The organism is Bordetella holmesii, from assembly GCF_020735985.1.
GTDB lineage: Bacteria > Pseudomonadota > Gammaproteobacteria > Burkholderiales > Burkholderiaceae_B > Bordetella > Bordetella holmesii.
Window position 1 is genome coordinate 2,678,591 of sequence record NZ_CP085973.1, and the last position, 56,475, is coordinate 2,735,065.

Below are 56,475 nucleotides of genomic sequence, written 5' to 3' on the forward strand. Positions count from 1 at the left end.
GAGCCGGACTGGAGCCAGATCCACTACCTAGCGATGGACGAGTTCGCTCTACACAAGGGCCATCGTTATGCCACGGTCGTTGTCGATCCGATCCGCCGTCAGGTGCTATGGATCGGTGATGGCCGCTCGCGCGAGACGGCCAGAGCCTTCTTCGAACAACTGCCAACTGGGGTTGCCCAGCAGATCCGGGCCGTAGCGATCGACATGACGACGGCCTATGAGCTGGAGATCCAGGCCAACTGCCCCAACGCCGAGATCGTCTACGACCTGTTCCACGTCGTGGCCAAGTACGGCCGTGAAGTGATAGACCGGGTGCGTGTAGACCAAGCGAACCAGTTGCGGCACGACAAGCCGGCCCGCCGGGTGATCAAGTCCAGTCGCTGGCTACTGCTGCGCAATCGCAAAAACCTCGATCCGTGCCAATCGGTAAAGTTGGACGAGTTGCTCCAGGCCAACCAGCCCTTGCTCACCGCTTATCTGATGCGCGATGAGCTCAAACAGCTGTGGTTCTACCAACACCCCCGGCTACGCCCGCCAGGCATGGGATCACTGGCTGCAACAGGCTCAGGGCAGCGGCATCGCCGCCTTGGCTCACTTCGCGCTCAAGCTAAAAGCCTATCTGCACGGGATTCTGTCTCGCTGTCGCCACCGGCTCAACACCAGCATCGTCGAGGGCATCAACAACACCATCAAAGTCATCAAGCGCCGCGCCTACGGCTACCGCGATCAGGAGTACTTCTTCCTCAAGATCCGGTCTGCATTCCCCGATATTCCTCGATGAACCTTTTTTTTGCTTGGGCAAGCGACACGCGCCGCAACTCAGTCGAGGCGGGTGATGAGCGCGACGACGGTAGCGGCAATACCTTCCTTGCGGCCCAGATAACCCAAACCCTCATTGGTCTTGGCCTTGATGTTGACCGCGGTGGCGTCCACCTGCAGGTCCTCGGCGACGTTGGCCGCCATGGCCGCGGCATGCGGGCCGATCTTGGGTGCCTGCGCGTGCACGGTAGCGTCCACATTCACGACCTGCCAGCCGGCTTCGCGCACCCGCGACATTGCTTCGCGCAGCAGCACCCGGCTATCGGCGCCCTTGAAACGCGGATCCGTATCGGGGAAATGACGCCCGATGTCGCCCAAACCCGCTGCGCCGAGCACCGCATCGGTCACCGCGTGCAGCAGCACATCGGCATCGGAGTGACCGAGAAGCCCATGCGTGTGCTCGATGCGCACACCACCGATGATCAAGGGCCGTCCGACGACCAGTGCATGCACATCAAAACCTTGCCCAACACGAAAAGGGATCTTCATAACCATTTTTCCATCAGAGCGAAATCATCCGGCCAAGTCACTTTGAAATTGCGCGCTGAACCGGCGACCAGGCGAGGGGCCAGCCCCTGCGCCTCGACTGCGGAAGCCTCGTCCGTCACGGCGATGGCCTCCTCACGCGCCTGCTGCAGCGCGTGCCTGAGCAGCCCCGCACGGAACATCTGAGGCGTCTGCGCCAGCCACAGCCCATCCCGGTCTACGGTCAGACGCACACGGCAGCCGCCCGGCTCTTGCACGCCGGCCGCTTTCACCGTATCGGCCACCGGAAGCGCCAGCAAACCGCCCACATCATCCTCCTGGCAGGCATCGATGAGCCGCGCCAATGCCTCCGGCGGCAGACCCGGGCGGGCAGCATCGTGGACCAACACCCAGGTCTGATCAGATAGCGCCGCATCGGCCAACGCGGCAGCCACGGTATCCGCGCGCGTGGGGCCGCCGCAAGGGCGCCACACCGTGCGCGGCAAACCGTCGAGTGCCTGCGCGGCCCAGTCATCCTGAGCGCTGACAGCGACCCGAACCTGGGCGATACGCGGATCGGCAAGCAGCGCGAGCACCGCCCGACGCAACATGGGGAGTCCGCCCAGCGGACGATATTGCTTGGGCAAACCGTCTTCTGCAAGGCCGCTGGCGCGGCTGCCGACACCGGCGGCAGGAACAATTGCGATTAAAGAGTCAGACATGATCAGGAGATTTTATAATTTCCCGGCAATGCATGACTCCTCGCCCCCCACCTCAGTGGATACGCAGCTGCCGTCCACCTCCCCTACCCTGGCCGCCCTCAAACCCGGGACGCGCTTTGTTCAACCCTGCCCCCCCGGTTCGGGCGATGGATGGCTGCTTGCCGACCTGGCGCGCCAGGCCCGCAAGCCCATCGTCGTGCTGGCGGCCGATCCGCTACAGGCCCAGCGCCTGGCCGATGAAGTACCCTTGTTTGCGCCCGAACTGCGCGTGCGTCAGCTCCCTGACTGGGAAACGCTGCCCTACGACGCATTTTCGCCCCATCAAGATCTGATCTCGGAGCGTCTGCATACCCTGCACGCGTTGATGACCGAATCGGTCGACATCCTGACGGTGCCGGTGACCACGGCCTTATACCGCCTTCCGCCCCCCGCTTTCCTGGCGGCCTATACCTTTTCGTTTCGCCAACGCGACAAACTGGACGAAGCGGCGCTGCGCGCGCAACTGACACTGGCAAACTACACCCACGTGACTCAGGTCACCGCGCCTGGCGAGTTCTGCCTGCGGGGCGGATTGGTCGACCTGTTCCCCATGGGGTCGGCGGTGCCCTACCGGCTGGACCTTTTCGATGACGAGATCGAATCCATCCGCGCCTTTGACGTTGATACCCAGCGCAGCCTTTACCCCGTGGCCGAAGTTCAGCTTCTGCCGGGACGCGAATTTCCCATGGACGAGGCGGCACGCAACCATTTTCGTGCGCGTTTCCGTGAGGTTTTCGAGGGCGATCCGTCCCGCGCCCTGCCCTACAAGGACATCGGCAATGGGATCGCTTTCGCCGGAGTCGAATATTATCTGCCGTTGTTTTTCGAACAGACGGCTACGCTGTTTGACTACCTCAAGACCGGTACGCTCACCGTCCCTCTGGGCAATATCGACGACGCCATCCAGAGGTTCTCCCAGGACACTGCCAGCCGCTATAACTTCCTCAAAAGCGACCGCGAACGGCCCGTGCTGCCGCCATCGGCGCTGTTTCTGGATGGAGAAGCGTTATATGGCGGTTTCAAGGACTTCGCCCGCCTGGCACTGACCGGCGAGCCGCCGCACCCGGACTTTTGCAACGCGCCGGACGTGGCTGTCGCCCGCCGCGCCGAAGACCCGGTAGCCAAGTTGCGTGCGCTCGTGGCGCGCCCCGGCGCCCGCGTACTGCTATGCGCGGACTCCGCAGGCCGACGCGAAACGCTATCCCAAATGCTGGCCGAGCAAGGTCTCGCGGCGACAGAGCAGACCGACGAGATCGCCGGTTTTCTACAAACACCGGCCAACTTCGGGCTGACCATCGCGCCCCTGACGGCGGGTTTTGGGCTCACCGAAGGCGGTTTGGTTTTTCTCACCGAGAACGACCTCTACCCCGGCAATGCGGGCGTCAAGCGACGCGGCAAACGCACCCAGGAAGGCAGCAGCAACGTCGAAGCCATGGTGCGCGACCTGGCCGAACTGCGTGAGGGCGATCCTGTCGTTCATGCCCAGCACGGCATCGGCCGCTACCACGGGTTGGTCAATATGGACATGGGTGAAGGAGAGATGGAGTTCCTGCACCTGGAGTACGCCAGCGGCGCCACGCTCTATGTGCCGGTATCACAGTTGCACGTCATTGCGCGCTATAGCGGCGCAGATCCCGACGCCGCGCCACTGCATCAACTCGGCTCCGGGCAGTGGGACAAGGCCAGAAAGAAAGCCGCAAGGCAAGTCCGCGACACCGCCGCCGAATTGCTCGCGCTGTATGCGCAACGCGCCGCGCGCGAAGGCTACGCTTTCAATCTGCCACTGTCGGACTATGAAGCTTTTGCCGAAGGCTTCGGCTTCGAAGAGACGCCCGATCAGTCTGCCGCCATCCAGGCCGTCATCCTGGACATGACCTCCGGCAAGCCCATGGACCGCCTGGTCTGCGGCGATGTGGGCTTTGGCAAGACCGAGGTCGCGCTGCGCGCCGCCTTTCTGGCCGTGGCCAACGGCAAGCAGGTCGCCCTGCTGTGCCCGACCACTCTCCTGGCCGAGCAACATGCACAGACATTTTCGGACCGCTTTGCCGAGTGGCCCGTGCGCGTGGTGGAGCTGTCGCGCTTTCGGTCAGCCAAGGAAGTCAGTGCCGCCATCGAAGGTATCAATGACGGGCGTGTGGATATCGTCATTGGCACTCACAAAATCCTGTCCAAGGATGTCCACTTCAAACGCCTGGGCCTGGTCATCATCGATGAGGAGCATCGATTCGGCGTACGCCAGAAAGAGACACTCAAAGCTTTGCGAGCCGAAGTGGACGTTCTGACGCTCACGGCCACGCCTATCCCCCGCACGCTGGGCATGTCGCTCGAAGGCATACGCGACTTCTCCGTGATAGCCACCGCGCCGCAAAAGCGCCTGGCCATCAAGACCTTCGTGCGGCGCGAAGACGGCAGCACCATACGGGAAGCGTTGCTACGCGAACTCAAGCGTGGCGGACAAGCCTACTTTCTGCACAACGAGGTCGAGACCATCCACAATCGCCGGGCGCGACTGGAGGAACTCGTACCCGAGGCACGCATAGGCGTAGCACATGGCCAAATGCCCGAGCGCGAGCTCGAGCAGGTCATGAAGGACTTTTATCAACAGCGCTTCAATGTGCTGCTATGCACGACCATCATCGAAACGGGCATTGACGTGCCCAGCGCCAATACCATCGTTATCCACCGAGCCGATCGTTTTGGCCTGGCTCAATTGCACCAGTTGCGCGGCCGGGTCGGCCGCTCGCATCATCAGGCCTACGCCTATCTGCTTACGCCGGGCGAAGATGCCATCACGAGCAATGCCAAAAAGCGTCTTGAGGCCATCCAGGCAATGGAAGAGCTGGGTTCCGGTTTCTACCTTGCCATGCACGATCTGGAAATCCGCGGTACTGGCGAGATTCTGGGCGACTCCCAGTCCGGCAACATTCAGGAAGTCGGTTTCTCGATGTACAACGAAATGCTCAGCGAGGCAGTGCGTGCATTGAAATCAGGCGAAGAACCCGACCTGGATGCTCCGTTCAAACTGGCATGCGAAGTCAACCTCCATGCGCCCGCCCTGCTGCCATCCGATTACTGCCCCGACGTGCATGGCAGGCTGGCCATCTACAAACGGCTGTCGCATGCGCACGATGAGGACGACCTCATCCGCATTCAGGAAGAGTTGATCGACCGGTTCGGTAAGCTGCCCGAGCCTGCTCAGACGCTGTTGACCACGCATCGGCTGCGCCTGGCCGCCGAACCATTAGGCATCGTCAAGATCGACGTCAGCGAAACCCAGGCGCTACTGCAGTTTGGCCCAAAGGCCGTCGTCGATCCCTTGCGCATCATCGAACTGGTGCAAAAGCAGCGCCACATCAAACTCTCCGGACAGGACAAGCTGCGCATTGAAATCACCACAGCGCAGGTCACCGCACGCGCCGACGCCGTGCGTGCCGTGCTGCGCTCTCTAAAATAGCCCGCTAAACATCACGCATCCCTCCATGAGCACCCATCTCATCATTCAATCACCGGGCCTTACCGCCCACCACGCCGAACAGTTGGCGGCCTTGGCACGAGCCGAAGGCATCGCGCGTATCACGACGACGGCCGCCCGCCTGCTCAACGTAGCGCACGACGCGGACACCCGCGCGCAAGTGCATGACTGGGCCGAACGCCACGCCATCGACACCGCCTTCGTACCCGCCGGCCTCAAACTGAGCAGTTGCAAAGTGCTGGCCATGGACATGGACTCCACGCTAATCAACATCGAGTGCATCGATGAGATTGCCGTGTGTGCGGGTGTGGGTGAGAAGGTTACGCAAATCACCGAGGCGGCCATGCGAGGCGAGATCAAGGATTTCTCCGAAAGCCTGCGGCGGCGGGTCGCGCTGCTGCAAGGCACGCCTGCCACCGTGCTGGAGCGCGTGTATGAGGAAAGGCTGCGCCTGAACCCGGGCGCCGAGCAATTACTTGCCTCGGTGCAGGCTGCCGGTATCAAAACTCTGTTGGTCTCCGGCGGCTTTACCTTTTTCACCGAGCGGCTGCGTGCGCGCCTGAATCTCGATAGCGCGCACGCCAACACGCTGGAGATCGACGCCGGCGGCAAGCTGACCGGACGCGTGCTGGGCGACATTCTGGATGGCGCAGCCAAGGCCCGCTATCTGGAGGCGTTTGCGAGCGAGCACGGCGCCAGCGCCGATCAGATCATCGCCCTGGGCGACGGCGCCAACGATCTGCTCATGCTGGCGCGCGCCCGATATGCCGTGGCCTATCACGCCAAGCCCATCGTCCGCCAGCAGACGCCTTACGCACTTAGCGTCAGCGGCCTCGACGGTGTGCTGAATTGGTTCGAGGGGTGAAGCAGCGGTTCTGCTTTCCTGACGGGCACATCAAAAAAAACCTCCCAACGGGAGGTTTTTTTACGCCGGCCGATTGCGTCCACGCTGGTAAAGATAGCGATAGACGAAGCCCGGAAACGCCAGCACCACATACAGGCTCAATGTGATGGCATAAAACTCCCAGGCCTGCGTAAAGGAGTTGCCCAGCGCGGATTCGAATGCGTGCCCTGCCAAGCCAACGATCAGGTAGTAAACCAGCAGTTCGAGAAAGCGGATCGCAACCGGTTTGCCGTTTTTCAGGGGAAACACGGCAAACACCCGGTCCGTCAGGAAGGGAAGATTCGCGCTGATGAAGGCCAGCGCGATCAACAACCAGACGGCCAGGGTTTGATTCACTGAGGGATCAACCGCCTATCGAGCTCCTGATGACCTGTACGCACAAAGCCATCAGACCGCCAGGCAAGATGCCCAGGAGGAGAATCAGGGCGCCGTTTATCGACAGTACCCCGCGCTGCAGGCAGGTCCCCGTGACCGGAGCCGCCTCACCCACGGGTTCGTCGAAGTAGACGACCTTGACCACTCGCAGGTAATAGAAGGCGCCGATCAGCGAGAACAGTACCGCGATGACGGCCAGGGCAACATGACCCGACTCGACCACAGCCTGGAGAATCGCCAGCTTGGCATAGAAACCCACCAGCGGCGGAATCCCGGCCAGCGAGAACATCAGCAGCAGGACGATCAGGGCATGCCAAGGGCTGCGACGGTTCAAGCCTTTGAGATCATCGATGTTTTCACACTCGAAGCCCTGACGCGAGAGCAGCAGAACGATACCGAAGCTGGCCAACGTGGTCAGCACATAGGTGATCATGTAAAACAGGGATGCACCGTAGGCAGCCGAAGAGGCATCGGGTTTGCCGTCCACCACACCGGCCATCAGGCCCAGGAGCACAAAGCCCATGTGCGAGATGGTCGAATAGGCCAACATCCGCTTTAAGTTGGTCTGGGCGATGGCGGTCAGGTTACCGATGGCCAGCGACAGCACAGCCAGAATCATCAGCATCGGTTGCCAGTCCGCGGCCAGGCCATGCAGGCCGTCAACAAGCAGACGCATCGTAATGGCAAAGGCAGCCAGCTTGGGCGCGCCACCCAGAATGAGGGTGACGGCCGTCGGCGAACCCTGGTAGACGTCGGGCACCCACATATGGAAGGGCACCGCGCCCAACTTGAATGCCAGACCAGCCACCAGGAACACAATACCGAAGACCAGCGGCAAGGCCTGCGCCTGACCCGCGGCGATGACGCGAGATATCTCGGCCAGGTCGAGGTGGCCGGTTGCGCCATAGACCATGGACATGCCGTAGAGCAGGAACCCCGAAGCCAGCGCGCCAAGCACGAAATACTTCATGGCCGCTTCTGTGGCGACGGCGTCGTCACGGCGCAAGGCGATCAGTGCATACAGGGCCAGAGACATGAGCTCCAGACCAAGATAGATGGAGATCAGGTTGCCAGACGAAATCATGACCATCTGGCCCAGCAGGGCCATCAGCGTCAGAACGTAGAGCTCACCGCCTCGCAGCATCTCGCGTGCCTGGGCATACAGGCGACCGTAAATCAGGGTGACGGCCACCGCGATGTACGAGGTGATTTTCAGCAGGTGCGAAAACGCATCCGTGACATACATGCCGTTGAAGGTCTTGCCGCTGACGCCGTTCTTCCATTGGAGCAGGGAGACGACCGTCAATACGGCCAGCGTACACAACGTCAGCACGTAGGTCGTCTTGCGTTCCGGGTGGGTGCTTACCGCGTCGACGAGCAACACGGCCAGCGCCAGCACCAGCAGCAGGATCTCTGGTGTGGCCAAAGCGAAATCGATGTGGGATTGCATCATTGTCTTGTCTTACAGTTTCGAGACGGCCACGTGTTGCAGCAGGGCCTCCACCGACACATGCATGACATCGGTAAAGGGCTTGGGATAGATCCCCATGTACAACACGGCGATCGCCATGACACCGAGAATCCAGAACTCGCGGCGGTTCAGGTCGGACATTTCGCGGACATGTTCATTGGTGATATCACCAAAGACCACGCGCTTGACCATCCACAGAGAGTAGGACGCTCCCAAGATCAGGGCTGTGGCAGCCAGCAGGCCGACCCAGAAGTTGTGCTCGACCGCGCCCATGATGACCATGAACTCGCCCACGAAACCGCTAGTAGCCGGCAAGCCGCTGTTGGCCATCGAAAAAAGCACGAAGAAGGTCGCGAACCGCGGCATGACGTTGATCACGCCACCGTAATCGGCGATGCGACGGCTATGCATGCGGTCGTAAAGCACGCCGATACACAGGAACATCGCACCCGAGACGAAACCGTGGGAAATCATCTGCACGATGGCGCCTTCGACGCCAGCCGTGTTGAAAATGAAAAAGCCCAGCGTCACGAAGCCCATGTGAGCCACTGACGAGTAGGCCACGAGTTTCTTCATGTCTTCCTGCACGATCGCCACCAGCCCGATATAGGTCACGGCAACCAGTGACAGTGCGATCATCATGCCCGACAAGCTATGCGAGGCATCTGGCGCGATGGGCAGGGAAAAACGCAGGAAACCATACGCGCCGAGCTTCAGCATGATGGCGGCCAGCACCACGGAACCCCCGGTAGGCGCTTCGACGTGAGCGTCGGGCAGCCAGGTGTGCACCGGCCACATCGGCACCTTCACGGCAAACGCGGCCAGCAGCGCGACGAAGATCAGGATCTGCGGCGTGTAACCGAGTTTGGTCTGCTGCCAGGTCAGGATGTCGAAGGATCCGCCCGATGCATGCCACAGGTAGACAAAGGCCACCAGGGTCAACAGCGAACCCATCAGGGTGTAGAGAAAGAACTTGAAGGCCGCGTAAACCCGGTTCGGCCCGCCCCACACACCCACGATGATGTACATCGGGATCAGCGTGGCTTCGAAGAACACGTAAAACAACAACCCGTCCAACGCCGAGAACACACCGACCATCAGACCCGACAGGATCAGGAAGGCGGCCATGTACTGCGACACACGGTTGGTGATCACCTCCCAGCCTGCCGCCACCACAATGATGGTGACAAAGGCCGTCAGCAGCACGAACCAGACGGAAATACCGTCCACACCGAGATGGTAGTTGACGTTGAAGGACTCGATCCAAGAGGCCTTCTCGACAAACTGCATCGCGGCAGTGGTCTTGTCGAAACCGGTGTACAGGGGAATGGTGACCAGGAAGCCAGCGACCGCGCCGATCAGCGACAGCCCCCGCGTCAGGCAGGGACGGTCGTCGCGACCCACCGCCAGCACCAGCAGACCGAATACGATCGGAACAAAGATCGCAAGCGTAAGCCAGGGGAAATTGTTGGATGCCATCTCGCTTGCCATCATTGGGGAATCAGCACAAAGAAAGTCACCAGCGCCATGATGCCGATGATCATCGCGAACGCGTAGTGATAGATGTAGCCCGACTGCAGGTGGCGGCTGACCGTCGCCACCCAGCCCACGACACGGGCACTGCCGTTGACCAGCAGCCCATCGATCAGGCCGCGGTCACCGGTCTGCCACAGGCCACGGCCCAGGCAACGGGCGCCGCGAGCGATGATCTGCTCGTTGACCCAGTCCACGTAATACTTGTTCTCCAGCACCTTGTTCACGCCCGACAGGCTGGCCTGAATCTTGGCCGGCACCTTGGGATTGATCAGATAGCAGTACCAGGCAATGACGGCTCCGGCGACCACCAGCCAGAACGGCACGGTCTGGAAGGCATGCAAACCAAAGGCCACCCAGCCATGCCACTCTTCGTGCAACTCGTGCATCGCGGGGTGTTGCGGCAATACCGTGATCACGCCATCGAAGAACTTGCCGAACAGCATGGGGTCGGCAACGATGGCCCCGATGACAACCGACGGAATCGCCAGCAGAATCAAGGGCAGCGTAACAACCCAGGGCGACTCGTGCGGCGTGCCACCGTGATGATGGTCGTCGTGCCCGTGGTCATCATGGCCATGCGCGTGATCATCGTGCGCCGGGAAACGTTCCTTGCCGTGGAAGACCAGGAAGTAGACCCGGAAGGAGTACAGCGACGTGATGAACACGCCAATCAGCGTGGCGTAGTAAGCAAAGCTCGCTCCCCATACATTGGCCGCGCCTGCCGCCTCGATGATGTTCTCTTTGGAGTAGAACCCGGAGAAGAACGGCGTGCCAACCAGCGCCAGCGTACCGAGCAGGAAGGTAATCCAGGTGATGGGCATGTACTTGCGCAGGCCACCCATGTTGCGGATGTTCTGATCATGGTGCATACCGATGATCACCGAGCCCGCGCCCAGGAACAGCAGCGCCTTGAAGAAAGCGTGCGTCATCAGGTGGAAAATCGCCACCGAGTAGGCCGAGGCACCAAGTGCCACCGTCATATAGCCCAACTGCGACAACGTGGAGTAGGCCACCACGCGCTTGATGTCCGTCTGAATGATGCCCAGGATGCCCAGAAAGAGCGCGCCGATGGCACCGATCACGATGATGAAGGAAAGCGCCACGTTCGACAGTTCGAACAGAGGCGAGAAACGCGCGACCATGAAGATACCCGCTGTCACCATGGTGGCCGCGTGGATCAGGGCCGAGATCGGCGTCGGGCCTTCCATCGAGTCGGGCAACCAGGCGTGCAGCGGCACTTGCGCCGACTTACCCATGGCACCGATAAAGAGGCAGATGCAGGCGACGGTCAACAGAGCCCAATCGCTGCCGGGCAGCTTCAGACCTGCCAGCTTGTCGGCTTGAGCGAAGACCTCACCGTAGTGCATGGTGCCCGCATAAGCAAACAGCAGACCGATGCCCAACACGAAGCCGAAGTCACCCACGCGGTTGATCAGGAAGGCCTTCATATTGGCGAAAATTGCCGTCGGACGGGTGTACCAGAAGCCGATGAGCAGATACGACACCAGGCCCACGGCTTCCCAACCGAAGAACAACTGCACCATGTTGTTCGACATCACCAGCATGAGCATGGCGAAGGTGAACAGGGAGATGTAGGCGAAAAAGCGTTGGTAACCGGGATCATCGGCCATGTAGCCGATGGTGTAGATGTGCACCATCAGAGAGACCGATGTCACAACGACCATCATCATGGCCGAGAGCGAATCGATCAGGAAGCCGATTTCGAGCTTGGTATGACCGATGAGGGTCCAGGTGTAGACCGCGCCGTCAAAGGTGTGACCATTGAGCACGTCGCGCAGCACCACCACCGAACCGATGGCGGAGATCGCCACGAACAGGATAGTGATGCAATGCGCGGCGCGTCGGCCGACGGGGCGGCCGAGAAACCCTGTACCGAACAGGCCGGCCAGGATCGCCCCGGCCAGCGGGGCCAGTGCGATAAGCAAATAGAGATTGGGTGAGCTAGACATTTTCTTCCAATACCCCGTCAGCCCTTCAGGCGATCGAGTTCGTCAACGTTGATCGTGTTCAGGTTGCGGAACAGCAGCACCAGAATGGCCAAACCGATGGCGGCTTCAGCGGCCGCCACCGTCAGGATGAAGAACACGAACACCTGCCCGGCGGTATCGCCGAACCAGCTCGAAAACGCCACGAAGTTCATGTTGACGGCCAGCAGGACCAGCTCGATGGACATCAACAGGATGATGAGATTGCGGCGGTTCAGGAAAATGCCAAAGATGCCGATGGCGAACAGAATCGCCCCGAGAACCAGGTAATGCGCCAGAGTAATGGTCATGGTTTTTCTCCTTGCTCGGCGGCGGAGTTGCCTTGGGCACGCTCGCTCTGGGCGGTCATCTTGACCATACGGAAACGGTCCTTGGCCTTGACACGTACCGCGGCAACCGGATCGTTGTACTTCGCGTCGCGACGGCGACGCAGGGTCAAGGCGATGGCCGCAACCATACCGACTAGCAGCAACGCGGCACCGACCTCAACACCAAAGACATATTGCGTGTACATGGCTTCGCCCAGTGCACGGGCATTGTTGTAATCACCGGCCATGGCGACTTGCGGGCCGGCATCACCCCAGGTGGCAAACAGCACGAAACCCATTTCCAGCACGAGGATCAAGCCGACAACCAAACCCAGCGGCAGATAGGTCTTCAAGCCGTGGCGCAGATGGTCGATACGGATATCGAGCATCATCACCACGAACAAGAACAGCACCATCACGGCACCGACATAAACCAACACCAGCAACAGGGCAAGAAACTCCGCACCCAGCAGCATCCAAAGCATGGCCGCATTCACGAAGGCCAGAATCAGATGCAGGACAGCGGTCACGGGGCTACGAGCGGTGATGACGCGGAAAGCCGCCACCACCAGGACGAAAGCCAGTAAGTAGAACAAGACAGAAGTAAAAGTCATGGATCAGACCCTGGCGATCAACGGTAAGGCGCGTCTTCGGCCCGGCGTTGGGCGATTTCGGCTTCGTAGCGGTCGCCAACGGCGAGCAGCATGTCTTTGGTGAAGTACAGATCGCCGCGCTTTTCGCCGTGGTACTCGTGAATGTGCGTCTCCACGATGGAGTCCACCGGGCAACTTTCCTCACAGAATCCGCAGAAGATGCACTTGGTCAGATCGATGTCGTAGCGCGTGGTGCGGCGGGTGCCGTCCTCCCGCTGATCGGACTCGATCGTGATGGCCAGCGCCGGGCAAACCGCTTCACAGAGTTTGCAGGCGATGCAACGCTCTTCCCCATTGGGATAGCGACGCAGCGCATGCAGACCCCGGAAACGCGCCGACGTCGGCGTCTTCTCCATCGGGTAGCGCAAGGTCATCTTGCGCTTGAAAAAGTACTTGCCCGTCAGGCGCATACCTTTGAACAACTCGGTCAGCAGCAAGCTGCCGAAAAAATCCTTGATCGCTTCCATATCCAGCCTCGATCCGGCGCGTTAGCGCCAAATATTCCAGGGCGTCTGCATCCAGACCGCGACGACAACCAGCCAAACGCCGGTCAGGGGGATGAAGATCTTCCAACCCAAACGCATGATCTGGTCATAGCGGTAACGCGGAAAAGACGCGCGGAACCAAATGAACAGCGACACCACGAAGAAAGTCTTGATCCCCAACCACAGCCAACCCGGCACCCAAGTGAACGGAGCAATGTCGACGGGCGACATCCAGCCACCGAGGAACATGATCGAGGCCATGGCCGACAGCAAGATCATGTTGGCGTATTCACCCAGGAAGAACAGGGCGAAGGCCATACCCGAATACTCGACCATGTGACCGGCCACGATTTCCGACTCGCCCTCGACCACGTCGAACGGATGGCGGTTGGTCTCCGCTACGGCGGAAATCACGTAGATAACAAACAAAGGCAGCAGCGGCAGCCAGTTCCAGGACAGGAACGTCAGGCCGTGCTCGGCGAACCAGCCTCTGCCCTGCCCCAACACGATTTCATTCATGTTCAGGCTGCCGGACACCAGCAGGACCGTCACCAACACGAAACCAATGGCCAACTCATAGGAAACCATCTGGGCCGATGCACGCAAGGCCCCCAGAAAGGCGTACTTGGAGTTGGAGGCCCAACCGGCCACGATCACGCCATACACACCAACCGAGGTGATGGCCATAACGTACAGCAGACCGGCATTGACATTAGCCAGCACGGCCTCGGGGCCGAACGGAACCACTGCCCAGGCCGCCAGAGCCGGCATCAATGTCACGACAGGCGCGACGATGAACAGAATCTTGTTGGCCTCCGACGGCACCACCACTTCTTTGGTGAGCAGTTTGAACACGTCGGCAAACGGTTGCAGCAGCCCCTTGAAGCCCACACGAGTGGGTCCAAGACGCACGTGCATCCAGCCGATCATCTTGCGTTCCCAGTAAGTGAGATAGGCCACGCAAAGAATGATAGGCACGGCGATGCAGACAATCTTGATGACAGTCCAAATCACCAACCAAGCCGTCGGCCCCAGCGATGCCTGACCCTGGCTTTCAAGAACATTGAGCCATTCCATCAGGCACGCTCCACGCTGATTTGACCGAAGGCACCGCCCAGGGCGGCAGTTTGCGCAAAGGCGGCGGAGACACGTACAGCGTTATCGGCCACGGCCTGATCCAGTGCGGCCTCCAACTCCACCGAACCCTGCGAGGACGAAACGCGCACCTTGGCGCCGGCGTCCAGGCCCAGCGCGGCCAGCGTACGCGCATTCATGCGCGCCTTGGGCGCGCGCGACGCGGCGTGAGCCTGCAGGGGCTGCGACCGACGCACGATGGCATCGCTGCGGTAGATGGGCACATCGGCCAGACGCTCCAGGGCGCCTGCGGGTTGGCCCACACCCAGTGCCGCGTTGATCTCGTTGGACAGGCGGCCTTCAATGCCACCCGCCAGCGCGGCATCGCGCACTGCTTCGGAGGTTTCGTCATCGAAGCCGGTCAGATGAAGCACATTGCCCAACACGCGCAGAACCTTCCAGGCCGGACGCGACTGACCGTGCGGCGCAACCGTACCCTTGAAGCTCTGCGCCACGCCTGCGGCGTTGACGAAGGTGCCCGAGGTTTCGGTAAACGGAGCCACGGGCAACATCACATCTGCCCACGCTTCGGCCGAAGAACGATACGACGTCAACGCCACCGCAAACTGGGCGCCGCGCAACGCAGCCAGGGCCTGAGGACCATTGTCGGCATCCAACGTCGGCTCGGCGTGCAAAACCACATAAGCCTTCAAAGGCTCGGCCAGCATCTGGGCGGCCGTCTTGCCGCCACGGCCCGGTACGGCGCCAGCCAGATAACCACCCACGGTATTGCCGCCCGCGGTCAGGAAACCAAATTTGGCTCCGGTCAGTTCGGCGATGACGCGGGCGTTGGCGGCCAGGGTCGAGGCATTGGGTGCAGAGACAACCAGGTTACCCATCAGCACGGCAGCGTTGCTGCCCGAGGCCAGGCTGGCGGCGATGCGCTTGGCATCCTCACCGGGTGTGACCATGGCGAACTCGGCCGGCACCGGGAGCTCTTTGACCTGAGCCAGCGCCACAGCTACTTCGGCCAAGCCGCGGGCCAGCTCGGAGGGCGCCACCGTCAGGCGGGCAGCCACCGGCAGCAGCGGATCGTCGCAGGCGCTGTCGAGCAACAGCACTTGCGTGCCGCGCTTGACCGCCTGACGCAGGCGCTGAGCCATCAGGGGATGATCTTTGCGCAGGAAGGAGCCGACCACCAACACGCGATCGAGGTTATCCAGCTCGGCAATCGGCATGCCCAGCCACGGGGCACCGGACAACGCAGCGTCAAAGCCTGCATCCGTCTGACGCAGGCGGAAGTCGATGTTCTCCGAACCCAGGGCGCGCGTCAGGCGTGCCAGCAGGGAGAACTCTTCCGTCGTAGCGTACTCGGTCGCCAGCGCGCCGATCTGCCCAGCCCCGGCGCTTTCACGGACTCGCGAAAGTCCTTGAGCCACGGCTTGCAGCGCATCGGCCCAGGAGGCTTCCTGCCAGTTGCCGTCGGTGCCGCGAATCATCGGCGCTGCCAGGCGATCGTCGACGTTGAGCCCTTCGTACGAGAAGCGATCACGGTCGCTGATCCAGCACTCGTTGACGTTTTCATTCTCGAACGGCACCACGCGCAGCACGCGGTCGCCCTTGACCTGGACGACCAGGTTGGCACCCACACTGTCATGCGGACTGACGGAACGGCGGCGGGCGAGTTCCCAGGTCCGGGCGCTGTAGCGGAACGGTTTGGAGGTCAGCGCGCCGACCGGACAGATGTCGATCATGTTGCCCGAGAGCTCGGACTCGATCGAACGCCCCACGAAGGACGTGATTTCGGCATGCTCGCCACGATTGAGCATACCCAATTCCATCATGCCGCCGATTTCCTGCCCGAAACGTACGCAGCGCGTGCAGTGAATGCAGCGCGACATTTCTTCAGCCGAAACCAGCGGGCCCAGGTCCTTATGGAAGACCACGCGCTTTTCCTCGTGATAACGCGAGGAAGAACCGCCATAGCCCACCGCAAGATCCTGCAACTGGCACTCGCCGCCCTGATCACAGATCGGGCAATCCAGCGGGTGATTGATGAGGAGAAACTCCATGACCGATTTCTGCGCGGCCTTGGCCTTCTCGGAGCAGGTGTGCACCACCATGCCGTTGGTCACGGGGGTGGCGCAGGCCGGCAGCGCCTTGGGCGCTTTTTCCACTTCAACCAGGCACATGCGGCAGTTGGCCGCGATGGACAGTTTCTTGTGGTAGCAGAAATGCGGCACGTAAAGCCCGATCTTCTGGGCGGCATGCATCACCATGCTGCCCTCGGGCACTTCGACTTTATTGCCGTCGACGGTTAGTTCAACCATTGCTGTTCCTGAGACCTACAGATATTGCGGGACCACACAAGACTTGTGCTCGATGTGGTGCGCGAATTCGTCGCGAAAATGCTTGATGAAACCACGTACCGGCATGGCGGCAGCATCGCCCAGGGCGCAGATGGTGCGGCCCATGATGTTGCTGGCAACGTTGTCGAGCAGGTCCAGGTCTTCCGGACGGCCATGACCGGTCTCGATACGATGCACCATGCGGTAGAGCCAGCCCGTGCCTTCACGGCAGGGCGTGCATTGTCCGCAGCTTTCTTCGAAATAGAAGTACGACAAACGCAGCAGCGACTTCACCATGCAACGGGTCTCGTCCATGACGATGACCGCACCCGAGCCCAACATGGATCCAGCCTTGGCGATGGAGTCATAGTCCATCGTGCAGTCCATGATGATGTCGGCCGGCAGCACCGGTGCGCTCGATCCACCGGGAATCACCGCCTTGAGTTTCTTGCCGCCTCGCATCCCACCGGCAAGCTCCAGCAGCTTGGAAAACGGCGTCCCCATGGGGATCTCGTAATTGCCAGGCCGCTCGACGTCGCCGGTGATCGAGAAGATCTTGGTGCCGCCGTTGTTGGGCTTGCCGACTTCGAGGTAGGCCTGGCCACCGTTGCGGATGATCCAGGGCACCGCCGCGAAGGTCTCGGTGTTGTTGATGGTCGTCGGCTTGCCATACAGGCCGAAGCTGGCGGGAAAAGGCGGCTTGAAACGCGGCTGGCCCTTCTTGCCCTCCAGGGACTCGAGCAAGGCGGTTTCTTCGCCGCAGATGTAGGCGCCGTAACCGTGAAAAGCATGCAGCTGGAAGCTGAAATCCGATCCCAGCAGCTTGTCGCCGAGAAAGCCGGCCGCACGCGCCTCTTCAAGCGCGGCTTCGAACCGCTCATATACCTCGAAGATTTCGCCGTGGATATAGTTGTAGCCGACGCTGATTCCCATCGCGAAAGCGGCGATGGCCATGCCTTCGATCACGATGTGCGGATTGAAGCGCAGAATATCGCGATCTTTGAAGGTACCGGGCTCGCCTTCGTCCGAGTTGCAGACCAGGTACTTCTGGCCTGGGAAGGCGCGCGGCATGAAGCTCCACTTCAAGCCGGTCGGAAAACCTGCACCACCGCGGCCGCGCAGACCCGACGCCTTGACCTCGGCAATGACATCTTCCGGCTTCAAGCCGGTGGTCAGGATCTTGCGCAGGGCTTCGTAGCCGCCACGCTTGACGTAGTCTTCCAGATGCCAGTTCTCGCCATTCAGACCGTCAAGGATTTGCGGGCCGAGGTGACGGCCATGGAAAATCATGGAGGTAGACAGATCGGCGCCCGGGTCCACCGTCAAGCCGGTACCCAGTTGTTTGAACAATTCCGGCGCGTTCATGCCGACTCTCCTTGCGACTTCAAGCCGTCGATCAGGGCATCGAGCTTCTGTTCCGACATGCGTACGCACATATGCTTGTTATTGACGATAAGCACCGGCGAGTCGCCGCAGGCACCCATACATTCGCCCTCGACAAGGGTGAACTTGCCGTCGGCCGTCGTCTCGCGGAAATTCACGCCAAGCTTGCGCTTGAGGTAGTCGGCGGCCTTTTCACCGTCGCGCAAGACACAGGGCAAATTGGTGCAGACGGAGATCTTGTGAGTGCCGACGGGCTTGACGTCGAACATGTTGTAAAACGTGGCGACTTCCTGGACCGCGATGGGCGGAACGCCAATGTAATTGGCCACGTCTTCAATGATTTCGGCAGGCAACCAGCCCTTCTCTTCTTGCGCGATGGCAAGCGAAGCCATGATGGCCGACTGCCTTTGGTCGGCCGGGAACTTCGCGAGTTCGCGGTCGATCTTCTGGTAGGCCTGTGCGGAAAGCAGCATAGTTTGAATCCGGATTTATGCGGGCGCTCTAGACTGATGACTCAGCGGTCGATTTCGCCGAAAACGATGTCCTGTGTGCCGATGATGGTGACGGCGTCGGCAATCATGTGACCGCGCGACATCTCATCCAACGACTGCAGGTGGGCAAAACCGGGCGCCCTAATCTTCAGGCGGTAAGGTTTGTTGGCGCCGTCGGACACCAGATAGATGCCGAATTCGCCCTTGGGATGCTCCACCGCGCCATAAGCTTCGCCCGGAGGAACGTGGAAGCCTTCAGTGAAGAGCTTGAAATGGTGGATCAGCTCCTCCATGTTGCTCTTCATATCCGTACGCTTGGGCGGTGCAACCTTGTGGTTCTCGATCATGACCGGACCCGGGTTGTTCCGCAGCCACTCCACGCATTGGCGGATGATGCGATTGCTTTCACGCAATTCGGCAACCCGGACCAGATAACGGTCATAGCAATCGCCATTGACGCCCACTGGCACGTCGAAATCCATCAGATCGTAGACTTCGTAGGGCTGGGTCTTGCGCAGATCCCAGGCCACACCCGAACCGCGCAGCATCGGGCCGGTAAAGCCCAGCGCCTTGGCGCGATCAGGATCGACCACACCGATGCCCACCAGGCGCTGCTTCCAGATGCGGTTATCCGTCAGCAGTGTCTCGTACTCGTCGACACAGGCCGGGAAGCGGTTGGTGAAGTCTTCAATGAAGTCCAGCAACGAGCCTGAGCGCGCGTCATTCATGATGCGCAATTCTTTGTCGCCACGGTACTTGCTGCTTGCACCGTACTGAGACATGGCGTCCGGCAGATCGCGATAGACACCGCCCGGGCGGTAGTAAGCAGCGTGCATGCGCGCGCCCGATACCGCCTCGTAGCAGTCCATCAGATCCTCGCGTTCGCGGAAGGCGTACAGAAACACCGCCATCGCGCCCACGTCCAGGGCGTGCGAACCCAGCGACATCAGGTGATTCAAGATGCGGGTGATTTCATCGAACATCACGCGGATGTATTGAGCGCGCAGCGGCGCCTCGATGCCCAACATCTTTTCTATGGCCATGACGTAGGCGTGCTCGTTGCACATCATGGACACATAGTCCAGGCGGTCCATGTAGGGCAGCGCCTGGATAAAGGTCTTGTGTTCGGCCAGCTTCTCGGTCGCGCGGTGCAGCAGACCGATGTGCGGATCGGCGCGCTGGATGACTTCGCCATCGAGCTCAAGCACCAGGCGCAACACGCCGTGCGCGGCCGGGTGCTGCGGTCCGAAGTTAAGCGTGTAGTTCTTGATTTCTGCCATGATTAACGCCCCATGCCGTAAGAATCCTCACGAACGACGCGCGGAGTAATTTCACGCGGGTCGATCGTGACCGGCTGGTAAATGACGCGCTTTTGCTCGGGGTCGTAGCGCATTTCCACGGTGCCCGAAAGCGGGAAGTCCTTGCGGAAGGGATGACCGATGAAGCCGTAATCGGTCAGAATTCGACGCAGGTCAGGGTGACCCTCGAAAACAATGCCGTACAGGTCAAAGGCTTCGCGTTCGTACCAGTTCACGCCGGGCCAGCACTCGAGCAGCGAAGCCACGATGGGGAACTCATCGTCAGCGGCAAAGGTACGCACGCGCAGACGCCAGTTGTGTTCTATCGACAGCAGATGGATCACGACGGCATAACGGCCACGAGCCGCACTACCCTGCTCCTCGAGCTGCTGGGCGCGACAACCGTTGCCCCAGGTCAGATAATCCATACCACAGAGGTCGATACAGCTTTCAAACCGCAGGCCGGCATCGGTACGCAGCTTGTTGCACACGGCCAGCCATTGTTCGGGCGGAACTTCCAGCGTCAGTTCACCGAGATCTTCGATCAAGGCGATATCCTGGCCGAGAGTGGCCTGCAGGTTGTTTTTCAGGGTTTCGAGCCTGGTCATCATCTTTTACGCATTGGTAAACCGGTACTGCTATGCCGCACGAAGCCGCGCCTAGACGCAGCCGCGCCAGGGCTTAGCGCGCGATCGTATTGGTCAGGCGGATCTTGTTCTGCATTTGCAGCAGACCATAGACCAGCGCCTCGGCCGTGGGAGGGCACCCGGGGACGTAGACGTCAACCGGCACAATGCGGTCGCAGCCACGCACTACCGAATAAGAGTAGTGGTAGTAGCCGCCACCGTTGGCACAGGACCCCATGGAGACCACCCAGCGCGGTTCCGGCATCTGGTCATAGACCTTGCGCAATGCCGGACCCATCTTATTGCACAGCGTACCGGCCACGATCATCAGGTCGGATTGCCGCGGGCTCGGGCGGAAAATGATCCCGAATTGGTCCAGGTCATAACGGGCCGCGCCCGCATGCATCATCTCCACCGCACAGCACGCCAGACCAAAGGTCATGGGCCACATCGAACCGGTTTTTGCCCAGTTGATGAACTTATCGGCGCTGGTGGTGATAAAACCTTGCTTAAGAATGCCGTCAATAGCCATATTCGTCTCTGCTAGCGTGCCTGGAGTGCGTTACTCCCAATCCAGCGCGCCTTTCTTCCATTCGTAGATGAAACCGACCGTCAGCACGGCGAGGAATACCATTACCGTCCAGAAGCCTACGAGGCCGACTGTGCCTTGGGCAATTGCCCACGGAAACAGAAAGGCGATTTCCAGATCAAACAGGATGAAGAGAATGGCGACCAGGTAATAGCGCACATCAAACTTCATGCGAGCGTCTTCAAACGCTTCGAATCCACACTCATAAGGCGAGAGCTTCTCGGCGTAAGGACGCCGCGGCCCCAGGAGAGAGCCAGCTGTAATCAGCGCAAAGCCAATCAATGTGGCCACAGCGATAAACAGCAGGACGGGAAAATACTGTTGCAAGTTCATTCAGGGCGTCCGTCAAATGCGCAAACCTTCAGATTGTAGCATTTGCGGGGTTACTTACGGCTGAACTCTATCGCTGGAATAGTGTATTCCAATCAGTCAAAAAGCCACCCAGGGGGTGGCTTTTTGACAGGCGGAACAATGCTCCGCCTGTTATTGCTTGATAATCGCAAACGGGGCGAACCCCGCAAGCAATTAGAAGCGGTGACGCAGACCGACGCCGACAGCGGTCGACTTGACGCCGTCGATGAAGGCGTAGTCTTTGGCGTACGAAGCGTAAGCGTACAGGTTCGTGCGCTTGGACAGGTCGTAGGTGTAGCCCAGCGAGAAGACGTTCATCGTCTCGTCAGCACCCTTGACGTTGGTCAGCTTGTTGTTGCTGGGATCAACCATTTGCCACGAACCGAAGACGTTCGAAGCACCGCCGATCGGGGCGCTCAGGCCGACCATGTAGCTGTTGGCCTTGAAACCGTCAGCAAACACGTTGCTAGTGAAGCCGAACAGGGTGGAGCCGCTCGGCAGCGCTTGACCAGTGAACCAGCCGTCGGTGGTGCGGCCGTAGGCCAGCGCCAGCTTGACGACTTCGAAGTCATACGAACCGCCGATGGCGTAAGCGCGCGGCGTAGCGTTCGTTTGAGCGTTCGGCAGCTTGTTCGAAGCATTCAGTTGGTCGTACGACAGAGCGACATTCAGCGGGCCGTTGGTGTAACGCAGACCGGTGGTGATGGCGCGGGTGTTGTCGGCGGTAGCGAAGCCGGTTTGGCCAGGAGCGCCGTTCTTGGTGTAAACACCATTCACGAAGCCGTCTTTGTCCGTCTTGGTGTCATCAGCCGAGAACGAGTAACCGACACCGAACTGGAAGCCGCTGAACGACGGGGTTTGGTACATGACCATGTTGTCGTAGCGGACGGTGTTGGCAGAGCTCAGGCCAACGCCGATGTTGGCTTGACCGAAGCCGGCGCCGAACGGATCGATCGAACCGAAGTACTTCGAAGCGATGTTGGTTTGGCGACCGAAGTCCAGACGACCCCAGCTGTTGCTTTGCAGACCGATGGTGGCTTGACGGCCGAACAGACGGCTGCCCTGACCCGACTGACCGTTACCCGAATCGAAGCCCGATTCCAGTTGGAAAACAGCTTGCAGGCCGTCACCCAGATCTTCCGTGCCACGCAGACCCCAGCGGGAGCCGTTCTGCACGCCGTTGATCATGCCGACACGGCTGGAGTCGTAGTTCGAGCCCTTGAGCTTGTTGTAGCCAATGCCGGTATCGATGATGCCGTACAGGGTCACCGACGTTTCTGCCTGGGCGACGCCAGCGAAGCCAGCGAGCAGGGCGGCAGCGAGCAGAGTCTTTTTCATTTAAGAAATCTCCGTAGATTTGAGTGACAAGAGCAGCAACACCGCACGACTAGCCTGCCGCCCCCCTAACTCCGCGAAGGGAAGTTGACGCTATTGCATCAAAAATCCCGGGGACTGGCTACGAAGAGACGAAGAAAAGGCACGCATAGCCGCAGCACTGTTGGCTTGTTGCAACATCCCGTCCCCGTTAGCCCCTCCGGGCAAGGGCTAACCCTAGCCTGCGATCAGCGCCAGAACGCACGGGTTTCCCGTAGGGAGCTGGCAAAAAAACGTGACTCGAATAACAATGTTATTTATTAAGAACAGCAATATCACCTTTAGCCATGACCGACGCTGCCCTGCCCCGCGCTGACCGCCTGTCCGCCTTGCGGCGGCAGATCATCCTGGAGGCCGCCGAACGTGTTTTCGCGCGAGACGGCCTTGAACACACGACCATCCGCGCCATCGCCAAAGAGGCGGGATGCACCACCGGCGCCATCTACCCCTGCTTCGACGGCAAGGAGGCCATTTACGGCGAACTCCTGCGGGCGTCCTTGACGCGCTTGCTGGCACACCTGGACCAACAGTCTCGACAGGCGCCGGCCCCCTTGGCCGCACGAGCGGCCATCGAAGCCTTTTTCAGTTATTACGCCGCGCGCGAAACCGAGTTTTCTCTGGGTCTCTATCTGTATAGAGGCTTGCAGCCCCGGGGGCTGGGCCGGGAAATCGACGAGTCCCTCAACGCGATGCTGCGTCAGGCCGTCAGCCGCCTCGGCGCCGGGCTGGCTGCAAGCAAGGGCTGGGACGCCGCACGCGTTCACATCGAAGAAATGAACGTCTTCACGTACTTGATGGGTCTGCTGCTTTTGCACCACACCCGCCGGATCAAGTCACTGCAGCAGCGCACCGAAACGCTGCTGGAACACTACTGCCAGGCTTTGGAGCACTCCTGATGGACACACCGACTGCCAGCGCCCGGGTGAGCGTGCCCGAATTTCGTCTGCTGCTCGCCGAACAGCATCCCTTTTCGGTGGTTTTGGGCATCGAGGTCGAGGCGATCGGCCCCGGAACTGCCCTGTTGCGCCTGCCACCCAGCCCGAGCCATCAGCGGCTGGGCGGAATCGTGGCCGGCCCAATGTTGATGGGCCTGGCCGACGTCGCCATGTACGCTGCCGTCGTAGGCGCCACCGGACAGCCGCGCGCCGTCACGGCCAGCCTGACGATCAATTTCTTGCGCAAGACGCCTGCCGCAGCCGTAATGGCCGAGGCCAGGCTGCTGAAAGTCGGCAGACTCACGACAGGAGAAGTCACGCTGCGCGCCGAACAGGGGGGCGACCCCCTGGCCCATATTGTCAGCACCTGGTCGGTGCCTGCGCCATGATGGATACGATCAGCATCATCGGTCTGACAGACACGGGCACACAGGCCGCGCGCCAGTTGCTGGCCACCCAACCGGAGTGCGACTTGACGGTCTATGACCGCGACCCCGTGCGGGGTGAGGTCTTCCGAGGCCAGGCCACGTTGGCGGGCAGCCCCGCCGAAGCGCTGCGCGAATCACACCTCATCGTTCTGGCGTTATCGGATTCGCACGAAATTGACCGCGTGCTGCAACGTTATAGCGACGGCGATGTCAACGCGCCATTGCATGGGAAACACATTCTGGATCTCTGCCCTCACGCCGAAGATTGGGGCCGCCGCCTGGCGCATGCGATCCGCGCTGCGAGCGGCATCTACCGCGCCTCCACGGCGCGGGAGCTGCCCGATCTCATCGCCGGCGCTGTAGCCTCTCGGTCAACGTAACGCACAGCGCCAACCAGAGCGCACTGACCGCCAGACCAGCGACGACATCGCTCAAAAAATGCACCTGCAACAGGACGCGGCTCAGCCCGATGGCCACGATAAGGGCTGCCGTCATCGCTACACATAGCCCCTGCCAGCGCGCCGGCAGTAGGCGCAGAAGCAAATAGCAGCCAAAACCATAAACGGCCAGCGAGGCTGACGCGTGGCCACTCGGGAAGCTAAAACCGGTGGCATGGCTGAACCCATGGGAAAAATCCGGTCTGGCCCGCTCAAAGAAGTGCTTGAGCAGCCAATTCAGGATGCCGCCGCCTGCCGTGGCGGCTGCCGCGCCCGCCGCAAGCACCCAGTGCTGCCACATCAACAGCCCCAGGATCATCACAATAGCCAAGACAGTCAACCAGGTGCGGTCCCCCAAATGCGTAAACCAGGACAGCAGCCAGAGAAACTCCGTGGATAACGACATGCTCAACGCGCGCGCCAACGCGACGTCGAAGGCCACCAGATTGCCCTCCAGACTGACCGTGGCAGCCAACGCCACAAACACCACGGCCATGATCAGCGCCAAGCACGCGTACAGTGCACTGCGCCTTCTGCCTGGCGGCTGCCCACTCAGCGCACTCCAGCACATCCAGGCTATCAGAGCAGCCAGCAGTGGCAGGCAAAAAAACCAATAATAAGGGTGGATCGACACCCAGATCGCGACGTCCTTCATGGTGCAGTGGCCGTGGCAAGTGCCGGGGTGGACAGCCGAGAAAGTGCCAGAGGATGCGCGGCAACCTCCTGAAAACGGGACAGGCTGGCGTCGAAATCCCAGCGGCGTATCAGACAGTGATCCGCCGCCTGCCGCTCGATCAGATTGACGGAATTGGGAATCCCTCCGCGCACGCGCCACGAAAGTGCCGTACCGGCCTGAACGCACCAGGCCGCTCGGCCCAGGCGGCCGGCCAGTGGCACGACATAGGGCAGATGAATATGCCCCCCCAGGATGAGATCCGCGCCGGCATCCACCCAGGCGGGCACGGCGAACTCGCGGCCAATCAGCAGGTTGGCCGTGTCGCTGTCTTCGACCGCTCGCACGGGATGATGCAACAGCACGATACGCAACTGCGCGTCCCGCGCGCCATGCAGGCGATGCACCACCCTCTGCACCTGAGCGGCGCTCACGCGCCCGTCTTTGCGACGCGAAGGATGGGTGCTATTGACACCGATGACCATCAGCCGCTCATCCTCGAAAACCGGCTCGAGATTGACACCCAACGCACGCCGATAATTACCGTAGGGATTGAACACCCGCGCCGCCAGATTGAACAAGGGAATATCGTGATTGCCAGGCACCACCAGCACCGGCCGCTGCAGGTTCTGGACAAAGCGGCGCGCCGCAGCGAACTGCGTCCTGCGCGCCCGCTGCGTAACATCTCCACCGATAAGCACCAGGTCGGGTGCCGTCAGCTGGACCATGTCCAGCAACGCCCGCTGCGTGCTTTCGTGCACGGTGCCGAAGTGCGTATCGGAAATATGCAGCACCCGGGTCATTCAGGCTCCACGCGGTATTCGTCGGCCGGCACCAGAAAGTCCAGTGGCTGAGGCGAAACTTCGAAGCGCAACGGCGTCTCCAGCCAACATATCTCGCCATCCATGGCGACCTTCACACGCCGGTTGCGCAAACCCACCGTCAGACGCTCGAAGGCGAAGCTGCTGACCTGCTCAGCCTCGCCAAGACGGCTCATGAGCCCTCGCAACAACAGACCATAAAGCGCCCAGGTACCCACCGGACGCAAGGTCATGGCCAATAGCTTGCCCTGTTCAGGCGCATCGGCCTTGTCGATGCCTACTTGCCGCAACTGCAAGGCATTATTCCCGACGACCAGGGTGGGCGTTCGTAGTCGGCGCCCACCATACTCCAGCGTCAGGTCAAGCTGGCTGCGATGATGCCAGAGGGTCACCAAGCCAGAGAGCAGGGCTACCCATCGGCGTCGGCCAAAACGATTCTTGTAAGCCTCGCGGTCTTCCAGCAATTGGGGATACAGCCCGAGACTGGCATTGACCAGGAACAGGCGTCCATTGACCAGCCCGACCTGGACGGGCTGGGGTCGGGCACTGAGCAGGGCTTTGACGGCCTGCACGGTGTCCTGCGATATGCCATAGACACGCCCGAAATAATTGAACGTACCCTGTGGCAGGATGCCAAAGGGCACGCCGCTACCCAGCACGGTCGCGGCTACGGCATTGAGCGTCCCATCGCCGCCGGCAGCCACCACGACGCCCCCCTCTTGCCGTGCCCGCTGCACCACGTCGCGCGCGATGTCACTCAAGCGGCTGGGATCGTGCACGGGGGTGGATCAGATGTTCACGGCCAGCCGTGTGCAACGTCTCGCCGATGAGGGCTTGCACCTGCCCGGCGTCGTCACGGCCGGATCCCGTATTGAGGATGATGTGCAGGATTGGATGCCCCGTCGGGGGCGTCTGAGGAAGAGTCATGCTCCTGAAGATAGCGCATGCCCCGATCACGGGGCAAGGCTAGCGGGCGACGTGCCAGGCGCGTGAGCCTTGAGCATGCGCACGAAGCGCTGGACATGACGGCTCTGGCGCTCGAAACGGGAACGCACCAGACTCAGAGCCAACGGGATCGACTGGTGCAAGGGACGGATGGCAATCTCTGGCCAACCTTTACCGCTGACAGAGAACTCATCGACAATGGCCACCCCCGCCCCGCTGCCCACCAGCGCACACGCCAATTCGGCACGCTCAATGTCAACGGCCGGGCGCCAGGCGACTCCGGCGCGCTGAAAAGCAGCCGACACCAGTTGGCCAAAAGGAATATTGCGGTTGTAGAGCACCAGCCTTTCCCGCGCCAGTTCCTCCAGACTCACGGCCTGACGGGCAGCCAAGGCATGATGCTGCGGCAGGATGCAGACCATCCTGCCCGAGGCAAATGGCTCGACGACAAGATTGGGATGATCGATAGGCAGCACGGAGATGGCCAGCTCCACTTTCCGCCCCAGCAACTCGTGAGCCATATCGGACAGCAAGGTCGTGTGGAACTTCACCCGCACATCAGGATGCTCGCCCAGATAACGGGCCAGCACGGGCGGAAGAAAATTCAAGGCCAGGCTCGGACTGGAACATAAATTGAGCGTGCCTTCTGGCCGCGTGGCCAAATCGCGTGCCAGTTCGTCGATGCGCAGCGCTTCATCGAACAACGGCCCGATTTCCTGAAAAAGGCGCTGCGCTTCGGAGGTCAGGGTGAGCTTGCCCTTGTCGCGCTCGAACAACTACAATCCCAGCGTCTGTTCGGCATGGCTGATCAAGCGGCTGACGGCCGGCTGAGAGACAAATAGCAGGCGCGCTGCCCCGTTCATCGAGCCGGTCAACATGACGGCACGAAACGCCTCCATCTGTCTGAGTTTAAAGCGCATTCTTCGCCACCTCGACCCACATTGATAATAGAACGTTATACCCCGGACTCAAGTTCGCATTACCGCCTGCGCCTGGCCTATGGTTAGGATTTTCGATTCTCTCCGGAAGGTTCCGGAGGTTTCGATAAGGAATATGCATGATTCGCAAACTGGGCTTTGTCGGATTGGGAATGATGGGCCTGCCTATGCTGGAAAACCTGGCTCGGGATGATCGCTGGGAAATTCTCGCGTTTGACAATGCGCCATCGCCTTTTGAGCGCCTGGCTCGCCACCCCGCCTGGGGCACCCGGTTGCACAGAGCCGCCAAACTGGAAGACTTGGCCGATTGCCACGCCGTCATCACGATGCTGCCCAATAGCCCGATCACCAATAGCGTGGTGCTCGGATCGCAAGCCCAGGCTGGGCTGATCGACATTCTGCAGCCCGGTGCGCTACTCATCGACATGGGTTCGTCCAATCCTGCCGACACATTGCGCCTGTCCGAGGCCCTGGTCGCACGCAGTTTGACATTGCTGGATGCCCCCGTTTCGGGCGCCGTAGCCAAGGCCGCCAATGGATCTCTGGCCATCATGGCGGGCGGCAGGGCCGAAGACCTGGAGCGAGCCCGCCCCGTCCTCGGCAGCATGGGGACGACCATCATCCCTACGGGTAAAGTGGCCTCCGCCCACGCCATGAAGGCGCTGAACAACTATGTTTATGCGGCTGGCCTGCTGGCCGCTTCCGAGGCCCTGGCCATCGCCCAGCGCATGGATCTGGATCCGACGATCCTGACTGAGGTGCTCAATGCCTCGAGCGGGCGCAACGTGGCCACCGAAACCAAGCTCAAACAATTCATCATTCCGCAGACCTACAACGGCGGTTTCGCGCTGGCCTTGATGGCCAAGGATCTGGATACGGCGCAATCACTGCAGACATTGGCAGGATTGAACGCACGCCAGCTTTCCCTGTGCGCCAACGTGTGGAAGGCTGCGCAGGCCCATTTGCCAGCGGGCAGCGACAACACCGCGATTCATCGCTATCTCGATCAGGGCTGCCCTGGTGCCTGAGCCGTGACGGCGGCAACCCATAACGACAACGACAACGGAGACAACACCATGATCAAGACCTTGCTCGCCATCGCCATGACTCTGGGCGTGGCCGGACCGGCCGCAGCAGCCTACCCGGATCATCCTATACGCATGATGGTCCCCTTCCCGCCCGGCAGCATCACCGATGTGGTGGCACGCAGCCTCGGCCAGGCAATGGCAGAGCAGTTGGGACAGCCCATCGTGGTGGAGAACAAACCAGGGGCCAACGGCATCATCGGCACGGGCGAGGTCGCCCGTGCCAAGCCGGATGGCTACACGCTGGTGGTGGTTGGCGTTTCGACGGCGGCCAGCGCCGTCAGCCTGTTCAAAGACCTGCCTTACCACCCGGCGCGCGACCTCACGCCGATAGGCGCGGTGGCCGAGACCCCCTACCTCCTGGTCGGTGGTCACCAGGTGCCCGGCACCAATGTAGGCGAACTGTTCAACTACGGGCGTCAGCACCCTGGCATGCTCACCTATGCCTACGGCTCGGGCAGCGCCCAGGTCTTTGGTGCCAAACTCGCTGCCATGGGGGAGATGAACGTCACACCCATCCCTTACCGCGGCGGGCCGCAGGCGATGACCGACGTCATAGGCGGAACCGTGGACCTGACCTTCACCGACCTGGCCAATGGCCTACAGCAGGCACGCGCCGGAAAAGTAAAGGTGTATGGCGTGAGCACACCCGAGCGCTTTGCTCTCACACCGGATATTCCCACGCTGAACGAAAGCGGCGCCCCGGGCTTTGACCTGACCGTCTGGTTTGGCCTGATGGGCCCTGCTGCACTGTCGCCGGAAATCACGGACCGCTTGGCGCTCGCTCTGAATACAGCCCTGGACTCCGACGCCGTGCGCGAGGCCTATGCGCGCCAGGGGCTGAACGTCAAAACACAAAGCCCTGCGCAGTTTGGCGCTTTTGTCCAGAGTGAAATCGACAAATGGGCCGCCATCGTCAAAGAAACCGGCATTCCCGCGCAATAACCCTCACATTCAAGGATTTCCCGCCATGGCATTGATCGACATCCGCAAGCGCACACTCATCGTCGAGACCACCTATCACGAGAACGGACCCGCACCTGCCAACCCTCTCAAACTGGCGGCGTCATGCGCGGTCATTCGCAACCCCTACGCAGGCCGTTATGAGCCCGATCTCATGCCTTTTATGGCCGAGTTGCGTTCCCTGGGCACCTTGCTGGCCACGGAACTTGTCGACACCCTGGGCAAAGACAATATCGAGGTCTATAGCAAAGCCGCCATCGTCGGCATCAACGGTGAAATGGAACATGGAGCTGTCTGGCACGAGGCGGGCGGCTGGGCCATGCGCACGGTGCTGGGCGAACCAAAAGCCATGGTTCCGGCGGTCAAAGCCGTCGCCTCGGCAGGCTACCGTTTGATGGTGCCGGTGCACTACATCCATGCCTCCTATGTACGCAGCCATTTCAACAGCATCGAGATCGGTATCCAGGATGCCCCAAGGCCGGATGAAATTCTGTTTGCCTTGGTCATGGGCACCGGCGGGCGGGTGCACGCACGCCTGGGAGGCCTGACCAAAGAAGCGGTGACCGTGCACGATGGCCAGCGTTGAGTCTGGTCAGGGCAGACGGCAACGCGCGGAGAAATTCACCGCGCGCATGACCTCTGTACGCATTTTTTCCACCAGTACGCGGCTATCGTCACGGCGGTACTGAAACGAATAGGGCAAGGCACCTGGAGCAGGATCACTGCTCAATATGCGCAGACTACCGTCTTGCTCCAGCGCCTGCGCCCAATGCTCCGGCAACAAACCCACACCGGTGCCCTCGACCAGCATCCCCACGATAGCCCCCCAGTTGTTGCAGTGCAGCCGCTGCTCGGCCTCGGCCAAGGGGCTCAACCAAGCCTGCAACAGGCGCGTCGTGCCCGCCCCCTCCGGCAGCGACACCAGGGGGCAAAGACGTAGCAACTCGGGTGTGACGTGAGTGGCTTGACCCACAGCTCGCGGTGCCCCCACCCAGACAAAACGAGCCTCCCCAACGGGCACGCTAGCCATGCCCGCGCGGGATGAGCGCCCGGCAATGATGGCGAAGTCCAGTTCACCATCGGCTACCTTGCGCTCCAACACTTGCCCGACGTCGACGTAAGGCTCCAGCGCCAACGATGGGTAGGCCTGCCTCACCCGCCCAATCAAAGCTGGCAACCAGGTCAAGGCGCTCAATTCACCTACGCCAAAACGGCATCGCCCCGCTAAGGCATCCCGCACAGCCATGCTGGCCCGAATGCGATCGGCGGCAGCAAGCAGCTCACGCGCCTGCGGCACCAGTCTGTCGCCGGCGGGGGTCAACACGGCGCGATGCCCGCTGCGGTCGAACAGCTCCTGGCCGAGAGTTTCTTCCAGTTCGACGATGCGCTTGGACAGCGAAAACACGGACAGATGCAGGCGCTGCGCGGCCACGGCAAAGCTGGCACAGGTCGCCGCCCAATAAAAGGCTTCGAGTTGCTTGAGCGTCATGACATGCGATCCAGGCACACAAGCCGTGCCTCAGCGCGCCGCATGCTTATCGACATGGCCCAGATCCCGCAAGGGATCCAAGCGATCACGCACTCTTTGCTTTAGAGTCTTGGCGTCCGGAAAGCCGCCATCAACCTTGCGATCCCATAAGGTCTGGCCCGCATAGTCGATACGAAACACGCCGCCAGTGCCAGGCACCAGCGCCACCTCGCCAAGATCGGTGCCGAACGTCGAAAGCAATTCCTGCGCCATCCAGGCCGCACGCAACAACCATTGGCATTGCGTGCAAAAATGGATGGCGATACGCGGAGCATCCATCAGCGGTCTCCCGGACCCGCCACGGCAGCGCCTTCGATGCCATGGCGCTGCAAAGCGGCTGCGACAAAGCCGGTGGCCTTCATTTGCTCGACAAAATAAGCGAGATAGGTTTGAGCGGCTGCCCCACGCGATTTTGGCAGACCCATGGCCTGGCGAATAAGCATGAAATGCCCGTCGAGCATGCGTAGGCCACCGAAGCGGCGAGCATCGGCCAAAAGCTGCTGCCGCACGCCTGCTGCAACATCCGCCCCCTGCGCCAGAAAGGACTCGACAACGGCAGGCGAGGTGGGCGCTCGCGCGATGCTCGCATACTGCAACTCCCGGGTCAGGTACAGATCGTAGGCGCTGCCTTTGCCCACCATCACCGTCTGCCCACGCTTATCGACCTCCTCCCGTGCCATGAGAGGCGAGTCCTCCCGCACGAGATAGGCCCCCTCGATGATGACGTAAGGGGGGGGGTGAAGGCGATTTGCTCGGCACGCTTAGGATCAATGGCGAAAAACCCGATGTCGGCGTTTTCCGCGGCAACGGCATCGACCGATTCACCGGCCGATGCAAACACCACCAGCTCCAGATCGGCCTGCAACCATTTGGCAAACTCGCGAGCCAGATCCACCGACACACCGGCCGCGCCACCCTGCTCTTGTCTGCGCGCCAAAATCGGGTTGCCCACATTGATCGAGGCGCGCAGCCGCCCCTCGACCAGAAAGGCGGCGCGTATCTTGTCATCCAGCTTCATTTTGTTTTCTCCTTCTACCTGCCGAGAGGCCTGGCTCTGTTCGGCCAAGCCGCTAAGCGTACTGCGAAAATGACTCGTCATGAGGCGTGAGGCCGCCTCGTTGTAGCCATGCTCAAGCAAGTCCAGCACGGCCAGCCGCTGCCCCACATGCTCACGCCAATGGGTGTCCTTGACGCTGCGCAGTCCACATGGCTGCGGCAACCGCCTGATGGCATCCGAGAAATAAGGGTTGCGCGCCGCCTCGGTCAAGGCAACATAAAAGTCCAACTCGAGTTGGGCGCGCGCGGCGTCGTGCAAGGCGTGCATACGGCTTTCTTGTTGACGCAAGCGCCGCATGACAGTGGGTTCGATCCGGTAGCCGGGTTCGAGCAGGGCCGCCGGCACTACGGCCATGCACATGCGTAGCGGCTGCAGCGTATCGTCAACTGGACCGGTGGGAGCAGAAACGCTGCGAGTATCACCTCCCGGCTCGGGCAACCGGTCAACATAATAGCCACGATGAGGCTGGCGGCGCAGCCAGCCTCGCTCGGCCAACACAGCCAGGGCATGGCTGACGGGAGAGCGCGACACCGCCAGCAGATCAGCCAGTTGCTGAGCAGGCAAGTGTGTACCGCGTGGCGGCCTACTCTGTTGCAGCCACTGTTCCAGACGCAGCAATACGACACTGGACTCGGTCACGCACCCCTCCCATCCTCCGGGTCCGATAATGGATTCACCTATAGGATAGCTGGGTTTTCAAGGGATGCGCCCATCGGACGCGCGCTACGGAGAGCGCAGGATGCCGCGCCGCCCGCCTAGGCACCCGGCCTGCGGCCTGGATCCCTGGGAGGCTGGCAGGCGAAGAAACTCAATTGCCGCGTTGACGCGCAATCATGGCGCGTTGCAGCGTATTCACGTACGACTGGATACGGATACGGATACGGATACGGATACGGATACGGATACGGATGCCGTTTTCAAGATCCACGAAGGTACAGCCGATACGGCGCAAGATCTTGCCCTTGCCCGCGTCCTGGTCTGCGTGATGCACGACTCTCAGGGTCAGGGCAAACACCCCGATTTCGGGCAGGCTCAATACGCCGTCATATTCGACGCCGGGAGAGGTATCCATCTGTTGATCGACATCGCTCAAGGCCAGCCCGGTCGAGCTGATGTCTTTGATGGCCAGGGTGAGACGGCGCCCAGCCATGGACCACGTGGCCAGTTTGAGCACCGGGACCTCGATGCGGAACGAGTCACGCCGCTGCATGCGCGAAATGGCCGCTGGCAACGGCATACACAGCGCCGAACGGCCGTCGTACACGGCTGGAGCGATTTCACTGCCCGAGAACGACACGCGGATATTATCCAGCGATGTCTCGAGAGACACGCGCTCGCCCGTAGCAATGCGATCATTGACGCTGCTTTCCTGGGCCGCATCAAGAAACAGTTCACCGCGGTCAGCATCCACAGCCAGAATCGACGTGACGCTATTGATGGGACGGCCAGGCACATGCATGAACACCAGTGACTGCCGCTGCATGATAGTCAGCAGCAGATGCACGATTTCGAGACGTCCCGTGACCAGATAGTCTTCGTGGTCCATAGCTTTGTGTCAGAGGCAGGCCTTGCAGCAACCGGCCGCTGCGGTGTGTGACAATTTAACTTTTTAATTTACCAGAAATTACACACCAACGGCGGGCATCTGGCCCCTAAAAAACGGCAATCGCAAAGATAAAACGGGTGCGCGCCGACCAAACGCCGCCTGACTCGCTCAACGTCCGGTGTTGGGGTAGTTGGGGCCGGCGTCATGAAAACCGCCATTGCTATAAGGATTGGCGGCTCCGGGGTGCGGTGGCCCGGGATGCGCGAAGTCATCCGGATTGGCGCATCCCGCCATAAACAGCGTCAAACAAATCAGGAGCAAGGCTCGTATCGACATCTTCGTAGTTGACTCAAGGCCACCCAAACGCTGCGCAACATTCATGTGCCGGACCGCACAGGCGGTTTTCGCTGGGACGAATTCTAGCGTGGTATTGCGATCTCTTGCGGCATTTCGATGTCGTTGTTCTACACTGCTGCGTTCCCGTTTGCCTCACCATCATGCCAACATTGCAAACCCTGATGCTCTTTCTGGCCGCCGACCTCGCGCTCAAACTCACGCCAGGACCGGATATGGCACTGACGCTTACCCGTGGCATGACCCAAGGCTTCCGGGTTGCCTGGCTCAGCGTGCTGGGAACGTGGTCAGCGGGTTTCGTGCAGATTCCCCTGGTCGTGCTGGGGCTGGCAGCACTGTTCCAGCACTCCCCGACGTTATTTTCCGCCGTGAAGATTCTGGGCGCGATGTATCTGATGTATCTGGGCGTGCGGGCACTGCGGCGCTGCGCGCGTCCCAATGTGAATCTGCAGGCCGCGTCTGCCGCAGACTCGGCGCGCGACGCCTATTGGCAGGGTCTGTTCACCAACCTGCTCAATCCCAAAGTCTTTCTCTTCCTGGTGGCCTTTTTGCCGCAGTTCACCGATGCACAGCGAGGCCCGATCTGGGTGCAGATGTTGCTGTTGGCTGTGCTGTCCAAAATGCTGGGCCTGGGCACCGGGGCATGCATGGCCTATGGCGCCTCGCGCATTCGCGGCTGGCTGATGCGCAACCCTTGGTTCATGCGTTTTCAAGATGGCGTGCTGGGCATGGCCATGCTGAGCATTGCCGGCTGGCTGCTTGTGAACCGGGACCCGTTGCCGAGCCGGTGACTATGGCACCGAAGGTCTCAAGTGGCAGCATCTCACCCCTTGCACTCGTCTGCGTCATACCATCAAGCCTGTACTCTCGCCCTGCCCCGGAGATCTGCCATCATGGATTTACCCAGCGAGCCCGACCTCACCCCCGAGCAATGCACCCGCGTCCGTCACAGTTTTGATCGACAGGGCCTGATGCGGCACCTTGGCGCCACGCTGACCGAAGTCGGTCACGGCTGCGTCAGAATACGCATGCCCTTCCGGCCGGAACTCACCCAACAACACGGCTACTTTCATGCTGGTGCAACCAGCGCCATAGCCGATACCGCAGGCGGCTATGCGGGCTACACGCTCTTTCCTGAGGGTAGCTCGGTACTGACCATCGAGTTCAAGATCAATCTTGTGGCACCCGCGCGTGGCGACTGCCTGGAAGCCGTCGGCAAGGTGTTGCGCCACGGACGCAGCCTGACCATCTGCCAGATGGAGGTTTTTGGAGTGCAAGATGGTGTGAGCACACTGGTTGCTGTCGGCCAGCAAACGTTGATGTGCATGCACGGCAAGCCCGACGAGGGTCAGTCCAGCCCCTCACAATAGCAGCGTATAGCGCGCCAGGCCGCATCGTCCGCCTCGGGCCAGGGCCGTGCGCCGGTGACACGCGGAGCAACTTCGCCCACGAACAGCGCGAAAAGGCCTGGGTCGCATTTGCGGCCGACTTCGCCCATCAAAATCTGCATGGTCTGCTCATGGCTGTGCCCACCATGATAGGAACGCGCAGACGAGATGGCGTCGTAGGCATCTGCCAGACTGATCATGCGCGCCGATAGCTCGATTTGCTCACCCGACAGGCCGTCCGGATAACCACTGCCATCGATATTCTCGTGATGATGGCGTATTGCACGCGCAAGCTGCTCGCCCAATGGCAGGTCGGCCGCGCGCACTACTCGCTCTCCGAGAATCGAATGCTCCTGCATGCGCGCCCAATCCATGCCCTCGAGCTTGCCCTTGGACTCGAGAATTCGAGCCGGCACACCGAGCTTGCCGATATCGTGCAACAGCGCGGCGGCGCCAAGCACATAACTGTCCGCCTCGCCCAGACAGGCTGCCTCGCCCAGGGCCATGGCGATGCGCGCGGTACGTTGAGAATGCGCCGCAGTATGCGGATCGCGCTCAGTCAGCGCTTGCATCAAGGCACGAATACGGCCCATGGCATCGGCCGGCGGACAATCTGACGTGGGATCATCAGCCACCATCGTCTTTCCTGACGGCACAGCGGGCAACAGACTGGCCTAGATAAACAGCAGGCCCGCTCGAACAGACAACCGGGGGGAAAAAACATGAAGGAAAGGGCCAAGCGACTACGTAAAACGCAAATTGTAGCAGAATATGTCACAACATCGCATATCGTGCTCCCGGGTATGGCGGTCCGGGCTAAGATGGAAGCATCCAGTCCAGGAGACAGTGATGACAGCGAAGAGTTGGGATTTCCGGGTGCAGCGGCCGATTGGTCAAGATGGTGATTGGCGTGTCAGCTATTTGCTCGTGGCGCCAGATGGCACCGAACAGCGCATCGATATCCAGCAACACTACCCTGCGGCCCAGACCGCGCATCGATGATGCCACTCGCCTGGCACAGATCCAGATCGCCGATCTCAACGGCCGAGCTCCGGATCTGCGGGCGCCAGACAGCAGCGAAGTCCCCTTCAACAGCGCCACCCGCTTTTAATATCGACTAAGACGGCATCCGCCATTTTCGGTGGCAGGGGGAAGGCCCCTTCGCACCTGGCCGAACGACAACGTCGCGCTCAGCCAGAGATGGCGGATCCCGCTGCTCGCTCCTGCGCTCCGGCATGCACGCGACTGAACGCGGTTCATTTGCCAAACTCCCGGCGCAGGCGCGCAACCTCCGCCAGATTCAGACGCCGCGCCTCCCGCTCCGCATAATCTCGCTCGCCGGCTTCGTACTTACCGTCATAAAGACAACCGCTCCGATTCGAACTGACCTGCCCCCAGATTTAGTACGGCACCGACATAGAGCCCAGGGGTAAAAGACCTTCTTTCTGATGAGCCTGCACGAATTGCGCCGGCGTTAAATATCCGAGCGCGCTGTGAGGCCGATCGGTATTGTACTCGACTCGCCAGTTTTCGATCAAGCTTTTAGCCTGTCGCAGGGACAAGAACCAGTGCTCGTTAAGGCATTCGTCGCGGAACTTGCCGTTGAAACTTTCGATATAAGCGTTCTCCACCGGCTTACCCGGCCGAATAAACGACAGCTTTACGCCTGCTTGGTAGGCCCAGGCGTCCAAGGCTCTTCCGGCGAACTCTGGCCCGTTGTCCACGGTAATAGATCGCGGCAGGCCACGCATCTCCGCCAGCCGTTGCAGCACCATGGCAACACGCAGTCCCGGCAACGACGTATCGACCTCGATGGCCAGGCATTCGCGAGTGTAGTCATCGACGATAGTCAAACAGCGGAATCGGCGGCCATAGGCTAGGCCGTCGGCCACAAAGTCCATTGACCAACTCTGATTCGGCGCGATTGCCGCTGGGCGAACCACGCGCTCGGTCATTAATGTCCTGACCGCCTCGCGTTTGGCCTGCGGGCTGACTACTTTCGGCTTAGCAGATCCTGAAGCGCCGCCTTGTCCAGCATCGACTCGGCCAACAGCTTCTTGAGCTTGTTGTTCTCCTGCTCCAGCTCCTTGAGCCTCTGAGCGTCCGACACCGTCATGCCACCGAACTTCGCCTTCCAGTTGTAGTACGTTGCCTCGGAGATTCCGTGCTTGCGGCACAACTCTGCGGGCTTGGCACCTGCATCGGCTTCCTTGAGCACGCCGATGATTTGCTCTTCCGTAAATCGTTTCTTCATTGCCATTCCTTTGGGAACGGACTCTACATCGATTTCGTACTAATCACGGGGAGCAGGTCACATCACCGAAGGCTTCCATACAAAAATGGAGATGCTCTCTCGCCGGGCTTACGGCTTTAGAAACGTTGAGAATTACCGTATGCGGGTCTTGGCCCAATGCGGTTGGAATGGCGTAATCAACCGGGTCTGATGAATGACCGTCCCCATTTACGAGGTAGTGTCGGAGATTGCGGAAAAGAAAACGGGTCTCGGATTACTCCGAGACCCGCGTCTTTCTTGGTAGGCCCCCCGAGAGTCGAACTCGGCACCAACGGATTATGAGTCCGCTGCTCTAACCAGGCATGAGCTAGAGGCCCTTAAAACTTACTGCCCTTCCAGGAAGCTCTTGAGCTTGTCGGCGCGGCTGGGGTGGCGCAATTTGCGCAGTGCCTTAGCCTCGATCTGACGAATCCGCTCGCGGGTGACGTCAAATTGTTTACCAACTTCCTCGAGCGTCTGGTCGGTACTCATTTCGATACCAAAACGCATGCGCAAAACCTTGGCTTCACGCGGGGTCAGGGAGTCTAACACTTCTTTGACGACATCGCGCATGGAACCATGCAGCGCCGCGTCCGAAGGCGCCAGGGTCGACGTATCCTCGATGAAATCACCCAGATGTGAGTCATCATCGTCGCCGATCGGCGTTTCCATGGAGATCGGTTCTTTGGCGATCTTCAGGATCTTCCGGATTTTATCCTCAGGCATGTCCATCTTCTGCGCCAGAGTTGCCGGATCGGGCTCGGCACCCGTTTCCTGCAGAATCTGACGGCTGATCCGGTTCATCTTGTTGATCGTTTCGATCATGTGAACCGGGATACGGATGGTACGCGCCTGGTCGGCGATAGAACGCGTAATGGCCTGGCGAATCCACCAGGTGGCATAGGTCGAGAACTTATAGCCACGGCGGTATTCGAACTTATCCACCGCCTTCATCAAACCGATGTTGCCTTCCTGGATCAGATCCAGGAACTGCAGACCTCGGTTGGTGTACTTCTTGGCAATGGAGATGACCAGGCGCAAGTTGGCCTCGGTCATTTCGCGCTTGGCCTTGCGAGCCTTGGCTTCGCCAGTGGCCATGCGCTTATTGACATCCTTGAGGTCCTTGAGCGGCAGCACGACGCGCGTTTGCAGGTCAATAAGCTTTTGCTGCAACTCCTGCACGGCTGGGATCTGGCGTTCCAGTGTCTCGGCATAGGGGTGACCCGCAGCCACCTCCTCGATGATCCACTGCAGATTGGTTTCGTTGCCGGGGAAGACTTTCAGGAAGTGCGAGCGCGGCATGCCGGCACGATCCACGCAGGTGTGGAGCACGGCACGCTCGAGCTGACGAACCTCTTCGACCTGGTTGCGCAGCGTATCGGCCAGCTTCTCGACCATCTTGGCCGTGAAGCGGATACCCATCAGCTCGTTCTGGATGGTCTCCTGGGCCGTGACGTAGATTTCGGAGCGATAGCCGTCTTTTTCGTACGACTGGCGCATGCGATCGAACTGCTTGGACACCTCATCGAACTTAGCCAAGGCCTTGACGCGCAGGTCTTCCAGCTGCTTGCTGGACATGCCGCCGGCCGGGCCATCATCGCCCTCGTCTTCGTCGGCGCTCACACCCGCGCCAGCGTACTCTTCGCCGTCTTCCGGATCGACCAGACCGTCGACGACCTCGTCGATCTGCGCCTGGCTTTCGCGCACGCGGGTGGCATGGGCAAGGATTTCGTTGATGGTAGTGGGACAAGCGGAAATGGCCATGACCATGTGCTTGAGGCCATCTTCGATTCGCTTGGCGATTTCAATTTCGCCTTCACGCGTGAGCAACTCTACCGAGCCCATTTCGCGCATGTACATACGCACAGGGTCGGTGGTGCGGCCGAAGTCAGAATCAACCGTAGTCAGCGCGGCTTCGGCCTCATCCTCGACGTCGTCGTCGTTGGAAGCCACAGGCGCGTTTTCGCTCATCAGCAGCGTTTCGGCGTCCGGGGCTTGGTCATAGACCGAGATACCCATGTCGCTGAAGGTACTGATGATGCCGTCGATGGCCTCGGCGTCGACCAGATCGTCTGGCAGATGATCGTTGATTTCGCCGTAAGTAAGGTAGCCGCGGTCTTTGCCCAGCTTGATCAGCTGCTTGAGGCGGTTGCGGCGAGCTTCATATTCCTCGGGCGAGACGGGGCCGCGGGCCAGGAGCTCTTTGGGATCTCCCTTGCCACGCTTGCCTCCACGCTTGGCCGGCTTGAAGTCAGGCACGACTTCGCCTTCGCCGTCCATTGCATCGTCAAAGGAGTCGCTATCGTTGTTGGCATTCTTGGCCGGGCGTCCGGGGCGACGGCCGCTGGGCACACGCCCTGCAGCGGGCGCGCCGACCAGATCAGCCAGTTTGTCTTCGGCCTTCTTGGCTCGTACCTTGGTAGTTTTTTCACCTGCAGCAGCAGCCGGCTTGGCAGCCTTTTTGGCCGCTGTCTTGGTTGCGGTCTTGGCGACCTTCACCGCCGTCTTGGCGGGCGCTTTTTCCGCCGCCATGCTGACGGCCCGCTTAGAAGCCGTCGTGGAGGAGGCGTCAGCCGCTTCGATCGCAGATGAGGTTTTGCCGGTGGATTTGGTCATAGTCGCTTCCGTAGTCGTCGCAACCCGTTGGGGTTTGGTGCACCGCGCGCCGGACGGGGCCGGTTGGCGGGTAAAACGGGTGGGACAGGCAGAAACCGCAAGTCCGCGTTGGGCGCGGATCAGGCCTTATAGCCCCGGAAGCTTTCCTCTGGCCCTCGGGCCCGGAAATCGTCCAAGTCGCAGTTTCATCCATGACTATCCGGCCAGGACATCGGGAACGCTGTCGTTGCCTGCTACAGGCGGGGCTAAGCGGGGGCCAAGGCCCTCCTCGCTTGCCATACGGACTCAACGTCCAACCTCGATGCCACCAGCCGGACGGACGTGAATTGCACGACCCACCTTCTAGCTATCGATACTAAATACAATGGTTCGGCGCGGCGCGCCCATCAAATAAACAGGTTCGCATCACACAAGTATGCGCACTTACCTGACGCAATACCAGCCTGCCGCACAAAAACCACTGCTGTGCTCTACTGCCAGGCGCCCCCACATACTGGCAAACGCCCTTCCAACATTGCAAACCGGCTCAAATTTGAGACCGATCTACGAGAATTCGAATTTTCTGCTCAAAAGCCACGGCAATTGCAGCAGACGTAGCGGTATGCAGCGCGCCACTCATGCCGCCATCAAGGCGCTTGAAGAAAAACCCTAAATTTTACCGTACTTTTATCGCAAACCCGCTGTACTTAAGACCGCCAAACGCTGGCGGAGTTCGGCATAACGCTTGCGCGCCTCCTCCGTCTGCAGACCTTCGTTGACCAGACTCGTCATATCACCGCGCAAGATATCGATCTCGATACGACGCAACGCGTCGTTCCACTCCGTCAGCGGCTCGGGAAGATCCTCCTGGGCCATCATGTCGGCGCGCAAGCCCTTTAGCACGACATAAAGGTCCGAATCCGGATCGGCAGCCTCCATGAGCGCGCCGACATGGCGTGCTCCGCTGGCCTGGGCCAAGACGATCAGGTCGCGTACAAGACCTAGATTGGGGCCATGGTCGATGACTTCAAGTTGCTGATCACCCATGGTGTCGACCAACTCGGGATGCGCCAACAACAGGCACAACAACCGCCGGGCCAGCGAAGGCATGACCCGCCGGCCTTCGTAGCCGCCAACATCATCCCGGCGTCCACGTCCTTTCCAGTCACCTTTGCGCTCGCCCTTGCCTTTCCAGTCGCCGCGGGACTTGTATCCCGCCTGCGGCTTGCTGCCGCTGTGCCAGCCGCCCCCATCACCCATAGCACCCACGGAGTACACGTCGTGATCTGCATCGGAAATAGGCTCATAGGCCCAATCGGGTGGCGGCTCATCGACGCGTACGGCGCTATCGCTGCGGCCAACGACGGCCGGCATCACCGTCTCCGCAGGCATCTGACCCGCCTGCACCTGCTGACGAGCCGCCGCCTGAGCCTGCATTTGTGCGGCAAATTGCGCCAGCGCCTGGCTCATTTCCTCAGGCGTCAGTTGCACCAGCCTGGCCAACTCGCGCTCGATCTGCGTCTTCAACCCGCATTCCGGAATACCCGCCAACAAAGGCTTGGCCTCATGCAGGCAACTGGCCCGCCCTTCGGCCTCGCCCAGATTGTGGCGAGAGGCCAGCTCGTCGAGCAAAAACCTCGATAAGGCGCTGGCCTGCCCCATCTGCTCGCGAAACGCTTCGGCACCAAACTCCCGCACATAGGAGTCCGGGTCGTGCTCGGCCGGCAGAAAGAGAAAACGAATGGCAATATCGTCGCGCAAGACGGGCAGACATGCCTGTAACGCCCGCCACGCCGCACGCCGTCCGGCAGCGTCGCCATCAAAACTGAAAACGACTTTGTCGCTGGTGCGCAGAAGTTTCTTGACGTGGTCTGGCGTCGTCGACGTACCCAGCGTAGCTACGGCATTACCAATGCCCAACTGCGCCAAGCCGACCACATCCATATAGCCTTCAACGACAATCACCACGCCTTCCTGGCGGATGGCTAGCCGAGCCTCCCACAGGCCATAGAGCTCATGACCTTTGCTGAAGACCGGCGTCTCCGGTGAGTTGAGGTACTTGGGCTCGCCCTTGCCGATTATCCGGCCACCAAAGCCAATCAGGCTACCCCGCGTATTGCGGATGGGGAACATGACGCGTTCCCGGAAGCGGTCATAACGCCGCCCATCCTCCGACTCGATTACCAGGCCGGCCTCTACCAGCGTCGGATCATCGTAGTTGTCGAATACTTTGGCCAGGCCATGCCGATCGGTGCCAGCCCATCCCAGACCAAAGGCCTTGGCGACAGACCCGGTCAACCCCCGCTGCTTCAGATAGGCGATGGCGTCCGGCGAGCTGCGAAGCAGCCGCAAATAATGCGCCTGGGCGGCATCGAGAACCTGGGTATGACGCGAAACCTCGGCTTTGCGGCGAGCCGATTCGGCTTGCTGGCGTGGGCTGCGAGATTCTTCGGGAACCGTCATTCCCGCCGAGGCGGCGAGCGTACGCACGGCCTCGGGGAAATTCGCACCCGTGTGCTCCATCAAAAAGGTGATGGCGCTACCATGGGCTCCACAACCGAAGCAGTGATAAAACTGTTTGGTTGGACTGACGGTAAAAGACGGGCTTTTCTCGTTGTGAAAGGGGCACAGGCCAAGCAGGTTGGCCCCGCCCTTGCGCAACTGCACATATCGCCCGATAACGTCGACTACGTCGACCCGGGCGAGCAAATCTTGTATGAACGATTCAGGAATCAATAGATTCGGGAATCAGATCAATACATGCGCGGGGGCAATTGCTGGCTACGAATCCGCTTGTAATGGCGCTTCACCGCGGCAGCGTGCTTGCGCTTACGCTCGGCCGTAGGCGTCTCATAGAACTCGCGCGAACGCAGTTCGGTGAGCAAACCGTTTTTTTCGATGGTGCGCTTGAAGCGACGCAGAGCGGCTTCAAACGGCTCGTTTTCCTTCAGTCGAACGATAGGCATAAATTCAGTATCTTGGGTAATAACGATTGATTAACAAACCTGGCCAAACCGGCAATCCCCCTTCCCCACAAATACGTATTGCAGGCAAAGGAAAAAACCGGCATTCCCGGCTAGCCGGGTCGCTCCCGGGTGGCCATAAGCCACCGCGGCTGTTTCCGTAGCGTTGTCACCCAAGTATGAGGCCGACTAATCGGTACGCGGGAAACGAGCGCCAGGTTCGGTTTAGCGATAACCAGTGATTCTAGCACGATAGCGCAGGCTTTGACCAGAGGCCCACCCGGCCTTCCCTAACGATTACCCTTGCGCACCCAGGACTCGAGTTGGTGCGGGCGCAGGCTGTCGTAGTCTTCGAACGGCTGATGTATCCACGGATTGGTCGGCAGCTTATCGACGAAATAGTCGGGAGTGACCTGCGAATGTCCCTTCCACCACAACACCGCGCTCTTGAGCTCGGTAATGGCAGGGAACTGCTCCTTGAGGTGATTGAACACCTTATTGAAGGTCATACCGGTATCGACCATGTCGTCCACCAGCAACACTCGGCCGGCCAACGTGCCGCGGGTAATGGTGATGAACTGGGCAATATCCAGGTCACCCTGCTTGGTGCCGGCGGCCTCGCGATAACTGCTGGTAGCCAATATGCCCAAGGGCACATCATAAATTCGGGACATAACATCCCCGACACGGACACCGCCGCGGGCTAGGCACAGAATCTGGTCAAACTGCCAGCCGGATTGAAACACCTGCAGGGCCAGTTTCTCGATCAATCGGTGGTAGTCGTCCCAGGTCACCCAGACATGGCTGTCGTCATTTTGTGGCGAGCTCATAGGCGCTTAAACTCCTGCTGGAAAATACGAAAAGGCCGCCGGCGGCGAATTGCCGCGGCGGCCGTGCGTAATAATAACCCGACGCGCGCCAGTGGCGCAGCGCCGGATGCCCCAAACCGAGGCGATCAGCCCTTCAGAGGATGACGCAAAACAATGGTTTCGTTGCGGTCCGGGCCGGTCGACACCAGATCGATGGGCACACCGCAGACCTCAGCTACACGCTCCAGATAGCGGCGAGCATTGGCGGGCAACTTGCTGTACTCGGTGATGCCGACCGTCGATTCCGACCAGCCGGGCAACTCTTCGAGTACAGGTTCAGCCTGCGCCACAGCATGCGCGCCATAGGGCAGCACGTCACGGAATTCGCCGTTGACACGATAGCCCACGCCCAACTGGAGAGTCTCCAGACCATCTAGAACGTCCAACTTGGTGATACACAAGCCGGAAATGCCGTTCAGGCGGACCGAACGCTTGAGCGCGGCCCCATCAAACCAGCCGCAGCGGCGCGGGCGGCCCGTAACCGAACCGAACTCCTTGCCGACCGTCGCCAAACGAGTGCCGATCTCGTCGAGCAACTCGGTCGGGAACGGCCCCGAGCCGACGCGCGTGGTGTAGGCCTTGGTGATACCGAGCACGTAGTTCAGTGCCTGCGGGCCAACACCGGCGCCTGCCGATGCCGCGCCTGCCAGGCAGTTGCTGCTGGTGACGTAGGGATAGGTGCCGTGATCCACATCCAGCAACGCGCCTTGCGCACCTTCGAACAGGAAGTTGGCACCTTGCTCCTGGGCCAGGTAGAGGCTGCTGGAGACATCTCGCACCATGGGCTGGATGGCCGGCGCAAGCGCCATGGCCTGATCACGCACCTCATTGGCGGACACGGCTTCGGCACCAAGGTACTTGGTGAGTACGAAGTTGTGATAGTCGAGCACCTCAGCCAGCTTGGCGTCGAAGATATCGGGCGTAAACAGATCCTGTACGCGCAGTGCTCGGCGCGCCACCTTGTCTTCGTAAGCCGGGCCGATACCACGCCCAGTCGTGCCGATCTTGCCGTCGCCCTTGCGAGCCTCCCGAGCCTTGTCGATGGCCACATGGTACGGAAGAATCAGCGGGCAAATTTCGGAAATTTGCAGGCGCGAACGGACATCCAGACCGGCGGCTTCGAGCTCTTCGATTTCCTTGAGCAGCGCTTCGGGCGAAAGCACGACGCCGTTGCCGATATAGCAGGTCACACCGGGGTGCATGATGCCCGACGGAATCAAACACAGAATCGTCTTTTTGCCGTTGATCCACAGCGTGTGGCCAGCATTATGGCCGCCCTGAAAGCGCACTACGCCCTGGACGGACTCAGCCAGCCAATCGACGATCTTGCCTTTGCCCTCGTCACCCCATTGGGTGCCGATCACCACTACGTTCTTGCTCATGTTATGAATCAATATCGAGTTTCTCGGGAAATCCGGAAATCTCCCCGCGGCCCTTCCTCATTAGGAAGGGAGTTAGTCACAGCGCTTTGATCGTCCAGGCGCCGTCCTGCAGCGCAAGCTCGCGATCGCAAACGAACTCGTCCTGGTCATGCTCGTGGCCGGGCAAGACCTGAACGACGATTTCGCCCGACTGACGCAGCGCACGCACCGCTCCAGTCAGGGCGGGGTCCTGCCCCCAGGGCGCGCGGATGGCACGCCCGGGCTCCGCCGGAGTCAGCCCGGCTGCCAATTTGCGCAGATCCAGACTGAAACCCGTAGCCGGGCGAGCCCGGCCGAATGCGCGACCGACGTCGTCGTAACGCCCGCCACGCACCAATGCATCATGCCAACCCTCGGCGTACAGCGCGAAAGTCACCCCCGAGTGATAGCCATAGCCGCCAACATCAGCCAGATCCAGACCGAGCGCCACGTCGGGCACCGCCCGAGCCAGGCGCTCGAGCTCATCCAGCGCCGCAACGAGTGCGGGCAAAGCCGGCAGCTCTTGGCGTGCCCGGGCGATGACGTCGATCTGCCCATACAGACGCGGCAGTAGTGCCAGCCCACGCAGCGTCGTCGCCTGCAAGGCCGGCTCGGCATGCTCGAGTTCGGCCAAACCCGCCACGTCTTTCTCGCGCAACAGAGTGATGATGAGATCGGCTTTGGCCGCTGCAGCGGGGTCGGCATCGAACAGCGCCTTGACCACACCCGGGTGGCTGAGGTCCAACCTCGGCCGCGACACTCCGGCAATACCCACCGTTTCAAGCACCAACTGCACGATTTCGAGGTCCGCCTCGAAACCCGCATGCCCATAAATCTCGGCACCTATCTGCAGCAACTCGCGGCTCGACAGCAGATCGGCCGCGCGTGCATGCAGCACAGAGCCGCAGTAGCACAACCGCGTGACGCTCTCGCGATTGAGCAAATGGGCGTCGATACGACTGACCTGAGTCGTCATATCCGCACGCACGCCCAGGGTGCGGCCAGAGAGTTGATCGATCAACTTGCAGGTGTACAGATTCAGGTCGCTGCCCATGCCGGACAGTAACGAATCGATGTACTCAACCAGAGGAGGCGCGACCAGCTCGAATCCGTATGTACGGTAGAGATCGAGCAGCTCACGACGCAACTCTTCGATGCGCCGGGCCTCTGCCGGTAAAACGTCGGCCAGGCCTTCGGGCAGCAACCAGTTACCCATGAATATGCACTCTGAAAATGCTTCGACCCTGCGAAGGCGTCGCCCAAACGAAAAAAGGCTGAGCGGGCGTAAGCCCGCTCAGCCTTGCGGAAAGTTTTCTAGCTTACGCGGTATTGTACATGGATCGGCCAGCATGGCCTAGCCAGCCAGACCGCCGCTAGTCACTGCATGCGTTTCAATTCGACCCCATTTTTTTGGTTCATCGTGGAATAGCGTGGAGCCGTGCTTGATTGCCGTTACGCTTGATCCTTGATTTTTCAAGGATCAAGGCCGGGATCATGCTGGACCGCAAGACGATCGAGAGGTTGGGTGGGTGGGAAGGTTATCGGGTGGAGCGGGTCGTGTGGCCTGAAGGTGAGAGCCGGACGGTCACGATTTACCTGAAGCCTTCAGCGCGAACGATGCACTGCGAGCACTGCGGCAACCGATGTCGGCAGGTGCATGAGACGACCACGCGCCGGGTGCGGGATCTGCCGCTAATGGCGCTGCGAGTGACGCTGGTAGTGCCGCGTCGGCGGGTCTGGTGCGAGCAGTGCGGTGGACCGCATCTGGAGAGGCTGAGCTGGCTGGGCCGTTACCAGCGAGTGACCGACCGGCTGGCCGAGGCGGTCAGCCAGTTGCTTGAGTCCAGCAACATTCTGGCCGTGGCGCGCTTCTTCCAACTGGGTTGGCACACGGTCAAGGCGCTGGACAAGGCCCTGCTGCGACGGGCGATCCAAGAGCCGGACTGGAGCCAGATCCACTACCTAGCGATGGACGAGTTCGCTCTACACAAGGGCCATCGTTATGCCACGGTCGTTGTCGATCCGATCCGCCGTCAGGTGCTATGGATCGGTGATGGCCGCTCGCGCGAGACGGCCAGAGCCTTCTTCGAACAACTGCCAACAGGAGTTGCCCAGCAGATCCGGGCCGTAGCGATCGACATGACGACGGCCTATGAGCTGGAGATCCAGGCCAACTGCCCCAACGCCGAGATCGTCTACGACCTGTTCCACGTCGTGGCCAAGTACGGCCGTGAAGTGATAGACCGGGTGCGTGTAGACCAAGCGAACCAGTTGCGGCACGACAAGCCGGCCCGCCGGGTGATCAAGTCCAGTCGCTGGCTACTGCTGCGCAATCGCAAAAACCTCGATCCGTGCCAATCGGTAAAGTTGGACGAGTTGCTCCAGGCCAACCAGCCCTTGCTCACCGCTTATCTGATGCGCGATGAGCTCAAACAGCTGTGGTTCTACCAACACCCCGGCTACGCCCGCCAGGCATGGGATCACTGGCTGCAACAGGCTCAGGGCAGCGGCATCGCCGCCTTGGCTCACTTCGCGCTCAAGCTAAAAGCCTATCTGCACGGGATTCTGTCTCGCTGTCGCCACCGGCTCAACACCAGCATCGTCGAGGGCATCAACAACACCATCAAAGTCATCAAGCGCCGCGCCTACGGCTACCGCGATCAGGAGTACTTCTTCCTCAAGATCCGGTCTGCATTCCCCGGTATTCCTCGATGAACCATTTTTATTTCCACCTCGTCACGGCCTACGATGTCCTGCGCCATTCGGGCGTAAACATAGGCAAGCGGGACTACCTTGGCCCGTATCCGATTGCCGAAAAACCGTCTCACTAACACCACTTACCATAGAAAAACCCTCGCGGCCTGCGTCGAACCAGGTTGGCGAGGGCCGATGAGACGAGCCGTGGCGTGCGGCCAATCACGGTGTCAGAGTGCCGTGGTCAGCTCCCGCTGCGAGCCGTCCCGGTAGGCCAACGTCAGTGTGCTGAGCGTGGGCGCCGCCACGGTGTCATCGTCGGCAACATGGATGCGCAGATTGGCCAGCACGACATCCCAGCCCTCATCGGCGGCCTGCACCTCGGCATCGGCCACCAGCGCCAGGCGCCAGGCCACCATCTGGGCGTCGGCCGCGCGCACATCGATGCGCACCAGGCTGTACGCACCGTTGGCATGGGTCATGAATTCCGGCGCCCACACGCACTCGGGCGTGAGGTGGCGGCAGAAATACATGCGCAGCCCAGCGATGGGCTGCTCCGCAAACCGCACCGTATGAAACCGCGCTTGCATCTCGCGGCCTCCCACGTGCGCCGTCCGGGTCAGTTCCTGGACCGGATTGACTGCAAACCCCGCCTCGCGCAGGCGCTCGTATGTCGCTTGCGCATCGGCGCTGCGAAACACAAGGGCCTCCAGGCCCGGCAGCGAGTCGGCGATCTCCTTGCGCGCCGGCGGCGCACCAGGCGGCCAGCCCAGCAACTCGATATAACTATCGTCCAGGACGATGAGCTGATTGCACGAACCCAGATTGTGCACCGCCTTGTCGCTGAACCGAAAACCCTGCCGCTCGTAATCGGGCGCGAGCGCGTCGAGCCGATCACGCACCATGATGACGGCGTGATCGAACTCCGTGCGGCCGGGGTCGCTCAACATATCAGGTCAGTTTGCCGTGGCACTGCTTGTACTTCTTGCCGCTGCCGCAAGGGCAAGGGTCGTTACGGCCCACCTTGGGCAGGACGTTGCGCGCCGGCTCCTGGCCTTGCGGCTGCGCATCGCTGGCCAGCGCTTCGTCGTAGTCAGAATGGTGGTACTGCACATTTTGCACGTGCGATTGCGCTGCCTCGGCCTCGGCCTGCTCGACCTGTTCGGTCGACTGCACGCGCACGGTCATGAGCACACGCACCACGTCATCGCGGATACGATCGAGCATGCCCGAGAACAACTCGAAGGCCTCGCGCTTATATTCCTGCTTGGGATTTTTCTGGGCGTAACCGCGCAGATGAATACCCTGGCGCAGATAATCCAGCGCCGACAGATGCTCGCGCCAGTGGGTGTCGATCGACTGCAGCATGATCGAACGCTCGAACTGGCCCCAGGACTCCGCACCCACCAGGTCGGCCTTGCCGCGATAGACCTCGCGAGCGGCCTGCAACACGCGCTCGAGCAGTTCTTCGTCGGTCAGGTTGGGCTCGGCCTCGACCATGTCGGTCAATGGCAACTGCAGTTGCCAATCACCCGCCAGGGTGGTTTGCAACCCAGGGATGTCCCATTGTTCTTCGACCGACTCGGCCGGCACGAAAGAACGGAACACTTCGGTCACGGCGGCATCGCGCAGGCTCTCGATAGAGTCGCTGATGGAGCCGGCCTCCAGCACATCGTTACGCTGCGCGTAGATCACCTTGCGCTGATCGTTGGCGACATCGTCATACTCGAGCAGTTGCTTGCGAATGTCGAAGTTGCGGCCTTCGACCTTGCGTTGCGCCGTCTCGATCGAGCGCGTCACCATGCCCGCCTCGATGGGCTCGCCTTCGGGCAGCTTGAGCCGCTCCATGATGGCGCGCACCCGGTCGCCGGCGAAGATGCGCATGAGCGAATCCTCGAGCGACAGATAAAAACGCGAGGAGCCTGGATCGCCCTGGCGCCCGGCACGGCCGCGCAACTGGTTGTCGATGCGGCGCGACTCGTGGCGCTCGGTGCCGATGATGCGCAGACCGCCTGCGGCCTTGACCTGCTCGTTCAGCGGCTTCCAGCCTTGGCGCACCGCGTCGACGCGTGCCGCCTTGTCTGCCTCGCTGAGTGCTTCATCGGCACGGATCAGGTCGATCTGCTTATCGACACTGCCACCCAGCACGATGTCGGTACCACGGCCAGCCATGTTCGTGGCGATGGTGATGTGCCCGGGCTTGCCCGCCTCGGCGACGATCTCGGCCTCACGAGCATGCTGCTTGGCATTGAGCACTTCGTGCGGCAGCTTGGCCTGCTTGAGCAACCCGGACAACAGCTCCGAATTCTCGATGCTGGTGGTACCCACGAGCACGGGTTGCCCGCGCTCGTGGCAATCACGAATGTCGTTGAGGATGGCGTTGTATTTCTCTTCGTGCGTCTTGAAGACCTGATCGTTCTGGTCCTTGCGCTTCATCGGCTTATTGGTCGGGATGATGACCGTCTCCAGGGAGTAAATCTCCTGGAACTCATAAGCCTCGGTGTCCGCCGTGCCCGTCATGCCCGAGAGCTTCTCGTACATGCGGAAGTAATTCTGGAAGGTGATCGACGCCAGCGTCTGGTTCTCGTGCTGGATCTTGACGCCTTCCTTGGCTTCGACGGCCTGATGCAGGCCATCTGACCAGCGGCGGCCGACCATGAGGCGGCCGGTGAACTCGTCAACGATGACGACTTCGCCATCTTGAATCACGTACAGCTGATCGCGGAAAAACAGGGTATGTGCACGCAGCGCCACCATCAGGTGATGCATGAGCGCGATGTGGCGCGGGTCATAGAGCGACTCGCCGTCCGGCAGCAGACCGACGCGCGAGAGGATTTTCTCCGCGCTCTCGTGACCGGCCTCAGACAGGTAAACCTGCTGGCTCTTTTCATCGACCCAATAATCGCCTTCGGGCTCGGGCTCCTGCGGCTTGGGCTCGCCGGCCATGCGCTTGAGCAGCGGCGGCACGGCATTCATGCGCACATAAAGTTCGGTGTGGTCTTCGGCCTGCCCGGAGATGATGAGCGGCGTGCGCGCCTCATCGATCAGGATGGAGTCCACCTCGTCGACAATCGCGTAATTCAGCGCGCGCTGGCGTCGGTCCTCGACGCGATACTCCATGTTGTCGCGCAGGTAGTCAAAGCCGAATTCATTGTTGGTGCCATACGTGATGTCGGCACGGTAGGCGGCAATCTTTTCGTCGTTGGGTTGCTGCGGCACCACCACGCCCGTGCTCATGCCCAGGAAACGGTACAGCCGCCCCATCCAGTCGGCATCGCGGCGCGCCAGGTAATCATTGACCGTCACCACATGCACGCCCTTGCCGGCGATGGCATTGAGGTAGACCGGCAGCGTGGCCATGAGGGTCTTGCCCTCGCCCGTGCGCATTTCCGCGATCTTGCCGCTGTGCAAAGCAATGCCGCCGAGCAACTGCACGTCGAAGTGGCGCATGCCAAATACGCGCTTACCCGCTTCACGCACGACGGCAAAGGCCTCGGGCAGCAAGTCATCCAGGGAACTGCCCTTGGCATGACGGTCACGGAATTCCTGCGTCTTGGCCTGCAGCGCCTCATCGGAGAGAGCGGAGATCTGCGGCTCAAGATTGTTGATCTGGACGACCAGCTTGCGGTACTGCTTGAGCAGCCGGTCGTTGCGGCTGCCAATGAGTTTTTTGAGCAGAGAAACCATGCGTGTCGGGGACGGCCACGGAGCGCGACATCCGCAAGCTATGCGGCGGCCACGCCCATGCCGATATTATCTGTGTCTGGTTAAGCGGGATCCCCGCTAGGAAACAATCCAGTTTAACGCACTGGAGCGCAATAATCCGCCGCGAGCGCGGCGAACCCTCTCAGGGAGCGGCGGTCGTGGCCGCGCCCCTGGCCTGCTGGGCCTGAGCGACGACGGGCGCCACGGTATTCTGAGAGCCGAGAAACAGGCGCGGGTCCAGCGGCTGGCCCGCCAGGCGCACCTCGAAATGCAGATGCGGGCCGGTGGAGCGGCCGGACGACCCCACGCGGGCAACCTCCTGCCCTCGCTCGACCACATCGCCTGCCTTGACCAGTAGCCGGGAGGCATGCGCGTAGCGAGTGATCAGGCCATTGCCATGGTCGATTTCGACCATGTTGCCGTAGCCGGGCTGCCCCTTGGCTAGCAACACCACGCCGCCCGACGCCGCCAGAATGGGCGTGCCCGGCGGGGCGGAGAAGTCCAGCCCTTCATGCATGGCGTACCGCCCCGTCACCGGGTTGCGCCGCCAGCCATAGGAGGAACTCAGATAGGGATAGTCGCGGATAGGCATGGCCGTCGGCACACGAGCCTGCTCGGCCGAGTGGCTGGTCAATGCCGCGTCCAGCAACTTGAGATTGTCGGCCTGCTCGGCCAGGCGAGCCTGGATATCGTCGAGCTGGCGGCCCAGCGCCTCGGCGGACTCCGGCGTGGGAGGCTGACGATCGGTAAACAGATCGTCCATGACGTGGGTCGCCTCGTCCAGCGGCGCAGCCGGGGCAGCGGCCTCGGCGCCGGTGTATTGCAAACCGGCGATCTCCGCCACGCGGCGGCCCAAACCGTCTATGCTGACGAGCTTGGCCTGCAACATGCCGACCTTGGAGGCCAGCATGTTGACGTTTTCGCGCATGAAATCCGCGTCCCGATTGGCTTGCGACCGTGCATAGGAAGGCCAATCCACCGTGTAGGGCGAAGCTGACGCGCCAAAAAGCAAACGCTGCATGCCCGCCCCGAACACGGCTGCGGCCAACAGCGCCAGCCCCATGAGCAAGGCCAGACGCCCACCGCCGACGGTGAAATGCCGGTCCTGCCCTGCCCGGGCGTGCATAATCACTACCTTCAAGGTTGCATCCTACTAATATGGAACGGTATGAATAGACAACCTTCATCCCGCTCGCGTTCCTCGACCAGCAAGCCCGGCGATCGTACCGCTCTGGGCTGGCTGGGTCACGATATGCGTGGCGCCGGTGTCCTGGCGACGGCGCGTACGCATTTGCAGATTCAGCAGGCCGTAGCAGCGGTGCTGCCGCCTGCGCTGGGCACGCTGTGCGTGGTGGCGAAGCTGGAAAACCAACGCTTGCAGCTTGCGGTGCCCGGGCCGGCGCATGCAGCCAAATTGCGTCAGATGGCCCCGCGCATTGCACAGGCACTCTCCTCGCAAGGCTGGAACCTTAACGAAATTAGCGTCCGTATTCAAGCCGGAATGCCACGGCCCGGACAACGAGCACCCCGCCCCCCGAAAGAGGCCGTGCCCTTGGGCGATACGGCCCTCAAGGCGTTCGAAGACTTACAACAGCAATTGACGCCCGGCCCGCTGGCCGACGCGGTGACACGGCTGCTGCGCCATCATAAAGCCAAAGGCTGATCCGTCCCTGGCAAACCGCCGCCGCTGTGCCGCGGATTACTTAGTCTTGCCTTGCGTGCTGCTGTCGCCGTTCAAGGAACGGTTGATCGCCCGGTTGGCATCATCGACCAGGCCGTCAAAATCGCTGAACACACGATTGATCGCCTTGGGGGCGTCCGCGATGCTGATGCCGTTTGCGGTGGTTGAATAATTCGACGCACACGCGCCCAACAAGACTGGCAACAGCAGAGAAAGCAGAGACAGACGCATCATGGACCCATCATTAGAAAAAACGAGGGGCCCTGCACAGGCCCCTCATCGCGAGCCGTCTAGGCTCGGACAGAATTAGAACTGCCTGCTGGCTCAGGCCAGCTTCCATTCGTGACGGAAAGCCTGAGGGGCTGCCGCTTGAGACTCGTAGGTGACCAGCTCCCAGGCGTCTTGCTGTTCGAGCAAAGCACGCGCCAACTGATTATTGAGAGCGTGGCCGGATTTCTGCGCCACATAACGCGCCACCAGCGGCTTGCCCAACAGATAAAGGTCGCCAATGGCGTCGAGAATCTTGTGTTTGACGAACTCATCGTCGTAGCGCAGGCCGTCGCTGTTGAGGACGCGAAACTCGTCCATCACGATGGCGTTGTCCAGGCTGCCGCCGCGCGCCAGCCCCATGGAACGCAGCGCCTCGACCTCGTTGACGAAACCAAAGGTCCGGGCACGAGCGATCTCACGCACGTAAGAGTGGGTGGCAAAATCAATCTCGGCGAAATTGGCCGTCGAATCGATGGCGGGGTGGCGAAAATCGATCGAAAACGCCAGCGCGAAGCCCTCGTGCGGCTCCAGGCGGGCCCATTTTTCGTTGCGGCCCTCGCCTTCGCGAACTTCGATGGGCTTGAGCACGCGAATGAAGTGCTTGGGCGCGTTCTGCTCGACAATGCCGGCCGAGCGCAGCAAATAAACGAAGGTCGCGGCGCTACCGTCCATGATCGGCACTTCTTCGGCCGTCAGGTCCACATGCAGGTTGTCGATACCCAGGCCCGCCAACGCCGACATCAGGTGCTCGACCGTCGAGACGCGCACATTGCCCTGCTGCAGCACGGAGGCCATGCGGGTGTCACCCACCCCGGTTGCCTGCGCCGGCAGATCCACCACCTGGGGCAGATCCACACGGTGAAACACGATACCGGTATTAGGTTGCGCCGGGCGCAAGGTCAACTCAACCCGCCGCCCGGAGTGGACGCCGACGCCAGTCGTGCGGACGAGATTTTGAATGGTGCGCTGTCGAAACATAATGGGTGCTTTTATGACCTGCCAACCTCAGCGGACTCCTGAACAGCAGGAATGCAGTCAGCTTGATGCGTGCATTGTAACCCCGGGGCCCTGCCCATGCCATGTAAATGAAACACTATACGGCTGGCATCCGACCCCAAATTAAAGGCGTCAACGCTCCTGCGCTCGCCTACCCTGGGGATGGGGTAGACGAGCGTTGAGGGAGTGCTGCGCCCGTAGCGGGACGGGCGCGGCTGCGCTCAGTCAGCCTGCTTGCGCAGGAAGGCGGGGATATCGAAGTGATCCATACCCGAACTTTCCAGCGCGCGCACCTGGGCCGAAGCCTGGGTACGGGGATTGCGCATCACCGACGGCATATCCAGGCCGCGGTAATCACCACTCTGGCCCGCCAGCATGCCACCCGCCGGCATGTTGTCGGTGCCCGTGCGCAGCTCTTCCGTGACGGTCTGCACCAGTTGCGGACGTGCCGCCGCGCGGCCCAGGCCCGTTGCCACGACGGTCACGCGCAGGTTTTCACCCATGGTTTCGTCATAGGCCGTCCCGAAGATCACGGTAGCGTCATCCGACGCGTAGCTGCGGATGGTTTCCATGATCTCGCGCGTTTCGCGCATCTTCAGCGAGCGGCTCGACGTGATATTGACCAGCACGCCACGAGCGCCGTTCAGATCCACGCCTTCGAGCAACGGGCACGCAATTGCCTTCTCGGCAGCCACGCGTGCGCGATCAGCGCCGCTGGCCGTCGCCGTGCCCATCATGGCCTGGCCCTGCTCGCCCATGATGGTCTTGACGTCCTCGAAGTCGACGTTCACATTGCCTTCGACATTGATGATCTCGGCAATGCCTGCGCAAGCGTTGTGCAGAATATCGTCGGCCGACTTGAAGCAGTCTTCCTGCGTGGCCTCCTCGTCCATCAATTCATAGAGGTTCTCGTTGAGGACCACGATGAGCGAGTGGACGTGCTTGCCCAGTTCGGAGATGCCCTCTTCGGCCATCTTCAGGCGCTTGTTGCCTTCGAAGGTGAACGGCTTGGTTACCACACCGACCGTCAGGATGCCCAGCTCCTTGGCGACTTCCGCCACAACCGGGCCGGCCCCCGTGCCGGTGCCGCCACCCATGCCCGCGGTGATGAACACCATGTGGGCGCCATTGAGGGCGGAACGA

Annotated in this window: 52 protein-coding genes, 1 tRNA gene and 7 pseudogenes (2 of these 60 only partly in view); 17 read left to right on the forward strand and 43 right to left on the reverse strand. The window is 60.9% G+C overall.

Annotated features, from left to right (window positions below):
• Positions 1-781: pseudogene (locus tag LK440_RS12795) on the forward strand (ISL3 family transposase); it begins 441 nt to the left of the window's first position.
• Between the two features lie 38 nt (positions 782-819).
• Here LK440_RS12795 and ispF read toward each other — a convergent pair.
• Both ispF and ispD read right to left on the reverse strand, forming a co-directional pair.
• Complete coding sequence (gene ispF, locus LK440_RS12800) at positions 820-1,308, reverse strand: 2-C-methyl-D-erythritol 2,4-cyclodiphosphate synthase (RefSeq protein ID WP_005012055.1); 489 nt, start codon at positions 1,306-1,308, stop codon at positions 820-822.
• A complete protein-coding gene (ispD, locus tag LK440_RS12805) occupies positions 1,305-2,006 on the reverse strand; it encodes a 2-C-methyl-D-erythritol 4-phosphate cytidylyltransferase (protein WP_005012053.1) in 702 nt (233 codons plus the stop codon). Before ispD ends, ispF begins: the two co-directional genes overlap by 4 nt.
• A 28-nt stretch (positions 2,007-2,034) precedes the next feature.
• On the opposite strand from ispD, the gene mfd reads away from it, so the two are divergent.
• Positions 2,035-5,499 (forward strand): transcription-repair coupling factor, encoded by a 3,465-nt coding sequence (mfd, locus tag LK440_RS12810; RefSeq protein ID WP_005012050.1) that lies wholly within the window; start codon positions 2,035-2,037, stop codon positions 5,497-5,499.
• A 25-nt stretch (positions 5,500-5,524) separates the two neighbouring features.
• Positions 5,525-6,382 (forward strand): phosphoserine phosphatase SerB, encoded by an 858-nt coding sequence (gene serB / locus LK440_RS12815; protein WP_005012045.1) that lies wholly within the window; start codon positions 5,525-5,527, stop codon positions 6,380-6,382.
• A 60-nt stretch (positions 6,383-6,442) separates the two neighbouring features.
• Here the strand turns inward: serB and LK440_RS12820 are convergent, their stop codons facing one another.
• The 16 genes from LK440_RS12820 to LK440_RS12895 form a co-directional block, all read right to left on the reverse strand.
• Positions 6,443-6,757: a DUF2818 family protein gene (locus tag LK440_RS12820; RefSeq protein ID WP_005012042.1), complete on the reverse strand. Its 315-nt coding sequence runs from the start codon at positions 6,755-6,757 to the stop codon at positions 6,443-6,445.
• Positions 6,758-6,764: 7 nt separating this feature from the next.
• Positions 6,765-8,249 carry an NADH-quinone oxidoreductase subunit NuoN gene (nuoN, locus tag LK440_RS12825; protein WP_005012040.1) on the reverse strand — a complete coding sequence of 495 codons (1,485 nt, stop codon included), beginning with the start codon at positions 8,247-8,249 and terminating at the stop codon, positions 6,765-6,767.
• Positions 8,250-8,258: 9 nt separating this feature from the next.
• Positions 8,259-9,761 (reverse strand): NADH-quinone oxidoreductase subunit M, encoded by a 1,503-nt coding sequence (locus tag LK440_RS12830; RefSeq protein WP_017685339.1) that lies wholly within the window; start codon positions 9,759-9,761, stop codon positions 8,259-8,261.
• The gene (gene nuoL / locus LK440_RS12835; RefSeq protein ID WP_005012035.1) at positions 9,758-11,773 is read right to left on the reverse strand and encodes an NADH-quinone oxidoreductase subunit L; all 2,016 of its coding nucleotides are present in this window, start codon (positions 11,771-11,773) and stop codon (positions 9,758-9,760) included. Before nuoL ends, LK440_RS12830 begins: the two co-directional genes overlap by 4 nt.
• Before the next feature lie 17 nt (positions 11,774-11,790).
• Complete coding sequence (gene nuoK / locus LK440_RS12840; RefSeq protein WP_005012034.1) at positions 11,791-12,099, reverse strand: NADH-quinone oxidoreductase subunit NuoK; 309 nt, start codon at positions 12,097-12,099, stop codon at positions 11,791-11,793.
• Complete coding sequence (locus LK440_RS12845; protein WP_005012032.1) at positions 12,096-12,731, reverse strand: NADH-quinone oxidoreductase subunit J; 636 nt, start codon at positions 12,729-12,731, stop codon at positions 12,096-12,098. Before LK440_RS12845 ends, nuoK begins: the two co-directional genes overlap by 4 nt.
• Before the next feature lie 17 nt (positions 12,732-12,748).
• Entirely contained in the window at positions 12,749-13,237 is a 489-nt protein-coding gene (gene nuoI / locus LK440_RS12850; RefSeq protein ID WP_005012030.1) for an NADH-quinone oxidoreductase subunit NuoI, read from the reverse strand.
• Between the two features lie 21 nt (positions 13,238-13,258).
• A complete protein-coding gene (nuoH, locus tag LK440_RS12855) occupies positions 13,259-14,332 on the reverse strand; it encodes an NADH-quinone oxidoreductase subunit NuoH (RefSeq protein ID WP_005012029.1) in 1,074 nt (357 codons plus the stop codon).
• Positions 14,332-16,659 (reverse strand): NADH-quinone oxidoreductase subunit NuoG, encoded by a 2,328-nt coding sequence (gene nuoG, locus LK440_RS12860; RefSeq protein ID WP_005012028.1) that lies wholly within the window; start codon positions 16,657-16,659, stop codon positions 14,332-14,334. The genes nuoH and nuoG overlap by 1 nt, the downstream gene beginning before the upstream one ends.
• A gap of 15 nt (positions 16,660-16,674) precedes the next feature.
• On the reverse strand, positions 16,675-18,042 hold the full coding sequence (gene nuoF, locus LK440_RS12865; RefSeq protein WP_005012026.1) for an NADH-quinone oxidoreductase subunit NuoF: 1,368 nt from the start codon (positions 18,040-18,042) through the stop codon (positions 16,675-16,677).
• Complete coding sequence (gene nuoE, locus LK440_RS12870; protein WP_005012024.1) at positions 18,039-18,533, reverse strand: NADH-quinone oxidoreductase subunit NuoE; 495 nt, start codon at positions 18,531-18,533, stop codon at positions 18,039-18,041. Before nuoE ends, nuoF begins: the two co-directional genes overlap by 4 nt.
• Positions 18,534-18,574: 41 nt before the next feature.
• Positions 18,575-19,831, reverse strand: coding sequence for an NADH-quinone oxidoreductase subunit D (locus LK440_RS12875; protein WP_005012023.1), 1,257 nt, complete (start codon positions 19,829-19,831; stop codon positions 18,575-18,577).
• A gap of 2 nt (positions 19,832-19,833) precedes the next feature.
• Positions 19,834-20,460: an NADH-quinone oxidoreductase subunit C gene (locus LK440_RS12880; RefSeq protein WP_005012022.1), complete on the reverse strand. Its 627-nt coding sequence runs from the start codon at positions 20,458-20,460 to the stop codon at positions 19,834-19,836.
• A gap of 70 nt (positions 20,461-20,530) precedes the next feature.
• On the reverse strand, positions 20,531-21,007 hold the full coding sequence (locus tag LK440_RS12885; protein ID WP_005012021.1) for a NuoB/complex I 20 kDa subunit family protein: 477 nt from the start codon (positions 21,005-21,007) through the stop codon (positions 20,531-20,533).
• Positions 21,008-21,037: 30 nt separating this feature from the next.
• Positions 21,038-21,397: an NADH-quinone oxidoreductase subunit A gene (locus LK440_RS12890; RefSeq protein ID WP_005012020.1), complete on the reverse strand. Its 360-nt coding sequence runs from the start codon at positions 21,395-21,397 to the stop codon at positions 21,038-21,040.
• Between the two features lie 192 nt (positions 21,398-21,589).
• Positions 21,590-22,753, reverse strand: coding sequence for a porin (locus LK440_RS12895; RefSeq protein WP_005012018.1), 1,164 nt, complete (start codon positions 22,751-22,753; stop codon positions 21,590-21,592).
• A 323-nt stretch (positions 22,754-23,076) separates the two neighbouring features.
• On the opposite strand from LK440_RS12895, the gene LK440_RS12900 reads away from it, so the two are divergent.
• The 3 genes from LK440_RS12900 to LK440_RS12910 are packed head-to-tail and all read left to right on the forward strand — an operon-like array spanning position 23,077 to position 24,532.
• Positions 23,077-23,685 carry a TetR/AcrR family transcriptional regulator gene (locus tag LK440_RS12900; RefSeq protein WP_005012017.1) on the forward strand — a complete coding sequence of 203 codons (609 nt, stop codon included), beginning with the start codon at positions 23,077-23,079 and terminating at the stop codon, positions 23,683-23,685.
• Positions 23,685-24,113, forward strand: coding sequence for a PaaI family thioesterase (locus tag LK440_RS12905; protein WP_005012016.1), 429 nt, complete (start codon positions 23,685-23,687; stop codon positions 24,111-24,113). Before LK440_RS12900 ends, LK440_RS12905 begins: the two co-directional genes overlap by 1 nt.
• The gene (locus LK440_RS12910; protein ID WP_025341341.1) at positions 24,110-24,532 is read left to right on the forward strand and encodes an NAD(P)-binding domain-containing protein; all 423 of its coding nucleotides are present in this window, start codon (positions 24,110-24,112) and stop codon (positions 24,530-24,532) included. The genes LK440_RS12905 and LK440_RS12910 overlap by 4 nt, the downstream gene beginning before the upstream one ends.
• Here LK440_RS12910 and LK440_RS12915 read toward each other — a convergent pair.
• From LK440_RS12915 to LK440_RS12930, 4 genes and pseudogenes are all read right to left on the reverse strand, one after another.
• Positions 24,498-25,244: a phosphatase PAP2 family protein gene (locus LK440_RS12915; RefSeq protein ID WP_005012013.1), complete on the reverse strand. Its 747-nt coding sequence runs from the start codon at positions 25,242-25,244 to the stop codon at positions 24,498-24,500. The two genes, LK440_RS12910 and LK440_RS12915, sit on opposite strands and share 35 nt — an antisense overlap.
• Positions 25,241-26,065: a metallophosphoesterase family protein gene (locus LK440_RS12920; RefSeq protein ID WP_005018841.1), complete on the reverse strand. Its 825-nt coding sequence runs from the start codon at positions 26,063-26,065 to the stop codon at positions 25,241-25,243. Before LK440_RS12920 ends, LK440_RS12915 begins: the two co-directional genes overlap by 4 nt.
• Positions 26,062-27,010: pseudogene (locus LK440_RS12925) on the reverse strand (diacylglycerol/lipid kinase family protein). Before LK440_RS12925 ends, LK440_RS12920 begins: the two are co-directional and overlap by 4 nt.
• A 26-nt stretch (positions 27,011-27,036) precedes the next feature.
• Positions 27,037-27,948 (reverse strand): annotated as a pseudogene (locus LK440_RS12930) (LysR family transcriptional regulator).
• Positions 27,949-28,085: 137 nt separating this feature from the next.
• Between LK440_RS12930 and LK440_RS12935 the strand changes: the two are divergent.
• The 3 genes from LK440_RS12935 to LK440_RS12945 are packed head-to-tail and all read left to right on the forward strand — an operon-like array spanning position 28,086 to position 30,600.
• A complete protein-coding gene (locus tag LK440_RS12935) occupies positions 28,086-28,994 on the forward strand; it encodes an NAD(P)-dependent oxidoreductase (protein WP_005012009.1) in 909 nt (302 codons plus the stop codon).
• 48 nt (positions 28,995-29,042) lie between these two features.
• The gene (locus LK440_RS12940; protein WP_005012008.1) at positions 29,043-29,996 is read left to right on the forward strand and encodes a Bug family tripartite tricarboxylate transporter substrate binding protein; all 954 of its coding nucleotides are present in this window, start codon (positions 29,043-29,045) and stop codon (positions 29,994-29,996) included.
• Between the two features lie 25 nt (positions 29,997-30,021).
• On the forward strand, positions 30,022-30,600 hold the full coding sequence (locus tag LK440_RS12945; RefSeq protein ID WP_005012007.1) for an amino acid synthesis family protein: 579 nt from the start codon (positions 30,022-30,024) through the stop codon (positions 30,598-30,600).
• A gap of 6 nt (positions 30,601-30,606) precedes the next feature.
• On the opposite strand, the gene LK440_RS12950 is transcribed toward LK440_RS12945, so the two are convergent.
• From LK440_RS12950 to LK440_RS12975, 6 genes and pseudogenes are all read right to left on the reverse strand, one after another.
• Positions 30,607-31,503, reverse strand: a complete 897-nt coding sequence (locus tag LK440_RS12950; RefSeq protein WP_005012006.1) for a LysR family transcriptional regulator — start codon at positions 31,501-31,503, stop codon at positions 30,607-30,609.
• A gap of 30 nt (positions 31,504-31,533) precedes the next feature.
• Positions 31,534-31,821 (reverse strand): SelT/SelW/SelH family protein, encoded by a 288-nt coding sequence (locus tag LK440_RS12955; protein ID WP_005012005.1) that lies wholly within the window; start codon positions 31,819-31,821, stop codon positions 31,534-31,536.
• A pseudogene (locus LK440_RS12960) lies at positions 31,821-32,560 on the reverse strand (ABC transporter substrate-binding protein). The gene LK440_RS12955 and the pseudogene LK440_RS12960 overlap by 1 nt, the downstream one beginning before the upstream one ends.
• A 123-nt stretch (positions 32,561-32,683) precedes the next feature.
• Positions 32,684-33,238 (reverse strand): annotated as a pseudogene (locus LK440_RS12965) (GntR family transcriptional regulator); the annotation flags it as partial.
• A gap of 169 nt (positions 33,239-33,407) precedes the next feature.
• The gene (locus tag LK440_RS12970) at positions 33,408-34,145 is read right to left on the reverse strand and encodes a flagellar brake protein (protein ID WP_005012002.1); all 738 of its coding nucleotides are present in this window, start codon (positions 34,143-34,145) and stop codon (positions 33,408-33,410) included.
• A gap of 168 nt (positions 34,146-34,313) precedes the next feature.
• Positions 34,314-34,466, reverse strand: a complete 153-nt coding sequence (locus LK440_RS12975; RefSeq protein ID WP_162303199.1) for a hypothetical protein — start codon at positions 34,464-34,466, stop codon at positions 34,314-34,316.
• Between the two features lie 176 nt (positions 34,467-34,642).
• Between LK440_RS12975 and LK440_RS12980 the strand changes: the two genes are divergently transcribed.
• The gene (locus LK440_RS12980) at positions 34,643-35,290 is read left to right on the forward strand and encodes a LysE family translocator (protein ID WP_025341340.1); all 648 of its coding nucleotides are present in this window, start codon (positions 34,643-34,645) and stop codon (positions 35,288-35,290) included.
• A gap of 102 nt (positions 35,291-35,392) precedes the next feature.
• Positions 35,393-35,869: a PaaI family thioesterase gene (locus LK440_RS12985; protein ID WP_005012000.1), complete on the forward strand. Its 477-nt coding sequence runs from the start codon at positions 35,393-35,395 to the stop codon at positions 35,867-35,869.
• On the opposite strand, the gene LK440_RS12990 is transcribed toward LK440_RS12985, so the two are convergent.
• Complete coding sequence (locus LK440_RS12990) at positions 35,848-36,525, reverse strand: HD-GYP domain-containing protein (protein ID WP_005011999.1); 678 nt, start codon at positions 36,523-36,525, stop codon at positions 35,848-35,850. The two genes, LK440_RS12985 and LK440_RS12990, sit on opposite strands and share 22 nt — an antisense overlap.
• A 211-nt stretch (positions 36,526-36,736) precedes the next feature.
• Here LK440_RS12990 and LK440_RS12995 point away from each other — a divergent pair, with 211 nt between their 5' ends.
• Positions 36,737-36,889, forward strand: coding sequence for a hypothetical protein (locus LK440_RS12995; protein WP_005011997.1), 153 nt, complete (start codon positions 36,737-36,739; stop codon positions 36,887-36,889).
• 398 nt (positions 36,890-37,287) lie between these two features.
• On the opposite strand, the pseudogene LK440_RS13000 reads toward LK440_RS12995, so the two are convergent.
• A pseudogene (locus LK440_RS13000) lies at positions 37,288-38,141 on the reverse strand (IS3 family transposase).
• Between the two features lie 61 nt (positions 38,142-38,202).
• Between LK440_RS13000 and LK440_RS13005 the strand changes: the two are divergent.
• Positions 38,203-38,331, forward strand: a pseudogene (locus tag LK440_RS13005) (transposase); the annotation flags it as partial.
• Positions 38,332-38,418: 87 nt separating this feature from the next.
• Here LK440_RS13005 and LK440_RS13010 read toward each other — a convergent pair.
• Both LK440_RS13010 and rpoD read right to left on the reverse strand, forming a co-directional pair.
• A tRNA-Ile gene (locus tag LK440_RS13010) sits at positions 38,419-38,497 on the reverse strand.
• Positions 38,498-38,504: 7 nt separating this feature from the next.
• Positions 38,505-40,775, reverse strand: a complete 2,271-nt coding sequence (rpoD, locus tag LK440_RS13015) for an RNA polymerase sigma factor RpoD (protein WP_005011996.1) — start codon at positions 40,773-40,775, stop codon at positions 38,505-38,507.
• Between the two features lie 415 nt (positions 40,776-41,190).
• Between rpoD and LK440_RS13020 the strand changes: the two genes are divergently transcribed.
• The gene (locus LK440_RS13020; protein WP_135238889.1) at positions 41,191-41,427 is read left to right on the forward strand and encodes a hypothetical protein; all 237 of its coding nucleotides are present in this window, start codon (positions 41,191-41,193) and stop codon (positions 41,425-41,427) included.
• A 14-nt stretch (positions 41,428-41,441) separates the two neighbouring features.
• Here the strand turns inward: LK440_RS13020 and dnaG are convergent, their stop codons facing one another.
• From dnaG to LK440_RS13045, 5 genes are all read right to left on the reverse strand, one after another.
• Positions 41,442-43,490 (reverse strand): DNA primase, encoded by a 2,049-nt coding sequence (gene dnaG / locus LK440_RS13025; RefSeq protein ID WP_005011994.1) that lies wholly within the window; start codon positions 43,488-43,490, stop codon positions 41,442-41,444.
• A gap of 17 nt (positions 43,491-43,507) precedes the next feature.
• The gene (gene rpsU, locus LK440_RS13030; protein ID WP_005011993.1) at positions 43,508-43,720 is read right to left on the reverse strand and encodes a 30S ribosomal protein S21; all 213 of its coding nucleotides are present in this window, start codon (positions 43,718-43,720) and stop codon (positions 43,508-43,510) included.
• A gap of 287 nt (positions 43,721-44,007) precedes the next feature.
• A complete protein-coding gene (locus tag LK440_RS13035; protein WP_005011992.1) occupies positions 44,008-44,547 on the reverse strand; it encodes a phosphoribosyltransferase in 540 nt (179 codons plus the stop codon).
• A gap of 125 nt (positions 44,548-44,672) precedes the next feature.
• Complete coding sequence (locus LK440_RS13040; RefSeq protein ID WP_005011989.1) at positions 44,673-45,968, reverse strand: adenylosuccinate synthase; 1,296 nt, start codon at positions 45,966-45,968, stop codon at positions 44,673-44,675.
• 76 nt (positions 45,969-46,044) lie between these two features.
• A complete protein-coding gene (locus LK440_RS13045) occupies positions 46,045-47,202 on the reverse strand; it encodes an ATP phosphoribosyltransferase regulatory subunit (RefSeq protein WP_005011987.1) in 1,158 nt (385 codons plus the stop codon).
• Between the two features lie 278 nt (positions 47,203-47,480).
• Here LK440_RS13045 and LK440_RS13050 point away from each other — a divergent pair, with 278 nt between their 5' ends.
• Together LK440_RS13050 and LK440_RS13055 are read left to right on the forward strand one after the other, a co-directional pair.
• The gene (locus LK440_RS13050; protein ID WP_005011985.1) at positions 47,481-48,701 is read left to right on the forward strand and encodes an ISL3 family transposase; all 1,221 of its coding nucleotides are present in this window, start codon (positions 47,481-47,483) and stop codon (positions 48,699-48,701) included.
• Positions 48,698-48,817, forward strand: a complete 120-nt coding sequence (locus tag LK440_RS13055; protein WP_080601048.1) for a DUF1993 family protein — start codon at positions 48,698-48,700, stop codon at positions 48,815-48,817. Before LK440_RS13050 ends, LK440_RS13055 begins: the two co-directional genes overlap by 4 nt.
• A 93-nt stretch (positions 48,818-48,910) precedes the next feature.
• Here the strand turns inward: LK440_RS13055 and LK440_RS13060 are convergent, their stop codons facing one another.
• From LK440_RS13060 to LK440_RS13070, 3 genes are all read right to left on the reverse strand, one after another.
• Complete coding sequence (locus LK440_RS13060) at positions 48,911-49,630, reverse strand: VOC family protein (RefSeq protein WP_005011982.1); 720 nt, start codon at positions 49,628-49,630, stop codon at positions 48,911-48,913.
• Between the two features lies 1 nt (position 49,631).
• Positions 49,632-52,367, reverse strand: a complete 2,736-nt coding sequence (gene secA, locus LK440_RS13065; protein ID WP_005011978.1) for a preprotein translocase subunit SecA — start codon at positions 52,365-52,367, stop codon at positions 49,632-49,634.
• 160 nt (positions 52,368-52,527) lie between these two features.
• The gene (locus LK440_RS13070) at positions 52,528-53,511 is read right to left on the reverse strand and encodes a M23 family metallopeptidase (RefSeq protein WP_005011976.1); all 984 of its coding nucleotides are present in this window, start codon (positions 53,509-53,511) and stop codon (positions 52,528-52,530) included.
• A 126-nt stretch (positions 53,512-53,637) separates the two neighbouring features.
• Between LK440_RS13070 and LK440_RS13075 the strand changes: the two genes are divergently transcribed.
• Positions 53,638-54,048 carry a flagellar hook-length control protein FliK gene (locus LK440_RS13075; RefSeq protein WP_025341337.1) on the forward strand — a complete coding sequence of 137 codons (411 nt, stop codon included), beginning with the start codon at positions 53,638-53,640 and terminating at the stop codon, positions 54,046-54,048.
• Between the two features lie 36 nt (positions 54,049-54,084).
• Here the strand turns inward: LK440_RS13075 and LK440_RS13080 are convergent, their stop codons facing one another.
• The 3 genes from LK440_RS13080 to ftsZ all read right to left on the reverse strand — a co-directional run.
• Positions 54,085-54,300, reverse strand: a complete 216-nt coding sequence (locus LK440_RS13080) for a hypothetical protein (protein WP_005011966.1) — start codon at positions 54,298-54,300, stop codon at positions 54,085-54,087.
• Between the two features lie 90 nt (positions 54,301-54,390).
• Positions 54,391-55,314: a UDP-3-O-acyl-N-acetylglucosamine deacetylase gene (lpxC, locus tag LK440_RS13085; protein ID WP_005011965.1), complete on the reverse strand. Its 924-nt coding sequence runs from the start codon at positions 55,312-55,314 to the stop codon at positions 54,391-54,393.
• A gap of 239 nt (positions 55,315-55,553) precedes the next feature.
• Positions 55,554-56,475, reverse strand: partial view of a cell division protein FtsZ gene (ftsZ, locus tag LK440_RS13090; RefSeq protein WP_005011962.1) — the 3' portion only. It continues 263 nt past the right edge of the window; the window shows 922 of its 1,185 coding nt (coding positions 264-1,185); its start codon lies beyond the right edge, outside the window; the stop codon is at positions 55,554-55,556.

What these genes read in the sequence shown, in the direction of transcription:
- LK440_RS13045 (WP_005011987.1), bottom strand. Translation starts at nt 47,202, where the DNA reads ATGGGTAACTGGTTGCTGCCCGAAGGCCTGGCCGACGTTTTACCGGCA.
- LK440_RS12920 (WP_005018841.1), bottom strand. Translation starts at nt 26,065, where the DNA reads ATGACCCGGGTGCTGCATATTTCCGATACGCACTTCGGCACCGTGCAC.
- LK440_RS12845 (WP_005012032.1), bottom strand. Translation starts at nt 12,731, where the DNA reads ATGACTTTTACTTCTGTCTTGTTCTACTTACTGGCTTTCGTCCTGGTG.
- nuoH (WP_005012029.1), bottom strand. Translation starts at nt 14,332, where the DNA reads ATGGAATGGCTCAATGTTCTTGAAAGCCAGGGTCAGGCATCGCTGGGG.
- LK440_RS12985 (WP_005012000.1), top strand. Translation starts at nt 35,393, where the DNA reads ATGGATTTACCCAGCGAGCCCGACCTCACCCCCGAGCAATGCACCCGC.
- nuoN (WP_005012040.1), bottom strand. Translation starts at nt 8,249, where the DNA reads ATGATGCAATCCCACATCGATTTCGCTTTGGCCACACCAGAGATCCTG.
- nuoG (WP_005012028.1), bottom strand. Translation starts at nt 16,659, where the DNA reads ATGGTTGAACTAACCGTCGACGGCAATAAAGTCGAAGTGCCCGAGGGC.
- LK440_RS12980 (WP_025341340.1), top strand. Translation starts at nt 34,643, where the DNA reads ATGCCAACATTGCAAACCCTGATGCTCTTTCTGGCCGCCGACCTCGCG.
- LK440_RS13035 (WP_005011992.1), bottom strand. Translation starts at nt 44,547, where the DNA reads ATGAGCTCGCCACAAAATGACGACAGCCATGTCTGGGTGACCTGGGAC.
- LK440_RS12970 (WP_005012002.1), bottom strand. Translation starts at nt 34,145, where the DNA reads ATGGACCACGAAGACTATCTGGTCACGGGACGTCTCGAAATCGTGCAT.
- rpsU (WP_005011993.1), bottom strand. Translation starts at nt 43,720, where the DNA reads ATGCCTATCGTTCGACTGAAGGAAAACGAGCCGTTTGAAGCCGCTCTG.
- LK440_RS12950 (WP_005012006.1), bottom strand. Translation starts at nt 31,503, where the DNA reads ATGACGCTCAAGCAACTCGAAGCCTTTTATTGGGCGGCGACCTGTGCC.
- LK440_RS12945 (WP_005012007.1), top strand. Translation starts at nt 30,022, where the DNA reads ATGGCATTGATCGACATCCGCAAGCGCACACTCATCGTCGAGACCACC.
- nuoK (WP_005012034.1), bottom strand. Translation starts at nt 12,099, where the DNA reads ATGACCATTACTCTGGCGCATTACCTGGTTCTCGGGGCGATTCTGTTC.
- LK440_RS12990 (WP_005011999.1), bottom strand. Translation starts at nt 36,525, where the DNA reads ATGGTGGCTGATGATCCCACGTCAGATTGTCCGCCGGCCGATGCCATG.
- LK440_RS12900 (WP_005012017.1), top strand. Translation starts at nt 23,077, where the DNA reads ATGACCGACGCTGCCCTGCCCCGCGCTGACCGCCTGTCCGCCTTGCGG.
- LK440_RS12895 (WP_005012018.1), bottom strand. Translation starts at nt 22,753, where the DNA reads ATGAAAAAGACTCTGCTCGCTGCCGCCCTGCTCGCTGGCTTCGCTGGC.
- LK440_RS13080 (WP_005011966.1), bottom strand. Translation starts at nt 54,300, where the DNA reads ATGATGCGTCTGTCTCTGCTTTCTCTGCTGTTGCCAGTCTTGTTGGGC.
- LK440_RS13075 (WP_025341337.1), top strand. Translation starts at nt 53,638, where the DNA reads ATGCGTGGCGCCGGTGTCCTGGCGACGGCGCGTACGCATTTGCAGATT.
- LK440_RS13070 (WP_005011976.1), bottom strand. Translation starts at nt 53,511, where the DNA reads ATGCACGCCCGGGCAGGGCAGGACCGGCATTTCACCGTCGGCGGTGGG.
- lpxC (WP_005011965.1), bottom strand. Translation starts at nt 55,314, where the DNA reads ATGTTTCGACAGCGCACCATTCAAAATCTCGTCCGCACGACTGGCGTC.
- secA (WP_005011978.1), bottom strand. Translation starts at nt 52,367, where the DNA reads ATGGTTTCTCTGCTCAAAAAACTCATTGGCAGCCGCAACGACCGGCTG.
- LK440_RS12940 (WP_005012008.1), top strand. Translation starts at nt 29,043, where the DNA reads ATGATCAAGACCTTGCTCGCCATCGCCATGACTCTGGGCGTGGCCGGA.
- LK440_RS12915 (WP_005012013.1), bottom strand. Translation starts at nt 25,244, where the DNA reads ATGAAGGACGTCGCGATCTGGGTGTCGATCCACCCTTATTATTGGTTT.
- LK440_RS13060 (WP_005011982.1), bottom strand. Translation starts at nt 49,630, where the DNA reads ATGTTGAGCGACCCCGGCCGCACGGAGTTCGATCACGCCGTCATCATG.
- LK440_RS13055 (WP_080601048.1), top strand. Translation starts at nt 48,698, where the DNA reads ATGAACCATTTTTATTTCCACCTCGTCACGGCCTACGATGTCCTGCGC.
- LK440_RS12905 (WP_005012016.1), top strand. Translation starts at nt 23,685, where the DNA reads ATGGACACACCGACTGCCAGCGCCCGGGTGAGCGTGCCCGAATTTCGT.
- LK440_RS12935 (WP_005012009.1), top strand. Translation starts at nt 28,086, where the DNA reads ATGATTCGCAAACTGGGCTTTGTCGGATTGGGAATGATGGGCCTGCCT.
- LK440_RS12880 (WP_005012022.1), bottom strand. Translation starts at nt 20,460, where the DNA reads ATGATGACCAGGCTCGAAACCCTGAAAAACAACCTGCAGGCCACTCTC.
- ispD (WP_005012053.1), bottom strand. Translation starts at nt 2,006, where the DNA reads ATGTCTGACTCTTTAATCGCAATTGTTCCTGCCGCCGGTGTCGGCAGC.
- LK440_RS12830 (WP_017685339.1), bottom strand. Translation starts at nt 9,761, where the DNA reads ATGATGGCAAGCGAGATGGCATCCAACAATTTCCCCTGGCTTACGCTT.
- rpoD (WP_005011996.1), bottom strand. Translation starts at nt 40,775, where the DNA reads ATGACCAAATCCACCGGCAAAACCTCATCTGCGATCGAAGCGGCTGAC.
- serB (WP_005012045.1), top strand. Translation starts at nt 5,525, where the DNA reads ATGAGCACCCATCTCATCATTCAATCACCGGGCCTTACCGCCCACCAC.
- LK440_RS13020 (WP_135238889.1), top strand. Translation starts at nt 41,191, where the DNA reads ATGCGCACTTACCTGACGCAATACCAGCCTGCCGCACAAAAACCACTG.
- ispF (WP_005012055.1), bottom strand. Translation starts at nt 1,308, where the DNA reads ATGAAGATCCCTTTTCGTGTTGGGCAAGGTTTTGATGTGCATGCACTG.
- LK440_RS13040 (WP_005011989.1), bottom strand. Translation starts at nt 45,968, where the DNA reads ATGAGCAAGAACGTAGTGGTGATCGGCACCCAATGGGGTGACGAGGGC.
- nuoF (WP_005012026.1), bottom strand. Translation starts at nt 18,042, where the DNA reads ATGAACGCGCCGGAATTGTTCAAACAACTGGGTACCGGCTTGACGGTG.
- nuoL (WP_005012035.1), bottom strand. Translation starts at nt 11,773, where the DNA reads ATGTCTAGCTCACCCAATCTCTATTTGCTTATCGCACTGGCCCCGCTG.
- LK440_RS12890 (WP_005012020.1), bottom strand. Translation starts at nt 21,397, where the DNA reads ATGAACTTGCAACAGTATTTTCCCGTCCTGCTGTTTATCGCTGTGGCC.
- LK440_RS13050 (WP_005011985.1), top strand. Translation starts at nt 47,481, where the DNA reads ATGCTGGACCGCAAGACGATCGAGAGGTTGGGTGGGTGGGAAGGTTAT.
- nuoI (WP_005012030.1), bottom strand. Translation starts at nt 13,237, where the DNA reads ATGGAAGCGATCAAGGATTTTTTCGGCAGCTTGCTGCTGACCGAGTTG.
- LK440_RS12885 (WP_005012021.1), bottom strand. Translation starts at nt 21,007, where the DNA reads ATGGCTATTGACGGCATTCTTAAGCAAGGTTTTATCACCACCAGCGCC.
- nuoE (WP_005012024.1), bottom strand. Translation starts at nt 18,533, where the DNA reads ATGCTGCTTTCCGCACAGGCCTACCAGAAGATCGACCGCGAACTCGCG.
- LK440_RS12910 (WP_025341341.1), top strand. Translation starts at nt 24,110, where the DNA reads ATGATGGATACGATCAGCATCATCGGTCTGACAGACACGGGCACACAG.
- LK440_RS12955 (WP_005012005.1), bottom strand. Translation starts at nt 31,821, where the DNA reads ATGGATGCTCCGCGTATCGCCATCCATTTTTGCACGCAATGCCAATGG.
- mfd (WP_005012050.1), top strand. Translation starts at nt 2,035, where the DNA reads ATGCATGACTCCTCGCCCCCCACCTCAGTGGATACGCAGCTGCCGTCC.
- LK440_RS12995 (WP_005011997.1), top strand. Translation starts at nt 36,737, where the DNA reads ATGACAGCGAAGAGTTGGGATTTCCGGGTGCAGCGGCCGATTGGTCAA.
- LK440_RS12875 (WP_005012023.1), bottom strand. Translation starts at nt 19,831, where the DNA reads ATGGCAGAAATCAAGAACTACACGCTTAACTTCGGACCGCAGCACCCG.